General features: G+C 63.7%; 49 protein-coding genes, 1 tRNA gene and 2 pseudogenes (2 of these 52 cut by a window edge). 19 read left to right on the top strand and 33 right to left on the bottom strand.

The features are described from left to right. From LDZ27_RS15540 to LDZ27_RS15530, 3 genes are all read left to right on the top strand, one after another. Positions 1–129: the 3' end of an ATPase domain-containing protein gene (locus LDZ27_RS15540; protein ID WP_244816876.1), read on the top strand. It extends 1380 nt beyond the left edge of the window; 129 of the gene's 1509 nt are visible here — the last part of the coding sequence; its start codon lies beyond the left edge, outside the window; it ends in the stop codon at positions 127–129. Next, positions 126–482: a response regulator gene (locus LDZ27_RS15535; RefSeq protein WP_244816875.1), complete on the top strand. Its 357-nt coding sequence runs from the start codon at positions 126–128 to the stop codon at positions 480–482. Before LDZ27_RS15540 ends, LDZ27_RS15535 begins: the two co-directional genes overlap by 4 nt. A 152-nt stretch (positions 483–634) precedes the next feature. Continuing rightward, positions 635–889, top strand: coding sequence for a CsbD family protein (locus tag LDZ27_RS15530; protein WP_244816874.1), 255 nt, complete (start codon positions 635–637; stop codon positions 887–889). Between the two features lie 102 nt (positions 890–991). On the opposite strand, the gene LDZ27_RS15525 is transcribed toward LDZ27_RS15530, so the two are convergent. The 4 genes from LDZ27_RS15525 to LDZ27_RS15510 form a co-directional block, all read right to left on the bottom strand. Beyond that, positions 992–1771 carry a fumarylacetoacetate hydrolase family protein gene (locus tag LDZ27_RS15525; protein WP_244816873.1) on the bottom strand — a complete coding sequence of 260 codons (780 nt, stop codon included), beginning with the start codon at positions 1769–1771 and terminating at the stop codon, positions 992–994. 86 nt (positions 1772–1857) lie between these two features. Beyond that, positions 1858–4065 (bottom strand): acetate--CoA ligase family protein, encoded by a 2208-nt coding sequence (locus tag LDZ27_RS15520; RefSeq protein WP_244816872.1) that lies wholly within the window; start codon positions 4063–4065, stop codon positions 1858–1860. Between the two features lie 90 nt (positions 4066–4155). Beyond that, positions 4156–5415, bottom strand: a complete 1260-nt coding sequence (frc, locus tag LDZ27_RS15515; protein ID WP_244816871.1) for a formyl-CoA transferase — start codon at positions 5413–5415, stop codon at positions 4156–4158. A gap of 35 nt (positions 5416–5450) precedes the next feature. Next, a complete protein-coding gene (locus tag LDZ27_RS15510) occupies positions 5451–7217 on the bottom strand; it encodes a thiamine pyrophosphate-binding protein (RefSeq protein ID WP_244816870.1) in 1767 nt (588 codons plus the stop codon). A gap of 352 nt (positions 7218–7569) precedes the next feature. Here LDZ27_RS15510 and sucC point away from each other — a divergent pair, with 352 nt between their 5' ends. Beyond that, a complete protein-coding gene (sucC, locus tag LDZ27_RS15505) occupies positions 7570–8760 on the top strand; it encodes an ADP-forming succinate--CoA ligase subunit beta (RefSeq protein WP_244816869.1) in 1191 nt (396 codons plus the stop codon). A gap of 10 nt (positions 8761–8770) precedes the next feature. Then, positions 8771–9643, top strand: a complete 873-nt coding sequence (sucD, locus tag LDZ27_RS15500; protein WP_244816868.1) for a succinate--CoA ligase subunit alpha — start codon at positions 8771–8773, stop codon at positions 9641–9643. 84 nt (positions 9644–9727) lie between these two features. Here the strand turns inward: sucD and LDZ27_RS15495 are convergent, their stop codons facing one another. The 5 genes from LDZ27_RS15495 to oxlT all read right to left on the bottom strand — a co-directional run bounded on the left by LDZ27_RS15495 (position 9728) and on the right by oxlT (position 14312). After that, the gene (locus tag LDZ27_RS15495; RefSeq protein ID WP_244817293.1) at positions 9728–10408 is read right to left on the bottom strand and encodes a GntR family transcriptional regulator; all 681 of its coding nucleotides are present in this window, start codon (positions 10406–10408) and stop codon (positions 9728–9730) included. Positions 10409–10496: 88 nt separating this feature from the next. Continuing rightward, positions 10497–10718, bottom strand: a complete 222-nt coding sequence (locus tag LDZ27_RS15490) for a hypothetical protein (RefSeq protein ID WP_244816867.1) — start codon at positions 10716–10718, stop codon at positions 10497–10499. A gap of 114 nt (positions 10719–10832) precedes the next feature. Next, positions 10833–11846, bottom strand: a complete 1014-nt coding sequence (locus LDZ27_RS15485) for a 2-dehydropantoate 2-reductase (RefSeq protein WP_244816866.1) — start codon at positions 11844–11846, stop codon at positions 10833–10835. 156 nt (positions 11847–12002) lie between these two features. Beyond that, positions 12003–12947 carry a LysR family transcriptional regulator gene (locus tag LDZ27_RS15480; RefSeq protein ID WP_244816865.1) on the bottom strand — a complete coding sequence of 315 codons (945 nt, stop codon included), beginning with the start codon at positions 12945–12947 and terminating at the stop codon, positions 12003–12005. A gap of 12 nt (positions 12948–12959) precedes the next feature. Further along, complete coding sequence (oxlT, locus tag LDZ27_RS15475) at positions 12960–14312, bottom strand: oxalate/formate MFS antiporter (RefSeq protein WP_244816864.1); 1353 nt, start codon at positions 14310–14312, stop codon at positions 12960–12962. Positions 14313–14723: 411 nt separating this feature from the next. Here oxlT and LDZ27_RS15470 point away from each other — a divergent pair, with 411 nt between their 5' ends. After that, positions 14724–15668, top strand: a complete 945-nt coding sequence (locus tag LDZ27_RS15470; RefSeq protein WP_244817292.1) for a LysR family transcriptional regulator — start codon at positions 14724–14726, stop codon at positions 15666–15668. A 97-nt stretch (positions 15669–15765) separates the two neighbouring features. Next, complete coding sequence (locus LDZ27_RS15465; RefSeq protein WP_244816863.1) at positions 15766–16110, top strand: hypothetical protein; 345 nt, start codon at positions 15766–15768, stop codon at positions 16108–16110. A gap of 113 nt (positions 16111–16223) precedes the next feature. Here the strand turns inward: LDZ27_RS15465 and LDZ27_RS15460 are convergent, their stop codons facing one another. Beyond that, entirely contained in the window at positions 16224–17675 is a 1452-nt protein-coding gene (locus tag LDZ27_RS15460) for an aldehyde dehydrogenase family protein (RefSeq protein ID WP_244816862.1), read from the bottom strand. A 256-nt stretch (positions 17676–17931) separates the two neighbouring features. Here LDZ27_RS15460 and LDZ27_RS15455 point away from each other — a divergent pair, with 256 nt between their 5' ends. Next, complete coding sequence (locus LDZ27_RS15455) at positions 17932–18315, top strand: RcnB family protein (protein ID WP_244816861.1); 384 nt, start codon at positions 17932–17934, stop codon at positions 18313–18315. An 81-nt stretch (positions 18316–18396) separates the two neighbouring features. Here LDZ27_RS15455 and LDZ27_RS15450 read toward each other — a convergent pair whose 3' ends face one another. After that, positions 18397–18768 (bottom strand): H-NS family nucleoid-associated regulatory protein, encoded by a 372-nt coding sequence (locus LDZ27_RS15450; RefSeq protein ID WP_244816860.1) that lies wholly within the window; start codon positions 18766–18768, stop codon positions 18397–18399. Between the two features lie 708 nt (positions 18769–19476). Between LDZ27_RS15450 and LDZ27_RS15445 the strand changes: the two genes are divergently transcribed. Continuing rightward, entirely contained in the window at positions 19477–20550 is a 1074-nt protein-coding gene (locus LDZ27_RS15445; protein WP_370653430.1) for a lipopolysaccharide biosynthesis protein, read from the top strand. Between the two features lie 75 nt (positions 20551–20625). Here LDZ27_RS15445 and LDZ27_RS15440 read toward each other — a convergent pair whose 3' ends face one another. From LDZ27_RS15440 to LDZ27_RS15425, 4 genes and pseudogenes are all read right to left on the bottom strand, one after another. Continuing rightward, positions 20626–20802, bottom strand: coding sequence for a hypothetical protein (locus tag LDZ27_RS15440; protein ID WP_244816859.1), 177 nt, complete (start codon positions 20800–20802; stop codon positions 20626–20628). A 655-nt stretch (positions 20803–21457) separates the two neighbouring features. Then, positions 21458–22120 (bottom strand): annotated as a pseudogene (tssG, locus tag LDZ27_RS15435) (type VI secretion system baseplate subunit TssG); the annotation flags it as partial. Next, complete coding sequence (gene tssF, locus LDZ27_RS15430; protein WP_244817290.1) at positions 22117–23886, bottom strand: type VI secretion system baseplate subunit TssF; 1770 nt, start codon at positions 23884–23886, stop codon at positions 22117–22119. The gene tssF and the pseudogene tssG, both read right to left, overlap by 4 nt. 104 nt (positions 23887–23990) lie before the next feature. Next, positions 23991–24755: pseudogene (locus tag LDZ27_RS15425) on the bottom strand (type VI secretion IcmF C-terminal domain-containing protein); the annotation flags it as partial. On the opposite strand from LDZ27_RS15425, the gene LDZ27_RS15420 reads away from it, so the two are divergent. Beyond that, positions 24691–25251 carry a hypothetical protein gene (locus LDZ27_RS15420; RefSeq protein WP_244817325.1) on the top strand — a complete coding sequence of 187 codons (561 nt, stop codon included), beginning with the start codon at positions 24691–24693 and terminating at the stop codon, positions 25249–25251. The pseudogene LDZ27_RS15425 and the gene LDZ27_RS15420 overlap by 65 nt on opposite strands. 1 nt (position 25252) lies before the next feature. On the opposite strand, the gene LDZ27_RS15415 is transcribed toward LDZ27_RS15420, so the two are convergent. The 6 genes from LDZ27_RS15415 to LDZ27_RS15390 all read right to left on the bottom strand — a co-directional run bounded on the left by LDZ27_RS15415 (position 25253) and on the right by LDZ27_RS15390 (position 32977). Beyond that, entirely contained in the window at positions 25253–25807 is a 555-nt protein-coding gene (locus LDZ27_RS15415; protein WP_244816858.1) for a phage minor head protein, read from the bottom strand. A 568-nt stretch (positions 25808–26375) separates the two neighbouring features. After that, positions 26376–26452 (bottom strand) — tRNA-Ile (locus tag LDZ27_RS15410). 129 nt (positions 26453–26581) lie between these two features. After that, positions 26582–28624: an RNA polymerase sigma factor RpoD gene (gene rpoD / locus LDZ27_RS15405; RefSeq protein WP_370653429.1), complete on the bottom strand. Its 2043-nt coding sequence runs from the start codon at positions 28622–28624 to the stop codon at positions 26582–26584. Between the two features lie 475 nt (positions 28625–29099). Further along, positions 29100–31001 carry a DNA primase gene (dnaG, locus tag LDZ27_RS15400; protein WP_244816856.1) on the bottom strand — a complete coding sequence of 634 codons (1902 nt, stop codon included), beginning with the start codon at positions 30999–31001 and terminating at the stop codon, positions 29100–29102. 21 nt (positions 31002–31022) lie between these two features. After that, on the bottom strand, positions 31023–31469 hold the full coding sequence (locus tag LDZ27_RS15395) for a GatB/YqeY domain-containing protein (protein ID WP_244816855.1): 447 nt from the start codon (positions 31467–31469) through the stop codon (positions 31023–31025). 275 nt (positions 31470–31744) lie between these two features. Then, entirely contained in the window at positions 31745–32977 is a 1233-nt protein-coding gene (locus LDZ27_RS15390) for an NAD(P)/FAD-dependent oxidoreductase (RefSeq protein WP_244816854.1), read from the bottom strand. Between the two features lie 61 nt (positions 32978–33038). Between LDZ27_RS15390 and tsaD the strand changes: the two genes are divergently transcribed. Further along, entirely contained in the window at positions 33039–34067 is a 1029-nt protein-coding gene (gene tsaD, locus LDZ27_RS15385) for a tRNA (adenosine(37)-N6)-threonylcarbamoyltransferase complex transferase subunit TsaD (protein ID WP_244816853.1), read from the top strand. A gap of 6 nt (positions 34068–34073) precedes the next feature. Here the strand turns inward: tsaD and LDZ27_RS15380 are convergent, their stop codons facing one another. From LDZ27_RS15380 to LDZ27_RS15360, 5 genes are all read right to left on the bottom strand, one after another. Further along, entirely contained in the window at positions 34074–34700 is a 627-nt protein-coding gene (locus LDZ27_RS15380; RefSeq protein ID WP_244816852.1) for a glutathione S-transferase family protein, read from the bottom strand. 122 nt (positions 34701–34822) lie between these two features. Then, positions 34823–35620: a GTP cyclohydrolase FolE2 gene (gene folE2 / locus LDZ27_RS15375; RefSeq protein WP_244816851.1), complete on the bottom strand. Its 798-nt coding sequence runs from the start codon at positions 35618–35620 to the stop codon at positions 34823–34825. A 153-nt stretch (positions 35621–35773) separates the two neighbouring features. Continuing rightward, positions 35774–37684 (bottom strand): 1-deoxy-D-xylulose-5-phosphate synthase, encoded by a 1911-nt coding sequence (gene dxs / locus LDZ27_RS15370; RefSeq protein WP_244816850.1) that lies wholly within the window; start codon positions 37682–37684, stop codon positions 35774–35776. A 79-nt stretch (positions 37685–37763) separates the two neighbouring features. Next, entirely contained in the window at positions 37764–38651 is an 888-nt protein-coding gene (locus LDZ27_RS15365; RefSeq protein WP_244816849.1) for a polyprenyl synthetase family protein, read from the bottom strand. Further along, positions 38648–38983, bottom strand: coding sequence for an exodeoxyribonuclease VII small subunit (locus LDZ27_RS15360; RefSeq protein WP_244816848.1), 336 nt, complete (start codon positions 38981–38983; stop codon positions 38648–38650). Before LDZ27_RS15360 ends, LDZ27_RS15365 begins: the two co-directional genes overlap by 4 nt. A 312-nt stretch (positions 38984–39295) precedes the next feature. Here LDZ27_RS15360 and LDZ27_RS15355 point away from each other — a divergent pair, with 312 nt between their 5' ends. Both LDZ27_RS15355 and LDZ27_RS15350 read left to right on the top strand, forming a co-directional pair. Further along, the gene (locus tag LDZ27_RS15355; protein WP_244816847.1) at positions 39296–40402 is read left to right on the top strand and encodes an aromatic ring-hydroxylating dioxygenase subunit alpha; all 1107 of its coding nucleotides are present in this window, start codon (positions 39296–39298) and stop codon (positions 40400–40402) included. A gap of 109 nt (positions 40403–40511) precedes the next feature. Further along, positions 40512–41381, top strand: a complete 870-nt coding sequence (locus LDZ27_RS15350; RefSeq protein WP_244816846.1) for a sulfurtransferase — start codon at positions 40512–40514, stop codon at positions 41379–41381. 5 nt (positions 41382–41386) lie between these two features. Here LDZ27_RS15350 and LDZ27_RS15345 read toward each other — a convergent pair whose 3' ends face one another. The 3 genes from LDZ27_RS15345 to polA all read right to left on the bottom strand — a co-directional run bounded on the left by LDZ27_RS15345 (position 41387) and on the right by polA (position 46725). Beyond that, positions 41387–42262 (bottom strand): dienelactone hydrolase family protein, encoded by an 876-nt coding sequence (locus LDZ27_RS15345; RefSeq protein WP_244816845.1) that lies wholly within the window; start codon positions 42260–42262, stop codon positions 41387–41389. Positions 42263–42493: 231 nt separating this feature from the next. Next, a complete protein-coding gene (locus tag LDZ27_RS15340; RefSeq protein ID WP_244816844.1) occupies positions 42494–43858 on the bottom strand; it encodes an NAD(P)/FAD-dependent oxidoreductase in 1365 nt (454 codons plus the stop codon). Positions 43859–43986: 128 nt separating this feature from the next. Continuing rightward, on the bottom strand, positions 43987–46725 hold the full coding sequence (gene polA / locus LDZ27_RS15335; RefSeq protein ID WP_244817289.1) for a DNA polymerase I: 2739 nt from the start codon (positions 46723–46725) through the stop codon (positions 43987–43989). A gap of 1 nt (position 46726) precedes the next feature. Here polA and LDZ27_RS15330 point away from each other — a divergent pair, with 1 nt between their 5' ends. Further along, entirely contained in the window at positions 46727–47476 is a 750-nt protein-coding gene (locus LDZ27_RS15330; RefSeq protein ID WP_244816843.1) for a TIGR00730 family Rossman fold protein, read from the top strand. Positions 47477–47607: 131 nt separating this feature from the next. Here LDZ27_RS15330 and LDZ27_RS15325 read toward each other — a convergent pair whose 3' ends face one another. Next, entirely contained in the window at positions 47608–49134 is a 1527-nt protein-coding gene (locus LDZ27_RS15325) for an AMP nucleosidase (RefSeq protein WP_244816842.1), read from the bottom strand. Between the two features lie 174 nt (positions 49135–49308). On the opposite strand from LDZ27_RS15325, the gene LDZ27_RS15320 reads away from it, so the two are divergent. The 3 genes from LDZ27_RS15320 (at position 49309) to LDZ27_RS15310 (ending at position 51621) form a co-directional block, all read left to right on the top strand. Next, the gene (locus tag LDZ27_RS15320) at positions 49309–49719 is read left to right on the top strand and encodes a hypothetical protein (RefSeq protein WP_244816841.1); all 411 of its coding nucleotides are present in this window, start codon (positions 49309–49311) and stop codon (positions 49717–49719) included. An 88-nt stretch (positions 49720–49807) separates the two neighbouring features. Next, positions 49808–50785, top strand: a complete 978-nt coding sequence (locus tag LDZ27_RS15315; protein WP_244816840.1) for a homoserine kinase — start codon at positions 49808–49810, stop codon at positions 50783–50785. 14 nt (positions 50786–50799) lie between these two features. Beyond that, positions 50800–51621 carry a BPSS1780 family membrane protein gene (locus LDZ27_RS15310; protein ID WP_244816839.1) on the top strand — a complete coding sequence of 274 codons (822 nt, stop codon included), beginning with the start codon at positions 50800–50802 and terminating at the stop codon, positions 51619–51621. Between the two features lie 92 nt (positions 51622–51713). On the opposite strand, the gene LDZ27_RS15305 is transcribed toward LDZ27_RS15310, so the two are convergent. Both LDZ27_RS15305 and LDZ27_RS15300 read right to left on the bottom strand, forming a co-directional pair. Next, positions 51714–51887: a DUF3563 family protein gene (locus LDZ27_RS15305; protein ID WP_244816838.1), complete on the bottom strand. Its 174-nt coding sequence runs from the start codon at positions 51885–51887 to the stop codon at positions 51714–51716. 138 nt (positions 51888–52025) lie between these two features. Beyond that, on the bottom strand, positions 52026–53183 hold the full coding sequence (locus LDZ27_RS15300; protein ID WP_244817288.1) for a PHB depolymerase family esterase: 1158 nt from the start codon (positions 53181–53183) through the stop codon (positions 52026–52028). Between the two features lie 323 nt (positions 53184–53506). Here LDZ27_RS15300 and LDZ27_RS15295 point away from each other — a divergent pair, with 323 nt between their 5' ends. After that, positions 53507–54172, top strand: coding sequence for a phosphatase PAP2 family protein (locus LDZ27_RS15295; RefSeq protein WP_244816837.1), 666 nt, complete (start codon positions 53507–53509; stop codon positions 54170–54172). Positions 54173–54180: 8 nt separating this feature from the next. Here LDZ27_RS15295 and LDZ27_RS15290 read toward each other — a convergent pair whose 3' ends face one another. After that, on the bottom strand, positions 54181–55005 hold the full coding sequence (locus LDZ27_RS15290; RefSeq protein WP_244816836.1) for a TOBE domain-containing protein: 825 nt from the start codon (positions 55003–55005) through the stop codon (positions 54181–54183). A 223-nt stretch (positions 55006–55228) separates the two neighbouring features. Here LDZ27_RS15290 and LDZ27_RS15285 point away from each other — a divergent pair, with 223 nt between their 5' ends. After that, positions 55229–56797 carry the 5' portion of an inorganic phosphate transporter gene (locus LDZ27_RS15285; RefSeq protein WP_244816835.1) on the top strand. The gene runs 15 nt beyond the window's last position, so 1569 of the gene's 1584 nt are visible here — the first part of the coding sequence; the start codon lies at positions 55229–55231; the stop codon falls past the right edge of the window.

The following is a 56797-nucleotide window of genomic DNA, read 5'->3' as shown; positions in this document are numbered from 1 at the left end:
CGCCGCTTGACAATCGATTCGCGCGGACTGCATATCACCGAGGGCTTCATCGGACCGACGGGCATCCTGTCCGGCCATCCGACGCTGTCGCCCGCGCTGTCCGTGTCCGACCCCGGCCCGCGCACATGAAAAAGATCCTCGTCGTCGACGACGAATTCGACATTCTGACTACGTGGCGGCTCGTGCTCGAAATGGAAGGCTATGAAGTGACGACGGCGTCGAACGGGCGCGTCGCGCTCGATGCCGCGAACATGAACGCGCCCGATCTCGTCATCACCGACTGGATGATGCCGCACATGGACGGCGTCGAGCTGATCCGCAGTCTCGCCGCGAGCGCCACGCTCGGCAAGGTTCCCGTTATTCTGATGAGCGCGGCGGCGCATGCCCCGGAGTTGAATCATCCCGACGCGCGGTTTCGGCGCAAGCCGCTTTCCATCGACGATCTGATCGCGCTCGTCGGCCAGCTCGTCGGTCCCGCGTGAGCGCCGCGCGCGTGCCGCACGAGCACCGCGCGCGTTGCGGGCACGAACCATGCTCTATCGTCCGTTCCGGCGCTGCCGGTTGAATCGAAGCAGTATCGACGCAGTTCGGAGCAACATCAACGCAAACCGCTTCAACGAGAATGGGAGGCACCATGGTGCAAGATCAAGTGGAAGGCACGGCTCAGAACGTGGTCGGCAAGGTGCAGGACGCGGTCGGCGCGCTGACGGGCGACTCGGGTACGCAGGTCGAAGGCAAGGCTCGCCAGGCGCTCGGCTCGCTGCAGCAGACTTACGGGCAGACGCTCGACAACGTGCGCAGCGTCGTGTCCGATCAGCCGATCAACGGCGTGCTGATCGCCGCGGCCGTCGGGTTCCTGCTCGGCGCGTTGTGGAATCGGGATCGGTAAAAGGCAACACGCGCTGCGTAGTCGGCAGCGCATGCCCCGAACGGCAAAGCCGGCGTTTCGCGCGCCGGCTTTGCCGTTTCTGCGGATATCGTGCCGGCGTCGCTACGCGGCCAGCACATTCGACAACGTGCCGATTCCCGCAATCGACACGTCCACGCGCGCGCCGTCCTTGATCGATCCCACGCCGATCGACGTCCCGCACGCGATCACGTCGCCGGGCGCGAGCGTCATGTCGTGCGACAGCAGGCTCACCTGCTCGGCGGGCGAAAAGATCATGTCGTCGAGCGGATAGTTTTGACGCTCGACGCCGTCCACGGTCGTCACCACGCTCGCGCTGCGCCACTCGAAGCCGCTCACGATGCCCGGTCCGAGGCACGTAAAGGTGTCGAAGCCCTTCGAGCGGCACCACTGCGCGAAGTTGGGATCTTCCTGCAACAGTTCGATGGCGGTCACATCGTTCACGCAGGTGTAGCCGAAGATCGCGGCCTCGGCCTCTTCGACCGACGCGCACGACACCGTCTTGCCGATCACCACGCCCAGTTCGCCCTCATACGCGATCTTGCCGTGATAGTTCTTCGGCCGGCGAATCGACTCGCCCGGCCCGATCACCGACATCGGCGGTTTGATGAGAAAGAGCGGATGCGCGGGCGGCGCCTTGTCGAGTTTCTGCGACAACGCGTAGTAGTTGTTCCACAGCGCGATGACCTTGCTCGGCTCGCACGGCGCGAGCAGCGTCAGGTCGTCGACGGGAAAGGTGATGTCGGTCGGACGCGGGCGGTCGAAGAGCGCGCCGTCGTGCTGCACGACGCGGCCCGAACGCGCGTCGAGCGTGCCGAAACCGATGCGGCCGTCCGCATCGCGGAAACGAATCCAGGTGGTCACGTTATCGTCCTTTTTGAGCGGCGCGAGCGGGAAACCCGCGCCGCATTACGTCTGCTACGTCGGCTACGTCGGCTACCTCGGTTACATCAGACCTGGCCCGCGCCGCGCGCCCACTTGTACTTCGCGCCGAGCACCGCGACGGGCAGTTCCGTCGAATAGGCGTAGGCCGGCACGCCGTGTTCGTACAGGTATTCGGCCGCTTCCTCGACCTGCACGTCGCCCGCGAGCGACGCCACGATCGGCTTCTCGATACCGAGCGCCTTCATCTCCTCCTTCACTTCGATCACGAGTTTCGCGAAGACCATCGGCGGCGTGATGATCGTGTGCCAGTAACCGAGGATGATCGAGTGGATGCGATCGTCCTCGAGTCCGAGCTTGATCGTGTTCTTGTATGTCGACGGCGGCTCGCCTCCGGTGATATCGACCGGATTGCCCGCCGCGCCGAACGGCGGGATGAACTTGCGGAACGCGGCATCGAGATCGTCGGGCATCGTCATCAGCGAGAGATTGTTGTCGACGCACGCATCGGAAAGCAGCACGCCCGATCCACCCGCGCCCGTGATGATGACGACGTTCTCGCCCTTCGGCGTCGGCAGCTTCGGAATGCCGCGCGCGAATTCGAGCAGATCGCGCAGCGAGCGCGCGCGGATCACGCCGCATTGCTGGAACACGTCCTCGTAAATCTTGTCGTTGCCCGCGAGCGCGCCCGTGTGCGAACTCGCCGCGCGCGCGCCGAGACTCGTGCGGCCCGCCTTCAGCACGACGACCGGCTTCTTCTTCGACACGCGCTTCGCGGCTTCCGCGAACGAACGGCCGTCCTTCAGGTCTTCGCAGTGCTGCGCGATGATCTCGGTGTTGTCGTCCTGCTCGAAGAACGTGAGCAGATCGTCCTCGTCGATGTCCGATTTATTGCCAAGACCGACGATCGCGGACACGCCCATCTTCGCCGAGCGCGAGAAGCCGATGATCGCCATGCCGATGCCGCCCGACTGCGACGACAGCGCGGCCTTGCCCTTCACGTCATACGGCGTGCAGAACGTCGCGCAGAGATTCTTTGGCGTGTAGTAGAAGCCGTAGATGTTCGGACCCATCATGCGGATGTCGTACTGACGCGCGATCTTGACGATCTCTTCCTGGCCTTCGTGGTTGCCGGTTTCGGCGAAACCCGACGGAATCAGCACCGCGCCGGGAATCTTCTTCTCGCCCACTTCGACCAGCGCTTGCGCGACGAACTTCGCCGGAATCGCGAACACGGCGACGTCGATCACGACGGGCACGTCCTTCACGCTCTTGTACGCCTTGCGGCCCATGATCTCGTCGGCTTTCGGATGGATCGGATAGATCGCGCCCTGATAGCCGCCGTTGATGAGGTTCTTCATCACCGAGTTGCCGATCTTGCCGTCCTCGTTCGACGCGCCGATCACCGCGACCGCATCGGGCTTCATGATGCGGTTCATCTGCGCGACGATCTGCTCCTGCGTCGGGCGATAGCGCGGCGCGGCCGGCTCGAAGTCCATCACGATGCGCACGTCCGCCGCGACCGCGCCACTCGGACTCGCGAACACCGGGTTCAGGTCCATCTCCGAGATTTGCGGGAAGTCGTCCACCAGCCGCGACACGCGCTCGATCAGCGTAATGAGCGCCTCGCGATGCACCGGCTCCGCGCCGCGCACGCCGCGCAGCACCTCGGCGGCCTGGATGCCGTCGAGCATCGACGCGGCTTCGTCGCGCGTGACCGGCGCGAGCCGGAAGGTGACGTCCTTCAGCACTTCGACGAGCACGCCGCCGAGACCGAACGCGATCAGCTTGCCGAACGACGGGTCCGTGACCGCGCCGATGATCACTTCCTGCCCCGCGCCGACCATCTGCTGAACCTGCACGCCCACGATGGTCGCGTTGGCGTCGTACTTCTTCGCGTTCTCGATGATGGTCGCGAAGCCCGCCTTCACGTCCGCTTCGTTCTTCACGCCGACGAGCACGCCGCCCGCCTCCGTCTTGTGCAGGATCTCCGGCGAAACGATCTTCAGCACCACCGGGAAGCCGATGAACGCCGCGAGCTTCGCGGCATCGTCGGCGCTCGTCGCGACGCCTTCCTGCGGCACCGAAATGCCGTAGGCATCGCAGACGAGCTTGCCTTCGGGCGCGGTCAGCGACGTGCGGCCTTCGGCCCTCACGCGCTCGAAGATTTCCGCGACGTGGCGTTTCGCGTCGGCCGCATGCAGCGGAATGACGCTCGATGTCTGCGTGGAAGAAACGTCTGCTTCGCTGCGTTCCTGGACAACCGTGCTGTTCATTTGTCGTGTCTCCGTTTATTCGGGGCGTGTCTGGACGCGCGCCGCCGGTGACCGGCGGCGCGCGAGGGCGCATCGGGAGTGAAGCGGGAGTCAGATCGCGCCGAGGCTTCTCAGCGAGGCGATCTGGTCAGGCGTGTAGCCGAGTTCGGCCATGACTTCTTCCGTATGCTCGCCGAGCAGCGGCGAGCGCACGACTTCGGTCGGGCTGTCGGACAGCTTGATCGGATTGCCGACCGTCAGATACTTGCCGCGCACCGGGTGATCCACTTCCACGATCGTGCCGGTCTTGCGCAGCGACGGCTCTTCGGCGATTTCCTTCATCGAGAGAATCGGGCCGCACGGAATGTCGTGCTTGTTGAGAATCTCCATCGCCTGGAACTTGGTCTTCGACATCGTCCAGCGCTCGATTTCCGCGAAGATGTCCTTGAGACGCGGCAGGCGCGCGTTCGGCGTCTTGTAGTCGGGATGATCGATCCACTCTTCCTTGCCGATCACCTTGCAGATTTCGCCCCACACCGGCGCCTGCGTGATGAAGTAGATGTACGCGTTCGGGTCCGTTTCCCAGCCCTTGCACTTGAGAATCCAGCCCGGCTGACCGCCGCCCGAGGCATTGCCCGCGCGCGGCACCGCTTCGCCGAACTTGCCGTTCGGATACTGCGGATACTCCTTCATGACGCCGGTGCGTTCGAGCCGCTGCTGGTCGCGCAGCTTCACGCGGCAGAGGTTGAGCACGCCGTCCTGCATCGCGGCGAGCACTTTCTGGCCGCGCCCGGTCTGGCTGCGCTGATAGAGCGCCGTGACGATGCCGAGCGCCAGATGCAGCCCCGTGCCGGAATCGCCGATCTGCGCGCCGGTCACGGTCGGCGGGCCGTCGTCGAAGCCCGTCGTCGATGCCGCGCCGCCCGCGCACTGCGCGACGTTTTCGTAGACCTTGCAGTCCTCGTAAGGCCCCGGTCCGAAGCCCTTGACCGACGCGACGATCATCCGCGGATTCAGTTCCTGAATGCGCTCCCACGTAAAGCCCATGCGATCCAGCGCGCCCGGCGCGAAGTTTTCCACCAGCACGTCGCACTTCTTGACGAGCGTCTCGAGCACCTTCTTGCCCTCGGGATTCTTCGTATCGATGGTGATGGAGCGCTTGTTGTGGTTCAGCATCGTGAAGTAGAGGCTGTCGGCGTCGGGAATGTCGCGCAGTTGCTCCCGCGTGATGTCGCCCGCGCCGGCGCGCTCCACTTTGATGACGTCCGCGCCGAACCACGCGAGAAGCTGCGTGCAGGTCGGACCGGACTGGACGTGCGTGAAGTCGAGAATGCGCACTCCGTCGAGTGCCTTGCCCGAGGTGTTGCTCATGGCTGTCTCCCAAGTCTCTCGTTTATCGTTCACCTTTATTTGTACATCGTCTGCGCCATCGTGCCAGGAGCGTACACGCTCGGATCGACCCAGATGTTGATGACCGCGCTCTTGCCCGTCTTCGCGATGGATTCGCGCGCCCGCTGCAACGCGCCCGCGATCTTCGACGCTTCGTAGACTTCCTCGCCGTAGCCGCCGAGCATTTCGGCGAAGCGGCCATACGGCACGTCCGACAGCAGATTGCCGACGTTGCCGCGCTCCTCGCCGTACTTCGCGAGCTGGCCGTAGCGAATCTGGTTCATCGCCGAGTTATTGCCGACGACCGCGATATACGGCACGCCGAAGCGGTTCGCGGTTTCCATGTCGAACGACGTCATGGAGAACGCGCCGTCGCCGTAGTAGCAGAGCACTTCCTTCTCCGGATTGGCAAGGCCCGCAGCAATCGCGAAGCCCGTCCCGACGCCGAGCGAGCCGAGCGCGCCGGGGTCCATCCACTGTCCGGGGCGGCGCGGGCGCACGGCCTGCGCGGAGATCGTGACGACGTCGCCGCCATCGCCGATATAGATCGTGTCGTCGGACAGGAACTGGTTGATCTCGTGCGCGACGCGGTACGGATGGATCGGGCTGGCATCGGACGTGAAGAGCGGCATCAGCTTCGCGGTCGCGGTTTCCTCGGCGGAGGTGAGTTCGCGCATCCATGCCTGGCGCAACTGGCGCTTGTCGTTCTTCAGGCGCCCGCTGGCGGCCTGCAGCACCGCGCCGAGTATCGCGCCCGGATCGCCGACCAGCCCGAGATCGATCTCGCGGTTCTTGCCGACCGTGCGGTAATCCATGTCGATTTGCACGAGCTTCAGGTCTTTGCTGATGCGCTTGCCGTAGCCCATGCGGAAATCGAACGGCGTGCCGACGATCACGATCAGATCGGCCTTCGCGAAAGCCTGCGAGCGCGTGCGGTCGAAGTGATGCGGGTCGCCCGGCGGCAACAGGCCGCGGCTCGCGCCGTTGAAATAGCCGGGAATGTCGAGGCCGCGCAGGAGCGCGATCGCTTCTTCGTGGCCGCGCGCCGTCCACACTTGCTGGCCGTAGAGAATCGCGGGGCGCTCCGAGTTCACGAGCAGATCGGCGAGCTTTTCGATGTCGTTCGGATCGCCGACCGATTTCGTCGATGCGCGATAGCGCCCCGGCTGCGGAATCACCGCCTTCGTCACGTCGATTTCGCGGTCGAGCACGTCGCGCGGAATCTCCAGATACGCCGGGCCGGGCGCGCCGTTGAAGGCTTCGCGGGCGGCCATCGAGATCATGTCGGCGACGCGTTCGGTGCTCGGCACGGTCGCGGCGAACTTGGTGATCGGCGACATCATGTCGACGTGCGGCAAGTCTTGCAGCGAGCCCATCTTGTGCTGCGTGAGCGCGCCCTGCCCGCCGATATGGATGATCGGGCTTTCCGAGCGGAACGCCGTGGCCACGCCCGTGACCGCGTTCGTGCAGCCGGGGCCGGCGGTCGTCACGACGCAGCCGAGCTTGCCCGTTTGACGCGCGTAGCCATCGGCGGCGTGCGCGGCAACCTGTTCGTGCCGCACGTCGATGATGCGGATGCCTTCGTCGACGCAGCCGTCGTAAATATCGATGATGTGGCCGCCGCACAGCGTGAAGATCGTGTCGACGCCTTCGTTCTTGAGCGCTCGCGCGACCAGATGACCGCCCGAGATGACGCCCGCGCCGCGCGTTTTCTGTTTGAGCGTGTCATCGGCGGTGGTGCTGACTGGGGCGACTTCCGGGCGGCTGCTGACGACTTCGGACATTGTTGTCTCCTCCTCGATGGGGGTTGTGTGTGCGTGTCCGGGCGTCGCGCTTCCGCCCGGTTGCTGTGATATACAATATTCCACACACAGTATTAGTCAACGATCATCGCATTGGAACAAACCCTGTGACGCACCGCACGATCCTCGTTCACCTTGTGCATCCGGACTGCAATTAACTTCCTTGCTGCATCGCGGCACGGCGCGAATTTCTTTGCGGAACCTGATATGTGATATATCTCATACCAGCGCGTGCGCTTCCTGCTGCCGAAACCGTTCGCGCCATCCCAAAAACGCTTTGTATCGAACCGGACCGACGTCATCGCGCGCGCGTCCGGCCGACACAGGAGACGCAATGAACATCCACGAATATCAGGCGAAGGCGCTGCTGCGAAAGTACGGCGTCGCGGTGCCGCACGGCCGCGTCGCTTTCAGCGCGCAGGAAGCCGCCGACGCCGCGAACGCGCTGGGCGGCCCGGTCTGGGTCGTCAAATCGCAGATTCATGCGGGAGGACGCGGCGCGGGACGCTTCACGAACGATCCCGACGGCAAAGGCGGCGTGCGCGTCGTGAAATCCATCGACGACGTGCGCGCGAACGCGCAGCAGATGCTGTCGTCGGTGCTCGTCACGAAGCAGACCGGCCCCGGCGGTCGGCAAGTGAAGCGCCTCTACGTCGAGGAAGGCTGCGACATCGTGCGCGAGCTGTATCTCGGCATGCTCGTCGATCGCGCAAGTTCGCGCATCACGATCATGGCGTCGACCGAAGGCGGCATGGAGATCGAGGAAGTGGCGCATCGCACGCCCGAGAAGATTCTCAAAGTCGCGATCGATCCGGCGACCGGCCTTCAGCCCTTCCACACGCGGCAGATCGCGTTCGGACTTGGTCTGACGGGCGCACAGGTGAAAGCGGCGTCGAAGTTCATCGCGGCGCTGTATCAGGCGTTCGTCGAACTGGACGCTTCCGTGGTGGAAGTGAATCCGCTCGTCGTGACCGGTTCCGGCGACGTCATGGCGCTCGACGCCAAGCTCAATTTCGACGACAACGCGCTCTATCGCCATCCCGATGTGGAAGCGCTGCGCGACGAAGACGAAGAAGATCCCGCGGAAATCGAAGCCGCGAAGCACGGCCTCAATTACGTGAAGCTCGACGGCAGCATCGGCTGCATGGTGAACGGCGCGGGCCTCGCCATGGCCACGATGGACATCATCAAGCTCTACGGCGGCGAGCCGGCGAATTTTCTCGACGTGGGCGGCGGCGCCACGCGAGAGCGCGTTGCGACCGCGTTCAAGCTGATCCTGCGCGATCCCAAGGTCAAAGGCATCCTCGTCAACATCTTCGGTGGCATCATGCGCTGCGACGTGATCGCGGAAGGCGTCGTCGCGGCGGCGCGCGAGATCGAGCTCGACGTGCCGCTCGTCGTGCGCCTCGCCGGCACGAACGTCGATGCGGGCCGCGAGATTCTGCGCAACTCCGGCCTCACCATCATTCCCGCCGACAACCTCGCCGACGCCGCCGACAAGATCGTCAGCGCCGTCCACCATTGAGAGAAGCCACATGAGCGTCCTGATCGACAGCAACACGAAGGTGATTTGCCAGGGCTTCACCGGCGCGCAAGGCACCTTTCATTCGGAACAGGCCATCACGTATGGCACGCGCATGGTGGGCGGCGTCACGCCCGGCAAGGGCGGCACGACGCATCTCGACTTGCCCGTGTTCGACACCGTGGCCGACGCGGTCGCCAGAACGGGCGCGGATGCCTCCGTGATCTACGTGCCGCCGCCCTTCGCCGCCGATGCGATTCTCGAAGCCATCGACGCGAACGTGCCGCTCATCGTCTGCATCACGGAAGGCATTCCGGTGCTCGACATGCTGCGCGTGAAGCGCGCGCTCGACGGTTCGAAGAGCCGGCTCGTCGGGCCGAACTGTCCGGGCGTCATCACGCCGGGCGCGTGCAAGATCGGCATCATGCCGGGGCATATTCATCGGCCGGGGAAGATCGGCGTGGTGTCGCGCTCGGGCACGCTGACTTACGAAGCGGTCGCGCAGACCACGGCGGCCGGACTCGGGCAGACGACGTGCATCGGCATCGGCGGCGATCCGGTGAACGGCACGAACTTCATCGACTGCCTGTCGCTCTTTCTCGAAGACGACGCGACCGAAGGCATCATCATGATCGGCGAGATCGGCGGTTCGGCGGAAGAAGAAGCGGCGCAATTCCTGAAGGATGCGCAGACGAAGAAGCCGGTCGTCGGGTTCATCGCCGGAACCAGCGCGCCGCCGGGACGACGCATGGGGCACGCGGGCGCGATCATCTCGGGCGGTGCCGGAACAGCCGCCGCGAAGATCGACGCGATGAAGTCGGCGGGAATCCGCGTCGCGGACTCGCCCGCCGCGCTCGGTGAAACCATGCTGCGCGCCATGCGATAGCGCGCGCCCGTCCGCGCACGCAAAAAGGCCGCGCGGCGTACGCCGCGCGGCCTTTCTCTTATATTGCTTTGCGCGCTTCAAATTTCAATCCAGGAAGTCGCAATTCGCCTCGACGAACGCCGCGAGATCGAGCGAATGCTGCTTCACGAGCCGCTCGACCAGTTCGGTGTCGCGCTTTTCCAGCGCCTCGATAATCCGCATGTGATCCACGATCGAGCGCGACGCGCGGTCGCTCTGCGAAATCGTCATCTTCCGGATGGCGCGGACGTGCGTGAAGATATTCTTGATCGTGTCGTAGATGATCTCCGACTTCGACAGCCGCACGATCGCCGAATGGAACGCGATGTTCGCTTCCGAGTACTCGTCGATGTGTTCGGCGGGCGTGCCGTCGCGAAAGTTGTCGAACATGTGGCGAAGCTGCGCGATTTCCTCGTCGGTCGCGCGCTGCGTCGCGAGGCGCGCCGCCATGCTCTCGAGCGCGGCCCACATGTGAATCATCTCGACGATCTCGCGCTTGGTCTTGCGCAAGATATATACGCCCCGGCGCGGCACCGTGCGCAGAAAGCCTTCCTGCTCAAGCAGCGTCATGGCCTCGCGGATCGGCGTGCGCGAGACGCCCAGCGCTTCCGTCAGCTCTTTCTCGTCCAGCCGGATTTCCTCGCGCGAACGGTAGATGTCCGCCTCGGCGATGGCTTGCCGCAGCTTCGCGTATGCCTGATCGCGCAGCGAAACCGTGGCGTTGATCGGCTCCAGCGAAAGCGTCAGCCCGGACGCACGGACATCGGGCCGAACGTCAGGACGCGCTTCAGGACGCGCTTCGGGACGCACTTCCGGCGTGTCTACGGATTGAGTATCAGATGGCATTGATGGCTTGATTTCCCATTTGCGGCCGGTTCGCGACGACGCGCTTGCCCGAACCGCCATTCTGGTCGTCCGCCGCGAGGCCGGCAAAGCGACCGTGATCCTGCGCGCGCTGCAGCATGTCCTGCGGCACCGCCGACGCAATCATAAACGTAACGCCCACACCCACGGCAACCAGCGCGAATCCAACCACTACCAACAAGGCGATGCTCATTTCAGGCTCCGGTTAAATCACTCAAGAGCCCTCAGTATATGTTGCGTCGCAGCAGAACGCAACATATTTTGCATCTTGTATATCAGAAACAACGCTGGCGCCTCTGGATGCAGTTTAGGCTGCTTTTTGCGCTTCCGGCGACGCCGTGGCGCGGGCTGTGCCTTGATTCACCGCTTCGCGCAGCTTGATCAGTGCGAGCACCGCATCGATCATCGGCGTGTCGACTTCGACCAGACGCCCGATTTCCTGGACGACCGTGATGAGCGGATCGATTTCCATCGGCCGGCCGGCTTCGCAGTCCATCAGCATCGACGTCTTGTGCGCGCCGACCGCGCCCGCGCCGTTGATGCGCCGCTCCACGTCCACGCGAAAGTTCACGCCGATCTTGTCGCCGATGGCTTTGGCCTCGAGCATCATCGCCTTCGAGAGCGCGCGCGTGCCGGGGTCGCTCGTGAGGACATCGAGCGTGGCGTGCGTGAGCGCGCTGATCGGGTTGAAGCACAGGTTGCCCCATAACTTCAGCCAGATTTCGTCGCGGATGTTGTCGCGCATCGGCGCTTCCATGCCCGCCGCGACCATGATGTCGTGCAGCGCCTGCAGACGCGGTGTGGTTTCGCCGCTCGGCTCGCCGATCGGGAATTTGTTGCCGTAGTGATGCTCGATCACGCCCGGCTCGACGATCTCCGCCGCCGGCAACAGCACGCAGCCGATCGCGCGCTCCGGCCCGAAGACGCTCCACTGCCGCCCGCCCGGATCGATGCTTTGCAATGTGGTGCCGGCGAGTTCGCCGCCGTGCTGATAGAAGTACCAGTAAGGCAAGCCGTTGACCGCGGTGACGATGGCCGTGTCAGGCCCGAGAAGCGGCGGAATCAGGTCGACGACGCCCGGCACCGAATGCGCCTTCAGCGCGATGATGACGTAATCCTGCGGCCCGAGCTCGGCGGGATCGTTCGTGCAGCGCACCTTCACCGTGTGCTCTTCCCCGCCGATGCGCAGGCGCACGCCGTTCGCCTGCATCGCGGCGAGATGCGGCCCGCGCGCGACGAAGCTCACGTCCGCTCCGGCACGCGCGAGTTGCGCGCCCATGTAACCGCCGATGGCACCGGCGCCGTACACGCAGATTTTCATGGTCTGTCTCCTGAGTTGTAGCCTTATAGCCTTCTGATATACAAGATACTACATTCCGTCAACGGTCAGAACAAGGCGATTCGTGCGCGGGGGGACAAGCGGAAACCCGCATGCGGCGAACGCATTGCGGTCAATGATAGGAGAAGCGAGACGCCGTCAGGCGACGGCTTGCGAGGTAACGAGAGTTTGCGTCGACGACGCCATGAAGTGCGACCAGACATGCGCCGCGCTCGCCCGCAATGCGCGGCCGCGACGGCGGACGAGCATGAGCGTGCGTGACTCGTCGGGTACGAGCGGGATGAACGCGCTGGCACTGCTTTCGGCGATTGCGCGCGCGTGCATCGGCAGGACGCCGATGCCGAGCCCCGCCTCCGCCATGCGCGCGACGGCTGCCGGTTGCGTGAACCGCTGACGCACCGCGCCGGCGATGCCGTGGCGCGCCAGCGCGTTTTCGATGGCGGCGAGACTGCCGGTGTCGTCGTCGAGAAGGAGCAGCGGCATGCCGCGCAAGTCCTGCCAGTTCAGGCGTTCCGCTTGCCCGAGCCGGTGCGACGCGCCGGCGACCGCGGCGAAGCTGTCGTCGAAGAGCGGCTCGGCGGCGAGTTCGTCGAGATTGTCCGGCGCGATCACGATGCCGAATTCCGCCTCGCCCGAACGGACGAGTTGCAGCACGGCGTTTTGCGGGCGATCCATCACGACGACGGTCACCTCCGGCAAGCGCGACTTGCACGACGCGAGCAGCGCGGGGAGCACGCTCGCGGTGAGACCGCAACTGCTCGCGACGTTGACCACGCCCGGCTCCGTCGAATTGTGCGGGTGAGGCCGCAGCGTCGCTTCCAGTTCCTCCACGAGCGGCGCGAGGCGCGCGAGCAGCCGCCGTCCGGTATCGGTGAGCGCGACCTGACGCGTGGTGCGATCGAAAAGCCGGAGCGCGATTTCGTCTTCTAGTTCTCGAATGCCGCGGCTGACCGCCGATTGCGTGATGCCGAATTCATCGCCGACGCGCGTGAAGCTCCTGTATCGCGCGAGGGCGATGAAGAGCCTCAACTGATGCAGCGAGACCGAAGGCGCATGCGCGCGGTCGAGCGGACGATCGCGCATGCGCCGCTTCCTTTACTGCACCGACGTGTTGCCCGACGCTTCCGGCCAACTCGTCTGAAACGACGCGTTCATCGGCGAATCGCCGGCCGTCTGCGCCACCGTATTCTCGATCCAGCGCTTGCGCATCGGTGCGAGCACGAACTTGGCGCAGAAAGCGGCCGCGATCGATGTCACCGCCGCCGTGATGAAGACCGCATTCCACGAGCCGATCGACGCGAGCACGGACGCAAGCGGCACGAGCATCGACGCCGTGCCCTTCGCCGTATAGAGCGTGCCGGCGTTGGCGGCTGCGTACTTGCTGCCGAACGTGTCCGCGCACGTCGCCGGGAAGATCGAGAAGATTTCGCCCCAGCAGAGGAAGGTCATCGCGGCGAACAGCATGAACAGATACGGGTGATGCCCGAACTTCATCAGCCCGAGCAGCGCGATGCCTTCGCCGAGGAAGATGATGAACATCGTGTTCTCGCGGCCGATCCTGTCCGAGATGAAACCGCACAGCGGACGCGTGAAGCCGTTGCAGAGATTGTCGATGGAGAGCGTCATCGCGAGCAGCGGCAGCGTCACGCCGAGCAGGTTGACGGGCATCTTCGCGAAGCCGTATTCCTTGGCGATCGGGCCGAACTGCGCGGTGGCGATCACGCCGCCCGCCGCGACGAATACGAACATCAGGTAGAGCACCCAGAAGAGCGGCGAGCGCACCATCTGGCCGGTCGTGTAATCGATCTTCGTCGACACCACGCGCTTGGGCGCCACCATATTCACGGGCGGCTTCGGACGCACGAGCATCAGCGCGAGCAGGAAGATGCACACGCCCTGGAAGATGCCGAAGAACATGAACGCATGCTCGTAGCCCGAGCTTTGAATCATGTTCGAGATCGGAATGACCGTCACGGCCGCGCCCGCGCCGAAACCGGCTGCCGTGAGGCCCGCCGCGAGACCGCGCTTGTCGGGGAACCACTTGAGCGCCGTGCCGACGCACGTCCCATACACGCAGCCCGCGCCCACGCCCGCGACGACCGCCGCGATGTACAGATGCGCGAGGCTCGTCGCGTGGGCGTCGATGATCCAGCCGAGCGCCGCGCACACCGACCCGCCGATGACCACCGGCCTCGGCCCGAACTTGTCGACGAGCCAGCCCTCGACCGGCACGAGCCACGTCTCGGTGACGATGAATATGGTGAAAGCCGTTTGAATCGCCGCTTGACCCCAATGATGCTTCGCATCCATCGGTACGACGAAAAGCGTCCACGCGTATTGAAGATTGGCGACGAGGCCCATGCATAGAATGCCGATCGCCAGCTGAATCCATCTGTTGTGGTGACGCCCGTGCGAATGCCCGGACACAACCGTGTCTGCGCTTGCCATGTCTGTCTCCGTTATCTGTCTCAGCGCTCGTGCGGCGCTTGATGTGCTGCGAGATCACCGGCGCCGAAGGGCCGGCGGGCGAGGCGGTCGGTCAGGGAACGTGTTCGGGCCACGCGGCGCGGGCGTGCAGCCGCGTGCCGAAAAGGGCGATGGAGGGGCATCCGTAGCCAACATCCGCGTCAGGCGATCGAAGAATCATTTCGAGCGATTCCCAATAGAGTCCGGATGATCGATGCAGCCTTTGCAGGCCGTCTTGATGCGATGCGCCGCGCTCGAAACGCGATCCGCCACGGCGGAAGGCTTACAAATTCGTGGGGCGTGAAAGCATCGTGGGGGAGAAAAATGATTAAGGAAAGTTAAAAAAAATTATTGTATAAGTTAGCTATCGTGAATGGATGAGGGCTCGCCGTGCTGCGTAACGCCACCCTGCGTCAACTCAAAATCTTCGAAACGGTCGCGCGCCGACTTAGTTTTTCGCGAGCCGCCGAAGAGCTGTATCTCACGCAGCCAGCGGTTTCCACGCAGGTCAAGCAACTGGAAGAGCATGCGGGCTTGCCGCTTTTCGAACAGCTCGGCAAGAGAATCTACCTGACTCCCGCCGGCAATGAAATGCTCCATTACAGCAGGTCGATCCTCGAACAATTTCGCGAAGCCGACGACGCGATGGCGCGGCTCAAGGGTATTTCCGGAGGCACGCTCAACGTCGCGGTCATTAGCGCGGGCGACTATTTTTTTCCGCGGCTGCTAGCGGAATTCACTAAGCGCAATACGGATGTCCGGCTCAATCTCGCGGTACACAATCGCGAGGAATTGCTTCATCAGCTTTCCGACAATCTCACCGATCTCGCCGTGATGGTCCGGCCGCCGCGCGATATGGACACGGTCAATGTATCGTTTGCGCCGCATCCTTATGTGATTGTCGCGCCGCCGGATCATCCGCTCGTCGGGATAAGCGACATTCCTCTCGAGACGCTCGCGGACGAGCCGTTTATCGTGCGCGAGCGCGGTTCCGATACATGGAACTCAATGGAGGAAGGCTTTGCGGGGAGGCTTGCGAATCTGAATGTCGCAATGGAAATCACCAGCACGGAAACGATCAAGCAGGCAGTGATTGCCGGAATGGGTCTGAGCTTTTTGTCCGCGCATACGATCAGCATGGAGTTGCAAGTCGGCAAGCTCGCGGTGCTCGACATCGAAGGCTTCCCGGTCATGCTCAGCTGGTTCGTCGTGCATCGCAACAATAAGCGCCTGCCGCCAGTGGCGCTCGCGTTCAAGCAATTCCTGATCGAAGAAGGCGCCGCGCAGATCGAAGCGATCACGCATATCGTCGCCAAGACCGGCAAGCCCGACGCATAAGCTAAAGCAAATAGTTAAGCGAAAAAAGTTTAACTGTCATCTATGGATCGTCTTTTCTATTCTGCCTACATGCCCCACGGCCATAGAGGAGACAATCATGATCCACGCAAGTCTGAGCGACGAACGCGAACTGCAGGCGCAGGTGTGCGCGTTCAATACCGCATTCGAAGAACTCGATTTGATGTTCCGCTGGGACGCCGAAACGTACCGCTCCCTCGCTTCGGCGGATAGCGACTACGGCAAGGTCGCGCAGTACATCGGCACGCACTGCCCGCATTTGCTCAAGGCTTATAGCGCCGAATTTCTCTGCCAGGCTATCGTCGAGCGCAAGAATTCGACGATCGAGGCTTGCCGCCAGAACACCGTTCAGTATGAAGACAGCACACAACGGGCGCGGCTATGGCGTGCGCGCAATGAAGAAGTGAGTCAGGCGCATATCTGATTCAACTTAGCGATGTTTGAATCAAGGGCGGCTTCGTGCCGCCCTTTATGCGTCCTTTTGCTTAAGCGTCGATTTTCACCGCGCGCCGTCGACGCGCGGTGCATCGTGAAGGATCAAGGGGTCAGCGAAATCCAAACCGCCTTGGGCTCGGTGAAGTTTTCGATCGCCACGTCGCCGTGTTCGCGGCCAAAGCCGGAGTCGCCCGCGCCGCCCCACGGCAGGCGCACGTCGGTGTAACCGTAAGTGTTAACCCACACAGTGCCGGCCTTTAGTCCTGCCGCCATCCGGTGCACCCGGCCGATGTCCGCGCTCCACACGCCCGCCGCGAGACTGTAAGCGGTGCCGTTGGCGATGCGCAGCGCGTCGGCTTCATCGTCGAATGGAATGACGCTCGCCACGGGACCGAAAATCTCTTCTTGCGATATCCGCATCTCGTGCTCGACGTTCGCGAACACGGTCGGCTCCACGAAGTAGCCGCGCTCGCCCGAGCGCCGCCCGCCCGTCACGAGCGACGCGCCCTCGCCCTTGCCGATATCGACGTAATCCAGCACGCTCTTCATCTGCTTGGCGGAAATGAGCGGGCCCATGTTCGTTTCGCGCTTGGACGGATCGCCGAGCTTGATGGTCTGCGCGCGCTGCGCGAGAAGTTCCACGACATCGTTATAGACCGCGCGCTGCACAAGCACGCGCGAGCCCGCGGAGCAGACCTGACCCGCGTTGAAGAAGATGCCCGACGCGGCGGCGCGCACGGCGTTGTCGAGATTGGCATCGGCGAAGATTACGTTCGCGGACTTGCCGCCCAGTTCGAGCGTGACGCGCTTGAAATTGCCCGCCGCGCCCTGCAAAATCCCCCGCCCGACCGACGGCGAGCCGGTGAACGTGACCTTGTCCACGCCCGGATGCGCGACGAGCGAATCGCCGACTACCGAGCCCTTCCCCGTCACGATGTTGAGCACGCCCGGCGGCACGCCGGCTTCGAGCGCGAGACGTCCGACCATCAGCGCGGAAAGCGGCGTGATCTCGGCGGGCTTCACGATCAACGTGCAGCCGCACGCGAGCGCGGGCGCGATCTTCCACATGCCGATCATCAGCGGGAAATTCCACGGCACGATGGCGCCCACGACGCCGACCGGTTCGCGCACGGTGTAAGTGAGCGCGTCGGGGCGCGCCGGCACGACCTGGCCGTTGATCTTGTCGCACCAGCCCGCGTAGTAGGCGAGCGTGTCGATGGCGGCCGGCACGTCCTGGCGCTGCACGCCCCCGATCGGCTTGCCGGCATCGAGGCTTTCGAGCGCAGCCAGTTCTTCCTGATTCTGACGCAGGAGATCGGCGAGCCGCATCAGAATGCGGCCGCGCTCGGCAGCGCGGATCGCATTCCACGGCTTGAGCGCAGCGCGCGCCGCCTGCACGGCGCGATCGACGTCGGCGGCCGTTCCCTGTGCCACATACGCGATGGGGTCTTCGGTCGCCGGATTAAGGTTCGTCGAATATTCACCGCCGCTCGGCGCGACGAATTCCCCGCCGATCAATAACTCGTAGCGCTTGAGGTCCGCTGCGTTTTCCATGTCCGTCTCCATGCTTTATGAAATCGCTTCATGTTGGGCCAGAAAAACCATCCATGAAAGCAAAACATTTTTATTGTTCTCATTCAGCGGAATGTATGGACGAATATAACGACGTGGCTCGTGCCTTGCGCTTCGAGTAATGCGAAGTAAGCATTGCTTACACAATCTCACGTCATTGCAGGGCTTCAGAACGTAGAGTGTTCGCCTGCTTGCGCGTCAAGCGGTCAGATTACAAACAAACGAGGAGGATTTTAAGATGAAGAACCAAATCATCGCGGCCCTGTTGTCCGCAACCCTTGGCCTTGCTGCGGGAACGAGTTTCGCCCAGTCGTCGCATGGTCCCGAATTCGATCGCGATCACGGTCACGGACCTGATCGCGCGCCGATGATGAACGGCCACGACGCGCCGCGTCCGCCTGAGCATGCTCAAGGCCCGGGACGCGATCGCGGGCATCCGGACTGGCACAAGGGCGATCGGCTCACCGGCGAGTATCGCGACCATCAATATGTCGTCGATGACTGGCGCGGCCACGGCCTGCGTCAGCCGCCGCGCGGCTATCAGTGGGTGGGCGTGGGCGCCGATTACGTGCTCGTCGCAGCAGCGACGGGGTTGATCGCGCAGGTGGTGTTGTCGCAGTAAACGCGCTTTACGCCGAGGCGCCAATGTGCCGCTTCGGCATTTCAGCATGCGAAAAGGGCGACCGGGGCGTCGCCCGCTCGGTCACTCGTCGTCCGCGAACAGCGACGCTTGGGTCACGCGCCGAGCCGATTCACTGGCGTGCCGGCCCACTGGCTGACTCGCGAGAAACGCGTCCCGATCCTTGCCGGCGATCCATTGCGGCGCGCGACCGCGCCCGCTCCACGTCGCGCCGCTCGTCGGATCGCGATACTTGATACCCGTATCCGCCGCAGCCTGCGACGAACCGGGCTTGCGCCCAAGCAGTTCATTCAACGTGATGCCGTATTCGCGCATCTTCTGCACGATCTCGATGAGCGCGAGCCGCTCCTCTTTTCGGCGGGCCTCCGCCAGTTCCTTTTCCAGCGATTCCCTTTGCGCCATCAACTCGGCGACTTGCGGACTTCTGTACGTCATGTTCGTGAAGTGCGTCTGATTTTTGTGGCTTGCCGCCCGATATGCGGCGCGCTCGGTAGGATAGCGTCTTGTCGGCGCGCGATGCTCACGCCGCAGCGAAGACGAGAGGCTAACACGAAGCGGCTTCTTGCGATGCGCAGCGTCACAGCGTGGCTGCCCTATCCTGTCGCATAGGTATCGTCCTTACTTCGTTATGCTAACGTTCCCGACAGGCCATCGACATGTCGAATTATTACGCTGCTTAGTATCGCTATGTATTAATTTCAACGACGAGTTAGCTGGTCGTTATTTGAATGACCATTGCCGATCGAAATCGTGAATGTGCACCTTCAAGGTTTACTTCGAAGGCAGAACAAAGTAACCTTTCGCCCGCTGTCTCATTAATCGGCAACGGTTGCCTGATGGCCAGGAAGCACGCCGAGAATAAGAGATTCTCCTAACAGCACACCGCTGGCGTCGCTCGTCGACGCATCCGGTGTCGCATAGAGCGCGCGCGATGAACGCATCATCGTTCATCGCCCGTCGACTGCCCTTCGTTCCGAACGATGCAGCGTTCGGGGCCATCGTTTCCGCATGTCTCGGCGCTGGCCCGCACCGCGCTCGTTGCTCAGTGGGGTATTGCGCCCCTTCCGAATCAATCGTCGAAAGCGATGGCCGCAGCGCGGCATCGCTTTAATTCTTGCAATTTCATTAGTCCGACTAATTATCATGATGAAAGCAGTTCGATCGTGTTCCACCCTCAGCCTCGGCGCGATTGCCAGCGCCGTCGCCGCGGCTTTGCTCCTTACAGCATGCGGCGGCAGCGATAGCGCTTCCGACGCGGGCATCGATAAGAGCGCCACGCTCGCCGCCACTGCCAAGAGCGCGAATAGCAGCGGCTCGATCTTCTATGGCATGAATGGCCACAACAACGGTGGCGGCGCCTACGACATTTCGAGTCCGCAAACCCAGCTTGCGCAGCTGCACGATCTGGGCGCAACGATCTACCGCAACGAGGTCTATAACGAGGCATCGGCAAACAAGCTCGCGGGCATTGCTCAAACGATGGCTGATGGCGGCGTAACCGTGTACCCGGTGATGTTGCTTGGTCTCGATTACGACAACGAGCAGGACGCGTATAACGGGGGCTTTCAGCTCGGGGAACAAACGGCGCGCGCGCATCATTACGCATATTACGAAGTGGGCAACGAACTCGAGGCGTCGGCGTTAAGCGGCAACGTCGATGGCGTGTCGTGGCAGCAGTACGACAACCGCAGATTCCAGATTGCGCGCGGCGTCATTCGCGGACTGATTGCGGGTGTGAGGTCGCAGGACACGGCGGGCAAGATCGTTCTGGGCGGCACCTGGCTGCATTACGCGTTCTATCAGATGCTTGCCGACGGCTCGCAGCCCGATGGAACGCAAGGTCATCCGACGGTAAGCTGGGACATTACCGCATGGCACTGGTACTCGAACGAAGGCGATATCACGCACGCGTGCGGCGGCACAGGATGTCACGACGTGCTCGACGTTCTGCATCAGATGGGCAAGCCAATCTGGATCAATGAGTTCGGCGTGCGCCCGGACTTCGGCTCGGTGCTGCAGATTGCCGCTTATCTGACGGGCAACGACATGATGGCGCAATATGTCAGCGTGGCGTCGAAGTACAACATTCAATCGATTCAGGCTTACGAGCTATACGACGACAAGGAAGGCGCATACGGCATGATGGAGGGCGATGGACATACGCAGAAGCCGGCGTATGCGTCGTTTAGGAATTTTGTGCGGAATAATCCGCGGTAGGGACAGCGTAGGGTGGTCGGCGGGTGCGCGAGTCTTCGGCACACCGAGCACGCCTAGCGCCGATTCACCGTCCCATCATCCATACGCATATGTCGACGCCGACCCGGGGTTTTTCCCATCGTCAGAAGTCGTCTCGATGCGTGTGAGCGTGCCATCGGCCATGCGCGTGTAGCGCGCGCTCATGTTCCTGAGCGCATCGCGCTCGGAGACAACCCGGCTATCGGCATCCGACACGCGCGTGATGTTGGACACCGACAGGAAACTTAGTGAAGAACGAGCAGCCTCTTCACAATCGGCATAAAACACGCTCGACTGGCTCAAAGCCGATTGCCACGAGTAACTAGCATCATCAAGTGCCTACGCTACCTCGGTTGACCGCCCCTGAAACTATCCCTGGAATGTCCGTCTCACGCCGCCGCAGTCGCCCGGACTGGGCTTCACCAATACCGGGCGGCCAGTAAGGTAGCGGTGCCACCGGGTGCACAAAGCTCATGGCGCGCCATCAAGGGCGGCACTAAGTGGACAATCCAGCGCGCGTCACCGCAGCGGTCATCCTTCAACATCGTACTTCTTGCGCTTGAGGGGATTCATCGTTCGGTCAAGGACGGCGCAATTCCGACACCAGCACCCCTGTTGAATGGCGGAGGGCCTGGCCTGCCAGACATGCCCCCGGTGACACTGCCATGTGTGTTTGACGTGCGTCCCCAACGCTTCTGGCGAGAGACACTTTCCGCCACGTTCGGTAGCCATCATTTGCAACGCCTCGATCGGCTTGCGCTGGGCAATCGAAGCACAGCGGCTACACCATGCGCCCTGCCAGATCGTGCTGGCAATTGCACTCCATTCATGGCCGACCGCGCAACGGAAACGATAGTGCGTGCGAGCGCCAGTGTATTCACTGGATAGGCACCGGCCAGAATTCATCGACTTTGACGCCCACGCCCGACGCACCCAGCGCGACCACCCCCGCCAGACCTTCCGGCGTGCGCGTGCGCTGAATCAGCAGACCGAGCAGCGCGAGCATCCGCGAATCGGGCAAACCGGCGCGCGCGGGCTTGCTGCCCCAGCCGAAGCCGGCCAGACACAGCAAGTTCTTCGAATGCCCGTCCGCACCGCCGTAGCGAAAGCTCTCCGGGTACCGATACTTCTTCCACGCGCGATACAGCAGCGTCACGAAGCGATGATGGAACTGATCCAGAAACGCCTCGACCGCTTCGTGGCCTTCCTCGCGCTGCGCGATGTCGTCGAGATAGTGGCTCGGCATGGCCGCGTCCACGCCGTACAAGCCCATGAAGGTCGTGTGCACGGCGGGTGGCTGGGGCGTCGCGTAAGGGTCGTCGTCGAGGTCGTCATAGCTGACGCCCGCGATTTCGCCCGCCGGGAAGCCCATGCGCGCACGCGAGCGGAACCGCACCGGCTCGTGCTCCGGCGTGTCGCGCTCGCCGAAGCCGGCTCGCTCAGGGCGCCCCGCTTCCAGCAACCGACAAAGCTGCATGAAGTTCATCTGCGGCGCGCGGGCGAGCAGCGCGGCGACCAGCGGCTCGGGGTTCGGAAGGTCGCGCGGCTTCATAGCGGCGCCCGATGCGTCTTGCTGCGCGGCCACTCGATGCGCGCCTGCGACGGCAAGCTCACGATCGCCAGCTTCGTGAAGAGATTGATCTCCGCGTACAGCTCGAAGAAGCGATGCAGCAGCTCGCCGAACAGCATCACGTCGCCTTCGCCGGAAAACGCGTGCGAATCGAGCGTCACTTCGATCAGTACCCCGCGCTCCACCGCCCCGCCCGACACTTCTTCGAGCAGCTCTTCCGAGACATGCAGAATGCCCGCCAGCCGCCGTCGATTCAGTTCATCGCCGGTCCAGTCGTAGAGCGCGAGCGCGCCGCGCAGGACTTCGGCGTTGAGCATCGACAGGAAGTTGGGCGCCAGATGCGAGAGCACGCGCCACTGGAAACGGTCGCCCGTGGGCGGATAGAGCGGCAACGTCGGCGCGACAAGGTTTCTCACGCCGCCGACGTTCGGCGTGCTTTCCGCCAGTTCATTCAGCCGCGCCTCGCGCAAGCCTTTGCGCGGCAACATGCCGTTCGTGCCGGTCACGTGCAGCGACACGCTTTCTTCCGGCAGATCGTGCATCGATTCCCACGCGTTGCCGCCGAAGATCACCCACGTCTCATGCAGCCCGTCCATGCCCGGTCGCACGCGCGTATGGAAATAACGCTCGGGCGCTTCGTGGCGCAGCATCCCGCCGCGATGACGGAACGTCGCGAACGGCACGTATTCGTAGCGCTCGGCGGTTTCGTGATCGAATGCCTCGACCGCATCGACGGAATAGGTTTCGACGTGCTCGCCCTGATGTCCCGCCGGGATCACGCGGTATTCGGTCTCGTGATGGTCGATCACGATCGGCTCGGCATCCAGCTCGAACAGATTAATGACGGGCGTGCAGAAGAGCCGCACGTTGTCCTTGGTAAAGCGCTGGTCGGACGGATACGTTTCCTTGAGGACAATCTCGAGTTCGAAATGCGTCGCGCGTTCAGGCAGCTTCTGGATGTCGAGACCGCATACATCGACGAACAGGAACTTCTCGCGGAACGTGAAGTATTCGAGCAGCAATTGGTAGCCGGAGAACGCGGCGTCCGACTTCGGCCATAGGCGCTCTTCAGACGCGAAGCCCGCCGGGACGATGCGCACGCCATCGAGCGACAGCGCCTCACCATCGCGCACTTCGGGGATACGCCATTCGATTGCGTGCACCTGACGCGTGAGCGCAAGATGCATCGCGAAGGCGGTCGGCTGGTCGGCGCTCAGGTGCAGGCGCAGGCGCGAGAGGTCGGTTTCGTTGCGGTTCGCGGAACGGTCGAGTTCAAACGCGAGGCGGATGATCGAGCGTCCGTCGTGACGCACCGACGGTCCAGCGTGCGTCAGGCGAAGCGGATGCAGATCGACTGGCTGCGTCGTGCGGTAGAGGCATTGGACCGTTCTGTGGGTGGCGCCATCGCCCGAATCCTTGGCCACCGCGATCGGCGCGGAGCGGATCGCCACGCCTGCGGGCACGTGTTCGGTGCGCTGGTGCTTCTCGCCGAGCGGCAACAACTCGACCACCGAGAGCGACGGAATCATACGCAAGTAATGCGGCCAGAGCAGGCTCACGAGGCCTTCGGTGAGTTCCGGCAGTTCGTCGTCGAGCTTCTGCTGCAGGCGTCCGGTGAGGAACGCGAAGCCTTCGTACAGTCGCTCGACGTAGGGATCGCGGTCGCCCACGCGATCGAGATTGAGCATGCGCGCACGATCCGGATGCGCGCGCGCGAACTCGCGCCCCGATTCGCGCAGATAGCGCATCTCAGCTTCGTAATAGCGCAGGGCGGGATCGGCGTGCTGAGCGTCATGCTGGGCGGCGTGTTGCAGCGCTTGCTCTTGCTTGTTTGTTTTGTCGTTCTTCTGCATCAATGGGCTCCCGGCAAAGGCACGCCGACTTTCTGCGCCGCGGTGATCGCGCCGGGCGGCAGCGGCGGCGGGCTCGCCGATGTCTGCTTGGCCGCATCTCTCGGCGTGCTCGTCATGAAGATGCGCGTGGGTAGCGCGAAGTGCCGCAGTTGGAGGACGTCGAGCGGACCTGCGCCGCCCTCGGCGCGCAGCTGCACCGACAGCGGCACGCCCGCATTCTGATCGGGCGTCCACGACAGCACATAGCGCGCGTTGTCCTGCTGCTCGACCTTCGCGCGCTCAAGCAATCGGATGAGCGCAAAGCGCCCCTGTGCGTACATCGTCGAGCGCAAGCCGCCCTGCTCCGTTTCCCACTGCAGTTGGGCGGTGTTATCGAGCGCCTGGCCCGGCCATTCGAACGGCACCCACTGCTCCATCTGGTTGAAGTAGTGCAACTGCTGGCCGGAGGCGAGGAGCTTCATGTCGGTGATGCCGGGCGTCGGCACCCCGCGTAGTTCGAAGCGCACGCGGGCGTCGCCTGAGGGGAAGAGCACCGTCGAGACATGTGTAAGTTTGTTCAGGCCCGCGAGGAAGGCCGGGTCGAGCGTAAGCGTGCTTTCATTCGTGCCTTGCGCCGCAACCCACTGATCGCCTTGGCGCTTGACGACGCCTGCAAGTTCCGTCGCGACGAACTGCGCGATAAGACCGTTATCCGGTCGCATGAAGCGCGCCATGTCAGGCAATGAAACATCGTTGTCCGAGTCGGCGAATGGATATTCAAACCCTGACAACGGCTATCTCGCGGCGGGCTTGAGCCGCTCGCTCGGTCCCGTCGCGGTACTGACTGGCCGCCTGCCGACGGTTCCACAGACTCTCCAAGGCAATGCAACGATGGGCACGGGCAATATGCGCTACTGGTCGATATGCTCGTATGAACTCTTCTCGCAGAAGGTCGCGGGCTGTCTGTTCGATCAAACCCTCAAGACCGACAGCGCTGGAAACTACGTAATCGCGGTCAGCCGCAGCGCGGACCGACCTTCGAACGCCAATGCAGCTTGCGGTTATAACTGGATCCAGTGGTCCGACAATGGCGACGGGAACGGCAACACGAACGACGGCTTCATCGCGCTGAGGAACTTGCTGCCCGACCCCTCTTTCGGTCAGTCTGTTCAGAACGCCGCGCTGCTCGGCATCGGCGCACCGCTGACAATGGGCGCATATTTGCCGGCCATCAGCTACTCGAGCGTGAGCGCGTTCCAAGCGCGTGGCTGCAGTCCATAGTTCACCGGGCTACTGAAGGATCTTGCTTAGGGGACTGGCCGCTCTCGAGCCCCGGAATCACCGACCGGCTCACGCATCGGCAGTTGGGCTCGCGCCCCGGCCACGTCCACCCGCCGTCCAACTGCATGCCCTTCGCGATCCGATAGCGCTTGCCGTCCGTCGCCACATGCGACGCTCGCGGATGCTTGCCGACGTGGCTGTGCATCCAGAGCGCCTCGATAATGCCGAATCCTTCCTGACGCACGCGCACGACCGTCGCCGTCGCCGTCGCCTTGCTGTTCTGATCGCGGGCGATGAAGGCTGCGCGGTCGCGCGTGACCGCGTAGCGTTCGTGCGATTGATCCGTCAGGCTGTTGAGAGTTTGCCCCGTCTGCACGTTGCGCATCACGATGCCCTCGACATCCGCCAGATGTTCTGACGCGATCGAGCAGATCAACCCGACGTTCTCGCCGATGGTCGCCTGCAGCGCGTCGTTGGCCTCGCGTGTGAGCCCGAAGTCGACCGCGAAGCCGGCGCGCTCGAGCGACGACTGGAACGCTCCATCAGCGCGAGTCATCACGCTGTCGGCAAAACGCTGCGCCAATGCCGGCGGCAGTTCGTCGAAGCCCCGTTGCTAGCGCCGCGCCAGCTTCGCGAGCGTCCGGCGCTGCATGCGCAAGGTGTCTCGCCCATGCAGACGCAAACGCGACAGGCGCGACCAGGTTAGGACGCTGAGTGGATGTTCGCCGCACACAACGCTACAGTGCCCGGCGCCTTACCCTCGCGGGACCGTTCAGACGACGCGTTGCTGGACGTAATTCAGGTATGCAGGTGAATGATCGACATGGGAACGCGCTGGATGAAGTCGACCGACTGGCCGCAAGCGCGCACTACGTCAGTGTGCCTCTTGCCGCTGCCCTCTCGGATGGGAGATGGCGCCGCTGGAACGGCGCTCACGGGCGACGATGCGACGTCGAGTACCACGCGCAGCGCGCGAACGAAGTGGATCGAGCCACGACGCGTCCGCACGCAGGCCGAGGTGAAGCACAAGGAAAGCCGAGTGGGTTAGATGACCCGCATCGTCCCTGAAGATTTTTTGTCAGGGACGAAAGCACGCCAAGTATTTGACTTTAAAAACAAACACTTGGTGGGCCGGGTGGGACTCGAACCCACTATCGGTCGATTATGAGTCGACAGCTTATACCAGTTAAGCTTCCGGCCCTTGAGCGCATAGGGCAAAAAGAAAGCGCCGTGCGGCGCTTTCCGATACTTCAGAACGATGCGCGAGGCGATTCTCGAAGGCCTGCGAGTTTGCCTGACAACGTCTCTCAATACAAGCCCGGCCCGCGCATCAATTGCCTTCGAGGAACGACTTGAGCTTGTCCGAACGGCTCGGATGACGCAGCTTGCGCAGCGCCTTCGCCTCGATCTGGCGAATGCGCTCGCGCGTCACGTCGAACTGCTTGCCGACTTCCTCGAGCGTGTGATCCGTGCTCATCTCGATGCCGAAACGCATCCGCAGCACCTTCGCCTCGCGCGGCGTCAGCGAATCGAGCACGTCCTTCACGACATCGCGCATGCTCGCGTGCAGCGCGGCGTCGGACGGTGCGACCGTGTTCGTATCTTCGATGAAATCGCCGAGATGAGAATCGTCGTCGTCGCCGATCGGCGTTTCCATGGAGATCGGCTCCTTCGCGATCTTCATGATCTTGCGGATCTTGTCCTCCGGCATCTCCATTTTCTCGGCAAGCGTCGCCGGATCGGGCTCGAGACCCGTTTCCTGCAAGATCTGCCGCGAAATGCGGTTCATCTTGTTGATCGTCTCGATCATGTGAACCGGAATGCGGATGGTGCGCGCCTGATCCGCAATCGAACGCGTGATGGCCTGGCGAATCCACCACGTCGCGTAAGTCGAGAACTTGTAGCCGCGACGATATTCGAACTTGTCCACCGCCTTCATCAGGCCGATGTTGCCTTCTTGAATGAGATCGAGGAACTGCAAGCCGCGGTTCGTGTACTTCTTTGCAATCGAAATCACGAGGCGCAGGTTCGCCTCCGTCATCTCGCGCTTCGCCTGACGCGCCTTCAACTCGCCCGCCGCCATCTGGCGGTTCGTTTCCTTCAGGTCCTTCAAGGGCAGGACTACACGCGCCTGCAAGTCGAGCAGACGCTGCTGCTGCTCGCGAATCGCGGGAATGTTGCGCTCGAGCACGGCGCTGTACTCGTGTCCTTCCGCGACGACCTTGTCGGCCCAGTCGAGGTCCGTCTCGTTGCCCGGAAAGCGCGTGATGAACTCCGCGCGCGGCATGCCGCATTTGTCGACGACCGTATGCAGAATCTGCCGCTCGACCTGGCGCACTTCATCGACCTGGGCGCGCAGCGTGTCGCACAGACGCTCGACGGTGCGCGCCGTGAAGCGGATCGACATGAGTTCGGTCTGAATGGCCTCCTGCGCCTTCAGATACGCCTTCGACTTGTAGCCTTCCTTCTCGTAGGCGCGGCGCATCTTGTCGAACCATTCGCTGATGAGCGAGAACTTCTCGAGCGACTGCCGCTTGAGCGCTTCGAGCTGCGCTGCGTTGGCGCTGGCCTGCGCGGCTCCGTCGTCGTCTTCCTCTTCCTCGTCGCTTTCCTCGTCGGCTTCCTCGTCTTCGGATTCGATCGCCTCCGCTTCCTGCTCGGAGAAGCCGTCCGTGTCCTCGGCGTTCGGATCGATGAGGCCGTCGACGAGTTCATCGACGCGCGTTTCCTCGTTTTGCACGCGCTCGGCCATCGCGAGAATATCGGCGATGGTCGTCGGGCAGGCGGAAATCGCCATGACCATGTGCTTGAGGCCGTCCTCGATGCGCTTGGCGATCTCGATCTCGCCCTCGCGGGTCAGCAGCTCGACCGTGCCCATCTCGCGCATGTACATGCGCACCGGGTCGGTCGTGCGGCCGAATTCGGAATCGACGGTGGACAGCGCGACTTCGGCTTCTTCTTCCACTTCGTCGTCGGCGGAAGCGTTCGGCGCGTTGTCGTTCAGAAGCAGCGTCTCGGCGTCGGGCGCCTGTTCGTACACCGCCACGCCCATGTCGTTGAACGTGCTGATGATGCCTTCGATCGCCTCGGTTTCCGTGAAGTTATCCGGAAGGTGATCGTTGATTTCGGCATAGGTGAGGAAGCCGCGCTCCTTGCCGAGCTTGATGAGCGCGCGCAGCTTCGAGCGGCGCTCCTCGAGTTCCTCGACCGTGCCAGGCGCGCTCGACGCGAAGGCGTCTTTCAACAGCGCCTTCTCCTTGGCGCGGCGGTCGCGAGCCTTGGCCTTTTCGACCTTCGCCGTCGGAGCGGCGGCAGGCTCTGCGTTTTGCATTGCGTCGTCTTCGACGGGTACATCGTTCAGCTTTTTCGTCATGGAGTTCGCCATACAGGCTCTAGTCTCGACTCGCGGTTGCCGGACGGCAACCGATGGAACCGTGAATACCCAATGTGCACGCTGCCAAAAGCCAACATGCTGCGTGCCCTGCCGGGCTCCATCGCGGTTCGAGCGATGCGCTCGATCGTGAATCGCTCTTACCCGCAATAGCAGCCGCTTCCCTTGCGCCCGTCTGTTCGCCGGCGTGCCCATCCGCCTGTTATATGTGCCCCGGCACGCTTTCGCGGCGATATCACCGCTTCAACCGCTTTTCGCGCCCGCGACAGCCGATCCAGTCAGCGCCTTTCTGCAACCCTTCGCAACTTTGCTTCCGATTTACTTCGCCCGGCGACTCGCGCCCGATTCACTGCTTTTACCCTTCGATTCGCTGCCCTTCAGAACGACGCGACCGCCCGCGATCTCGCGCAAACGGTTGAAAAAAGGCAACGATTCTTGAACTTTTTATTATAGCATTTCACCTTTCGCTATCCGGGCTTGCGGCCCGCCCCGCCTTGATCTGCGCGACTTTCGCCGACAAGTCCGAGAACTCGGCCACCTCTTCCGCCGACAGGCTCGCTTGCCGCGCCAGTTGATCCAGCCGCGCCCGATAACTGTCGTGCCGCAGCTTGATGACCGTCGCCAGCAGTTCCTCCGTCAGCAGGCGCTTTTGCTCTTCGACGCGCTGCGCGGCATCCTCGTCGGAGGGATCGCGCAACAGCAGATCGCGCACGTTTTCATCATAGGCGAGAATTTCCTGGAAGATATCCTCATATGTCGGCGCATTTGCTGCGTTTCGCAAGACGTCCGATAGCATCTGAAATTCCGCCGCGCCGCCCAGCTCGCGTACGTGACCAAGCACTTCGCTGAAGAGTTCGCCGTGCTCGGTCATCGTCACGAGCGTGCGTTCGCTCTCTTCGTCCAGCGACGCCGCGATGCCCGGATACATCACGAGATTGCGCAGCGCCCGTTGCTCCTGGCCCGTCACGCGGCGGCGTTCGCTCTTCGGCACCGATGCCCGCGCGACGGCGGCCGCACGCGAATCGATGTCGCAGAGCGCCGCAATTTCCGTGAACGGCGTAGCGAGCCGGTCCGCAAGCATATGCAGGATCTGCACCCGCAGCGCATTAGCCGGCAGCGCCTGCAAGAGCGGCTTCGCGTCGAAGAGCGCCTTTGCGCGGCCTTCCGGTTGTTCCAGTTCCTTGTCGTTCAGGACCTCGTTCAGCAGGAATTGCGACAACGGCATCGCGCGGTCCACTTGCTCGCCGAAGCCGTCCGTGCCGAACTCGCGCACGTAGCTGTCCGGATCGTGTTCCTTAGGGAGAAAGAGGAACTTGATGGTCCGATTGTCGGCGGCGTGCGGCAGCGCCGCTTCCAGCGCGCGGCGCGCGGCGCGGCGGCCGGCGGAATCGCCGTCGAAGCTGAACACGACGGTGTCGGTCTGCCGGAAGAGCTTTTGCACATGGACCGGCGTGCAGGCTGTGCCGAGCGTCGCGACCGCGTTGGAAAAGCCGAGTTGCGCGAGCGCGACGACATCCATATAGCCTTCGACGACGAGCGCATAGCCCATTTCGCGAATCGCGAGACGAGCCTCGAAGAGGCCGTAAAGTTCGCTGCCCTTGCTGAACAGAGGCGTTTCGGGCGAATTCAGATATTTCGGCTCGCCGCCGTCCAGCACGCGTCCGCCAAAGCCGATGACGTTGCCCTTCACATTGCGGATCGGGAACATGACGCGCTCGCGGAACCGGTCGTAGCGGCGCGCCTGACCTTGCGCGTCGGTCTTTTCGCTGACGATCACGAGGCCCGCTTCGACGAGATTGTCGTGGCGATAATCGGCAAACGCGGCTTCGAGATTCTGCCAGCCGTCCGGCGCATAGCCGAGGCCGAAGCGCGCGGCGACTTCGCCCGTCAGTCCGCGCTTTTTGAGGTACGCGATCGCGTTCGGCGCGGCGCGCAGTTGCTTGCGATAGAAGTCGCACGCGGTCTGCATGACTTCGGTGAGCGCGACGCTCACCGCCTTGTTCGGCGCGCTCTCGCCGCCGTAGCCGCCATGCCCGCCGCCATTGCCGCCACGGAACGAACCGGACGGTTCCTGCGGCACCGTCAGACCCGCGCCTTGCGCGAGTTCCTTCACGGCTTCGGGAAACGTCAGCCCCGTGTGCTCCATCAGGAAGCCGATTGCCGTGCCGTGCGCGCCGCAGCCGAAGCAGTGATAGAACTGCTTGGTCGGACTCACCGTGAACGACGGGCTTTTCTCGTTATGGAACGGGCACAGGCCCATGAAGTTCGCCCCGCCCTTCTTGAGCTGGACGTAACGGCCCACCACGTCGACGATATCGACGCGGTTGAGCAAATCCTGCAGAAATGCGTGCGGAATCACCGGATGCGCGCGCGGCGTGGATTACTTGGCGAGCGCGGCTTTCACCTGCGCGGAAACGGCGGTCATGTCGGCCTTGCCCGCGAGCTTCGGCTTGAGCACGCCCATCACCTTGCCCATGTCCTGCGGGCCTGCGGCGCCCGTCGCGGCGACGGCGGCCTGCACTTCGGCGGCGATCGCATCGGCGGAAAGCTGTTCCGGCATGTACGCGGACAGCACGGCGAGCTCCGCATTTTCCTTCGCGACGAGATCGTCGCGGCCCGCAGCCTGGAACTGGCTGATCGAGTCCTTGCGCTGCTTGATCATCTTGTCGACGACGGCGGTGACGGCAGCGTCGTCGAGCGTGACGCGATCGTCGACTTCACGCTGCTTGATCGCCGCGAGCAGCAGGCGAATCGTGCCGAGGCGCTCGGTTTCGCGCGCGCGCATGGCCGTCTTCATGTCGTCGTTGATCTGGTCCTTGAGGCTCATCTTTCACCCGGTGCAATTGCGAAATGGAAATGTCCGGCCGACGTGCGTGCGCGCCGTTAAAGCAAAAACCCGCTTGGGGATTGACCTCCTCAAGCGGGACTATTAGCGAGTCGTCGTGAGCTTCATGCGATGCGCGCCGCCTGAACGCAGGCCAGAGCGAAGGAACGGCGCGAGAGCCGCGCTTGGAATCCTCCGATGACCGTCCGAGTATAGCAAACGGGTCGGTGTTCCGAGACCCGTGGAACACCCGCTGGCGCGTGACTTCGAGCGGTTGTTCAGGCCACTTTCGCGGCGCTTCGCGCGTATTCGGCCGCGGCTTTTCCCGCCGCCACGCCGGACGCCCATGCCCACTGGAAGTTGTAGCCGCCGAGCCAGCCGGTGACGTCCACTGCTTCGCCGACGAAGAACAGTCCGGAGACGCGCTCGCTCATCATCGTCGCCGACGATAATTCGCGCGTATCGACGCCGCCGCGCGTGACTTCCGCCTTGCGATAGCCTTCCGTGCCGCTCGGCGTGAGCGTCCAGCCGGACAGCGACGCGCCGAGCGCCTTCAACGTGCGATCGGGAAGATCGGCGAGGCGCGCATCGGCGGGCACGCGCTGCGCTTCGAGCCACGCATGCGCGAGACGCGCCGGCACATGCTCGGCGAGGAAATTGCCGATCTGCTTCCTCGATCCGGCTTTCGCGTCGAGCAGCAAGTCGGTCGCGTCGGCGTCGGCGTCGGGAAGCAGATTCACGTGAATCGGCTCGGACGTGTTCCAGTAACTCGAAATTTGCAACACGCCCGGACCCGACAGCCCGCGATGCGTCAGCAGCAAGTCTTCGTCGAATTCGCCGCGCGTCTTGCCTTTGCCGGTGCCGATGCGGACCGGCAGCGAAACGCCCGACAGCGCGGCGAACGGCGCCCAGTCAGCCGAGGTGAACGTGAGCGGCACGAGCGCCGGGCGCGTGTCGATGAGTCTGTGGCCGAACTGCTTCGCGACGCGATAACCGAAATCCGTCGCGCCGATCTTCGGAATGGACAAGCCGCCCGTCGCGATGACGAGCGCCGCCGCGCCGATCGCTCCCGCAGTCGTGTCGAGCGTGAAGCGCGCGCCGTCGTGACGGATCGCGTGAACGCTCGCCGGACGCCGCCACGCGACGCCGCCCGCGTCGCATTCGCTGCGCAGAAGGTCGATGATCGTCTCGCTCGAATCGTCGCAAAAAAGCTGGCCTTTGTGCTTTTCGTGCCATTTCACGCGATATTGGCTGAGCAGCGCGAGAAAATCGCGCGGCGTGTAGCGCGCGAGCGCGGAGCGGCAAAAATGCGGATTCGCGGACAAAAAGTTCGCGGGTTGCGCGTTGATATTCGTGAAGTTGCAGCGGCCGCCGCCCGAGATGCGGATTTTTTCGGCGAGACGCTCGGCGTGGTCGATCAGCACGACGCGCCGGCCCGCCTGGGCCGCGACAGCCGCGCACATCATGCCGGCCGCGCCCGCGCCGATGACGGCGATATCGAAGGATTCCATGCCGCGCATTGTAACTGGCACCCGCTGATATACTTTCCCGTTCCCCTCCGAAGTCCCGATCATGCTCGTTCTCGGCATCGAAAGCTCCTGCGACGAAACCGGCCTCGCGCTCTACGACACCGCGCGCGGCCTGCTCGCGCACGCGCTGCATTCGCAAATCGCGATGCATCGCGAGTACGGCGGCGTCGTGCCGGAACTGGCGTCGCGCGATCACATCCGCCGCGCGCTGCCGCTGCTCGAACAGGTGATGAACGAGGCGAAAGTCGCGCGCGCCGACATCGACGCCATCGCGTTCACGCAGGGGCCGGGGCTCGCGGGCGCGCTGCTCGTCGGCGCGAGCATCGCGAATGCGCTCGCGATGGCGTGGGACAAGCCGACGGTCGGCATCCATCATCTCGAAGGGCATTTGCTTTCGCCGCTGCTCGTCGATGCGCCGCCGCCCTTTCCGTTCGTCGCGCTCCTCGTGTCGGGCGGGCATACGCAGCTTATGCGCGTGACGGACGTGGGCGTCTACGAAACCCTCGGCGAAACGCTCGACGATGCCGCCGGCGAAGCCTTCGACAAGACCGCGAAACTGCTGGGGCTCGGCTATCCGGGCGGCCCGGAAGTGTCGCGGCTGGCGGAATTCGGCACGCCGGGCGCGGTCGCGCTGCCGCGTCCGATGCTGCATTCCGGCGATCTCGATTTCAGCTTCAGCGGCCTGAAAACCGCCGTGCTCACGCAGAGCCGCAAGCTCGGCGCGAACGTCTGCGAACAGGGGAAGGCGGACCTGGCGCGCGGTTTCGTCGATGCCGCCGTCGATGTGCTCGTCGCCAAGTCGCTCGCCGCGCTCAAGAAGACGGGCCTGAAGCGGCTCGTCGTCGCGGGCGGCGTCGGCGCGAACCGGCAGTTGCGGGAAGCGCTGTCGGCGGCGGCCCGAAAGCGGCGCTTCGATGTGCACTATCCGGATTTGTCGCTCTGCACGGACAACGGCGCGATGATCGCGCTCGCGGGCGCGCTGCGTCTCACGCGCTGGCCCGATCAGGCCGTGCGCGATTACGCGTTCACCGTCAAGCCGCGCTGGGACCTGACTTCGCTCGCGCGCGCGTGAGCGTTTTTATTTCGGCGGATTGAACGGCTGAACGATCGCGGTGAACGCGGGCAGCGCTTCGCAGCGGTCCGCGTGGGCGATCAGCGTCGGCCAGCGCGTCGCGGCGAACATCTGCGGATGCGCTTCGCGCGTGAAGCGCAGTGCGCACGCGACAGCGACATCCGCATGGCCGATGGCATCGCCGAACCAGTACGGCGTCGGGCGCGACGCGCGGTCTGCCTCCAGCACGCCCAGGACGCGCTCGACCTGTCCCGCGCAGCGATCGATCCACGCCTGCGATTTCTCCTTGTGCAGCACGCGTTCGTAGACGAGCGCGACGGCCTTGTCCGCGAGACCCGTCGCGAGCGCGCAGACCTTGAGCGCCTCGCGTCGCGCGCGGCCCGCCGACGCGATCATCGCGCGCTCGGGGCCGGCTTCTTCGTCGAGATAGTCGAGAATCATCGCGCTTTCGATCAGCGCGTCGCCTGAATCGAGCACGAGCGTAGGCACGCGAATCAGCGGATTGAACGGCGCGATCTTGTCGGCATCGCTGAACACGGACCACGGACGATGCTCGTAGTCCATGCCGTAGAGCTTCATCGCGATGGCGACGCGCCGCACGAACGGGGAATCGTATTGGCCGATGAGGATCACGATGCGCGCTCCTGTGACTGAGTGTGTCGGAGAAGCAGTTTAAGCGCGCGCGGCCCGAGCGCGCATGAAAAAGCCGGTCGCTGGGACCGGCTTTTCGCAAAGCAACGCTCGCTGCGCGAAAATCAGCGCTTGTCGCGCTCGATCACCGCATACGCGCTGTGATTGTGAATCGACTCGAAATTCTCCGCTTCGAGCACATACGCAACGATGCAATCGTCCGCGTTCAGCCGCGTCGCGATATCGCGCACGAGGTCTTCGACGAACTTCGGGTTCTCATACGCGCGCTCCGTCACGAACTTCTCGTCCGGCCGCTTGAGCAGGCCCCACAGTTCGCACGACGCCTCTTCTTCCGCGATACGCACCAGTTCCTCCACCGCGACGTCATCGGCCAATTGCGCCGTGATCGTCACATGCGAGCGCTGATTGTGCGCGCCGTATTGCGAAATCTTCTTGGAGCACGGGCACAGGCTCGTCACCGGCACCAGCACTTTGAGCGACATGCGCGTTTCGCCGTCGCGCTTTTCGGCGATGAACGTCGCCTCGTAATCCAGCAGGCTCTGCACGCCTGAAACCGGCGCGGTCTTCATCACGAAGTACGGCAGGCTCACTTCGATACGGCCGGAATGCGCCTCGAGCTTCGTGAGCATATCGGCGAGCATGGCGCGGAGCGCGGCCTGATCGAGCGGCGCGCGATGCTCTTCCAGCAGCGCGACGAAACGCGACATGTGCGTGCCTTTCTGCTCGGCGGGCAGATGCACGTCGAGGTCCCACACGCCGACGCTCGGCTGCACGCCGCTTTCCGTACGCACCGACAACGGATGCCGCACGCCCTTCACGCCGACGCGCTGAATCGCGATCTGGCGCGTGTCGGGCGTGCTCTGGACATCGGGCATCACGAAGGCGGGATTCATCTGGTTCATTTGTTATGTCCTTTTATGCCGACGCAGCGACGGCGCGGCGCTAAACGGTGAAACGCACGCGGCGCGGGACATTGCCCGCGCCGCATGCAAAACAGACTGCCGGCCAGCTTCCGATGAACGGCGCGCCCCGAGCGCCCGCGGCCGATTCTCGCGTCAGGCGACGCGCTTTTCCAGCTTGCCCGCGCTTTCGACGGCGGAAAGGAAACGCTCGCGAATCGAACGCGCGATGCCCACGGCATCCAAGCCGACGCTCGCAAGCAGCTTGGCGGGATCGCCGTGATCGATGAAAACATCCGGCAAGCCCAGTTGCAGCACCGGCTTGACGACGCCGCTCGCGAGCAGCGCCTCGACGCAAGCCGAACCCGCGCCGCCCATGATCGCGCCTTCCTCGACGGTCACGATCGCGTCGTGCGTCGCGGCGAGTTCGCGCAGCAACTCGGCGTCGATCGGCTTCACGAAGCGCATGTTCGCGACGGTCAGGTCGAGTTCCTCGGCGGCGGCGAGCGACGGCGCGACCATCGTGCCGAACGCGCAAACGGCGATGCGCTTGCCCGAACCCATTTTCTGCGACGATTCGCGCCGGATTTCGCCCTTGCCGAGCGGAATCGCGGTCATCTGCTTGACCGTGGCGACGCCCGTGCCCGCGCCGCGCGGATAGCGCACGGCGGTCGGGTTCGGCTGCTGGAGCGCGGTGTAAAGCATCTGGCGGCATTCGTTTTCGTCGGATGCGGCCATCACCGTCATGTTCGGAATGCAGCGTAAAAACGCGAGGTCGTAGTTGCCCGCGTGCGTCGCGCCGTCAGCGCCGACGAGACCCGCGCGGTCGATGGCGAACACCACCGGCAGGTTTTGCAGCGCGACATCGTGAATCAACTGATCGTAGGCGCGTTGTAGGAACGTCGAATAGATGGCGACCACCGGCTTCATGCCGTCCGCGGCCAGCCCGCCCGCGAACGTGACGGCGTGCTGCTCGGCGATGCCGACGTCGAAATAACGGTCCGGGAAGCGCTTTTCGAATTCGACCATGCCGGAGCCTTCACGCATGGCCGGCGTAATGCCGACCACACGCGAATCCTGCGCGGCGGCGTCGCAGAGCCACTCGCCGAACACCTGCGTGTACGTCTTCTTCGACGGCGCGCTCGACGGCTTGATGCCCTCGGCCGGATTGAACTTGCCGGGACCGTGATACAGCACCGGGTCGGCTTCGGCGAGCTTGTAACCTTGGCCTTTCTTCGTCACGACGTGCAGAAATTGCGGGCCACGCAGTTCCTTGATGTTCTGCAGCGTCGGAATCAGCGAATCGAGGTCGTGGCCGTCGATCGGTCCGATGTAATTGAAGCCGAACTCTTCGAAAAGCGTGGCCGGCACGATCATGCCCTTCGCGTGCTCTTCCAGCTTGCGCGCGAGATCGAGCACCGGCGGCGCGGCGCGCAGCACGCGTTCGACGCCCGCGCGCGCGGCGGCATAGAAGCGGCCGGACATCAGACGCGCGAGATGACGATTCAGCGCGCCGACCGGCGGCGAAATCGACATGTCGTTGTCGTTCAGAATGACGAGCAGCGGCAGGTCGTCCGCGACGCCCGCGTTGTTCATCGCCTCGAAGGCCATGCCCGCAGTCATCGCGCCGTCGCCGATCACGGCGATCGAATAACGGTTGTCGCCCTGCAGCTTGTTCGCGACGGCCATGCCGAGCGCCGCCGAAATGGACGTGCTCGAATGCGCGGTGCCGAAGGTGTCGTATTCGGATTCGCTGCGGCGCGGAAAGCCGGAAATGCCGTTCAACTGACGCAGCGTCGGCATCTGCTCGCGGCGGCCGGTCAGAATCTTGTGCGGATACGTCTGATGGCCGACGTCCCAGACGATGCGGTCGAGCGGCGTATCGAAGACGTAATGCAGCGCGATCGTCAGTTCGACCGTGCCCAGATTGGACGACAGATGGCCGCCCGTCTGCGACACGCTGTCGAGCACGTAGGCCCGCAGTTCGTCGGCAAGCGGATGCAGTTGGCGTCGATCGAGGGCACGCAAATCGGCCGGATCGTCGATGGTTTTCAGCAAGTCGTACATCGTCGTCCCATTTTAGGAAAACTGGCGTGATTCGTTCAGCGCGAATGTTGCGCCGTGGGGTCCGTCACGCGTTCAACAATCAATGCGCCCGGTTCACGACCAGGTCGGCGAGTTCGGCGAGGCGCTGGGCGCGCGGGCCGAACGGCTCAATAGCGGCGTGCGCGTCGCGCCCGAGTTGGGCGGCGAGTTCGCGCGACGCGTCCAGTCCGATGACGGACACGTAAGTCGGTTTGTCGTGCTGCGCGTCCTTGCCGGCGGTTTTGCCGAGCGTGGCCGAGTCGGCGGTGACATCGAGAATATCGTCCACGACCTGAAACGCGAGGCCGATGGCGGCAGCGTACTTGTCCAGCGCGGCGAGCGCGTCGGCGCCGGGCCGCTCGCCCGCGAGCGCACCCATGCGCACGGACGCGCGCAGCAGTGCGCCCGTCTTTTTGCGATGCATCGTCTCGAGTTCGGGCCGCGACAGCTTGCGCCCGACGCTTTCGAGGTCGATGGCCTGCCCGCCCGCCATGCCCACCGAGCCGCTCGCGACCGCCAGTTCGCGCACGAGCGCGGCCTGCTGGCTGTCGGTGAGGCCGTTGCCTTCGGCCGTCAGCGCGATGAACGCCTGCGATTGCAGCGCGTCGCCGACGAGCAGTGCCGTCGCTTCGTCATATTGGATGTGTACCGTGGGCTTGCCGCGGCGCAGGGCGTCGTCGTCCATTGCGGGCATGTCGTCGTGCACGAGCGAATAGACGTGAATCATTTCGAGCGCGACGCTCGCCGCTTCGACCGCTTGCGTGGCCGCGCCGGTCAGTTCGCCCGCCGCGTGCACCAGCAGCGGGCGCACGCGCTTGCCGCCGCCGAGCACCGCGTAGCGCATGGCTTCGTGCAGGCGCGCGGGCGCGACGTCCGTGGCCGGCAGATAATGCTCGAGCGCGGTTTCGACGCGGTCGAGCGTGGCGCGCATCCATTGGTCGAAGGTCATAGGTCGTCGTCCCCGTTGTCGTTCGTTGCTCCGGCACCCTGGGCGGCGCGCTGGACCTCGGCGGGCAGCGGCTTGAGCGTCTCGCCGTCGAGCACGCGAACCTGCTGCTCGACTTTTTCGAGCTGTTGTTGGCAAAAGCCCACAAGCGCCGCGCCTCGGCGGTACGCTGCAAGCGATTCCTCGAGACTCAGCGCGCCTTCTTCCATGCGCGCCACGAGCGATTCGAGTTCGGCCAGCGCCGCTTCGTAATTCTCCGGAAGCGACGCGGCGTCCGCGCCCGGCGCGTGCGCGCCGGCTTCTTCGCCCGATGCCTCTGCTGCGGTCTTCGCCATGAATCGTGGATGTGCAGTTGAAAATTGGAACCAAGTCGCACATTCTACGGCAAAAGCCAAATTTTCGACCCGCACCCCGCGCGTTCCCAAATGCAAGCGTCGCGCAACGCCGCAAACGCGCACGCACGCCGCAATCGGACTTGCGCGGCGTCACACAAACCCGCATTAAGCGGAACCTTCGCGACAATTTATACCCAAATCAAGACCTTATGCGCCCCGGCGTGGCGGATTTCGGTATAATCGCGGGCTCCCTAAATCGAATCTTCGATGGTTGGGTTGTTCACTGCTTTCACGTCTTCATCGGGAGTGGGAATGTCCAATCTGAGCAATGCATTGCAGTTGAAAGCAGTACATAGCCAACTGCCAGTCACGGCTTACTTTGACGAAGCGCTTCTTACGCGCGAACTCGACATACTTTTCAAGCAGGGTCCACGCTATATCGGGCACGAACTCATGGTCCCCGAAGCGGGGAACTATTTCGCGCTTCCGGGCGAGGGCGAAGGGCGCGTGCTCGTTCGCAATCAGCAGAATCAAATCGAACTGCTCTCGAACGTGTGCCGTCACCGTCAGGCAATCATGCTGAACGGGCGTGGCAGCGCGGAGAACATCGTCTGCCCGCTGCATCGCTGGACCTACGATCTCAATGGGCAATTGCTCGGCGCGCCGCATTTCGCCGACAAACCGTGCCTGAATCTCGGCGCCACGCCGCTGCAGAACTGGCAAGGCCTGCTCTTCGAGGCCGAAGGCCGCAACGTCGCGGCCGATCTCGCCAAACTCGGCACGGCGCGTCACTTCGACTTCTCGGGCTTCATGTTCGATCACGTCGAAGTGCACGAGTGCAATTACAACTGGAAGACCTTTATCGAGGTCTATCTGGAGGATTACCACGTCGCGCCGTTCCATCCGGGCCTCGGCAGTTTCGTCTCGTGCGACAACCTCGAGTGGGAATTCGGCGACTGGTACAGCGTGCAGACGGTCGGCGTTCACAAGAATCTGGAGAAGCCCGGCAGCCCGACCTACCGGAAATGGCACGATCAGGTCCTGCGTTTCCGTAATGGCGCGCCGCCGGACTTCGGCGCCATCTGGATGGTGTATTACCCCGGCCTCATGATCGAGTGGTATCCGCATGTGCTGGTCGTGTCCTGGCTCATTCCGCGCGGCACGCAGAAGACCACGAACATCGTCGAGTTCTATTACCCCGAGGAAATCGCGCTCTTCGAACGCGAGTTCATCGAGGCGGAACGCGCCGCGTATCTGGAAACCGCGCGCGAGGACGACGAAATCGGCGAGCGCATGGACGCGGGCCGGCGCGCGCTGATGTCGCGCGGCGAGAACCAGGTCGGGCCGTATCAGAGTCCGATGGAATCGGGCATGCAACACTTCCACGAGTTCCTGCGGCATCAGCTCGGCACCATCTGAACGCTGTTCAACCATCACAAGAGACGGGCTTTCGGGCCCGTTTTCTTGTTTACACTTAAGTATCGACGCAGTTCCACGCCACGCACGCCGAAGACCATCAGGAGCCGTCATGCCGCACACTCACTACACCACGCTCATTTCGGCGGGCAATCTCGCCGAACGGCTCGCCGCCGCGCCCGGCAGCGTGCTCGTCTTCGATTGCCGCTTCGATCTCGCCGCGCCCGATGCAGGCGAAGCCGCGTATGCCGCGGGCCACATTCCCGGCGCGCATTATCTGCATCTCGACCGCGACCTCTCCGGCACGAAAACGGGCACGAATGGCCGGCATCCGTTGCCGGAGCGCGCGGCGCTCGTCGCAAAGCTCGCGGGACTGGGGCTGAACGAGGGCCAGCAGGTCGTCGCGTATGACGCGCAAGGCGGCATGTACGCCGCGCGTCTCTGGTGGCTCCTGCGCTGGCTCGGGCACGATTCCGTCGCGCTGCTCGATGGCGGCCTGCAGGCGTGGGAAGCATCGGGCCAGCCGCTCGACACCGCCGTGCCGCCGACGACGCAGGGCACGTTCAAGGCCGGCCAGCCGCTGCAGGTCACGATCGATGCGCAAGCGATCGCGCGCAGCATCGGCACGCGCGAGCATCTGCTGATCGATGCGCGCGCCGCCGACCGCTATCGCGGCGAGAACGAAACGCTCGATCCCGTCGGCGGCCACATTCCCGGCGCCCTCAATCACTTCTTCAAGAACAATCTGTCGCCGGAAGGCCGCTTCAAGACCGCGCACGAACTACGCGAAACGTTCGGCTCGCTGATCGGCGCGACGCCCGCGGATCACGTCGTGCTGCAGTGCGGATCGGGCGTGACCGCATGCCACAACGCACTCGCGATGGAAATCGCCGGGCTGCACGGCGCAGCGCTCTATCCCGGCTCGTGGAGCGAATGGAGCGCCGATCCGGGCCGCCCCGTCGCGACCGGCGCGAATCCGTAATCCACTTATTTGACGCCGTGCTCGCGGAACCACGCGAGCGCGCGTTTCCAGCCGTCCTCGGCGTCCGCCTTGCGATAGCTCGGCCGATAATCCGCGAAAAACGCGTGCGGCGCGTCGTCATAAACGACGAATTGCGAGCCGCGCGCGCTCGGCGGACCGTTCGCGATTGCCTGCTTCATCGCTTCGATGGTGTCCTGCGGGATGCTCTGATCCTGCCGGCCATACAGACCAAGCACGGGCACCTTGAGTTCGGCGGCGTTATCGATCGGATTGCTCGGCGTGTTCGCCGTCTTGTTGCCGGTGAGCCGCCCATACCACGCGACAGCCGCCTTCACGTGCGGATTGTGCTCCGCGTACAGCCACGTAATGCGCCCGCCCCAGCAAAATCCGTTAATGCCGAGCCGCTTCAGATCGCCGCCATGCTCGCCCGCCCACTTCACCGTTTCGTCGATGTCGGAGATCACTTGCGCGTCTGTCACCTTGGACACGAGCTGATCGTTGAGCTGCTGAATCGACGGATACGCCGATGCATCGCCTTGTCGTGTGTAAAGATCGGGCGCGATGGCGAGATAGCCCTGCTTGGCGAACCGGCGGCAGACATCGGCGATATGTTCGTGCACGCCGAAAATCTCGTGAATCACGATGATGACCGGCAAATGCGTCTTGCCCTTCGGCTGCGCGCGATACGCCGGGACGAGCGTGCCGTCCGCGCCGCGCACGCCGATCGCGCCTGCCTCGAGGCCATCGGCATCGGTGTGAATCGTCTGCGCTGAAACGGGCAGCACGGCAGCCGCGAAGCCTGTGCCGAAAGCGGCCTTGATGAAGTTGCGCCGGTTGAACGGAACGTGCGGGATGAGACTGTCGACTTCAGGGGTCAGCATACGAAGCTCCTGCGGCAAGAGCCGCCAAAGCGCCGCCGATGCGAGCGCGCTGGCGTCGTCGAGCCACAGCCGCACCGATGGCGCTGAACCGGAAACCGCGCCTGCCCGATCACGCGAGGCACGAGCGCGGCGCTACACGACTGGATTCGGGCGATAAAGCCGCATGCCCGCGCGCGCGATGATTACGCGCGCCGCTCATTCTAAACAGCTTGCCGTGCGACTGCGCGCCGGTCAGTGCAGTTTCACACGCGGCGCGGTGGACCGGCGCAGCCAGTGCGCGAACGTGTCGAGGACCATGCGCGCGTAGCCATGCAGCGCCGCGACATGCAGCCGATACAGCGACATGTACATGAACCGCGCGAAGAGTCCTTCGATCAGCATGTTGCCGCCGATCAGCCCGCCCATCAGATTGCCGACCGCGCTGTAATGCCCGAGCGACACCAGCGACCCGAAATCGCGATACGTGTATTCCGGCAGCGGCTTGCCCTGCATGCGCCGCTCGAACGCCTTGAACAGAAAGCTCGCCTGCTGATGCGCCGCCTGCGCGCGCGGCGGCACGTTGCGCTCGTTGCCCGGCCACGGACACGCGGCGCAATCGCCGAGCGCGAAGATGTCGTCGTCGGTTTCGGTTTGCAGCGTGCGGCGCACGATCAACTGGCCGAGCCGGTTGGTCGGCAAGCCGTCGAGCCGAGTCAACACGGCGGGCGCCTTGATGCCGGCCGCCCAGACGGTCAAATCCGCCCGGATAATCTTGCCGCTCGCCGTGCGTATGGAATCGCGCGAGACCTGCGCGACGGTTTCACCCGTCAACAGTGTCACGCCGAGCTTCGTGAGCAGTTCGGCGGTGGCCGACGACACGCGCTCCTGCAACGCGGGCAGAATGCGTGGCCCCGCTTCGATCAGCGCGATGCCGATGTCGTGCTTCGGATCGAGCTTGTGCAGGCCGTAGGCGGACAGCACTTGCGCCGTGTTGCGCAATTCCGCCGACAGTTCGACGCCCGTTGCGCCGGCGCCGACGATCGCGATCTGAATGCGCGGCGCGGCTTCCATCACGCGCTCCTCCTCGACGCCCGCCGCGACAGGCTCGGGCGCGAAGTGCTCGGCGCGCATGCACGCCGCGATCAGCCGCTTGCGAAAGAGTTCGGCCTGGCCGACGGTATCGAGCGCGATCGAATACTCCTGCGCGCCCTCGACGCCGAAGAAATGCGTCGTGCTGCCGATGGCGATCACGAGCGTGTCGTATTCCAGTTCGCGCTCGGGCAGCAGTTCGCCGGCTTCGTCGTCGCGCAGTGCGCCGATCGTGATGCGTCTCGCCGCACGATTCAAACCAACGAGTTCGCCCTGCTGAAATTCGAAGCCATGCCAGAGCGCCTGCGCCGCGTATTCGAGTTCCTGCGTGAACGGGTCCATGCTGCCCGCGGCGACTTCGTGCAGGAGCGGCTTCCAGATGTGCGTCGGATTGCGGTCGACGAGCGTGACCTGCGCGCGCGGAGGTTTCGAGTCGGCCTTGCCTTCGCTCGAGCCGAAACGGTCGCCGAGCCGCGTCGCGAGTTCGAGACCGCCGGCCCCGCCGCCGACGATGATGAAGCGGTGCATGAAGCTCTCCCTCTGTCTTGAAGATGCGCAAGGCGCCGTTGCTCGCCCGATGACTCATTGTGCGTGAGTTGGCGCTGCATTCACAAGCGCCGCCGCCGCATGCCGGGCATACGCTCGTTGCCGATGCTTCAGTGCGCCTCTTCCCAGTTGTTGCCGACGCCCACTTCCGCGACGAGCGGCACCTTCAGCGCCGCGACGCCGCACATCAGCTCGGGCAGGCGCTTGCGCACGTCCGGCAGTTCCTCTTCGGGCACTTCGAGCACGAGTTCATCGTGGACCTGCATGATCATCTTCGTGCGCAGGCCCGCGCTTTCGATCCAGTCCTGCACCGCGATCATCGACATCTTGATGAGGTCGGCGGCCGTGCCCTGCATCGGCGCGTTGATGGCCGCGCGCTCCGCCGCCTGACGGCGCGGCCCGCTGCCGCCGTTGATTTCGGGGAGCCACAGACGCCGCCCGAACACGGTCTCGACGAAGCCGTTCATCTTCGCGGTCGTGCGCGTGATGTCCATATACGCGGCGACGCCCGGATAGCGCGCGAAATATCGGTCGATATAGAGCTTCGCGGCATCGCGCGTGATGCCGAGATTCGACGCGAGCCCGAACGAACTCATGCCGTAGATCAGGCCGAAGTTGATGACCTTCGCGATGCGCCGCTGATCGTTGTCGACTTCGAGCGGCGTCACGCTGAAGACTTCGGACGCGGTGGCGCGATGCACGTCCTCGCCTTCCTTGAACGCGCGCATCAGCGATTCATCGCCGGAAATATGCGCCATGATGCGAAGTTCGATCTGCGAATAATCCGCCGACACGATCTTGCTTCCCGGCGGCGCGATGAACGCCTCGCGAATGCGCCGCCCTTCGCCGGTGCGCACGGGGATATTCTGCAGATTCGGCTCGTTCGACGACAGGCGCCCCGTCACCGCGACGGCCTGCGCGTAGTTCGTATGGACGCGCCCCGTCGACGGATTGACCATGCGCGGCAGCTTGTCCGTATAGGTGGACTTGAGCTTCGACAGCGCGCGATGTTCGAGCAGCACTTTGGGCAACGGATAGTCTTCGGCGAGTTTCTGCAGCACTTCTTCGTCGGTGGAAGGCGCGCCGCTCGGCGTCTTCTTCACGACGGGCAGTTGCAGCTTCTCGAAGAAAATCTGGCCGATCTGTTTCGGCGACCCGAGATTGAACTCGCCGCCCGCGTGCTCGTACGCTTCGGCCTGCAACTCGATTAGCCTCTTCGCGATCTCAGTGCTCTGCGCATCGAGCTTCTCGCGATCGATCAGCACGCCGTTGCGCTCGATCTTGCGCAGCACGCGCGAAGTCGGCATCTCGATGTCGCGATACACGCGCAGCAAGCCTTCTTCCTCTTCGACTTGCGGATACAGCGTCCGATGCAGGCGCAGCGTGATATCCGAGTCTTCGGCGGCGTATTCGGCGGCTTTCTCGAGCGGCACTTCGTCGAAGCCGATCTGCGAAGCGCCCTTGCCCGCGACGTCTTCGTACTTGATGGTCTTCACGCCGAGATGCCGCAGCGCGAGGTTGTCCATGTCATGCGGACGATGCGACTCCAGCACATACGACTGCAGCAGCGTGTCGTGCTCCACGCCGCGCAATTCGATGCCGTGATTCGCCAGAACCTGCTCGTCGTACTTCAGATGCTGGCCGACCTTTTTCTTCGATGCATCTTCGAGCCACGGCTTGAGCTTCGCGAGCACTTCGTCGCGCGGCAGTTGCACGGGCGCGTCCGGCCCGCGATGCGCGACCGGAATATACGCCGCGTGTCCCGCTTCGACCGCCACCGACACGCCCACGATCTGCGCGACCATCGGATCGAGGGACGTGGTTTCCGTATCGAACGACGTGATATCCGCGGCGTCGATGCGCGCGAGCCAGGCATCGAGCTGCTCCCACGTCTGCACGGTCTCGTAGTGATGAACGATCTCGGTGACTTCGGCGGGCGGCGTGTCGGTCGGGCCTTCGACGGCATCCGCTATTTCGATTTCGCGCAGCCACGTCTTGAAGCCATGACGCAGGAACACGTCGCGCAGTTCATCGCGCGCTTCGGGGCGCGTCTGCAATGTCTCTTCGATGGAGTCGATCTGCGAAGCCAGGTCGCATTGCGTGTGCACGGTCACGAGCTTTTGCGCCATCGGCAGGAAGTCGAGAGCCTTGCGCAGATTGTCTCCTACCGCACCTTTGATCTCGCTTGCGTGTGCGACGATGCCATCGAGCGTTTCGTATGCAGTGAGCCATTTGAGCGCCGTCTTGGGTCCGCACTTTTCGACGCCGGGCACGTTGTCGACCGTATCGCCGATGAGCGAAAGATAATCGACGATGCGTTCCGGAGGCACGCCGAACTTCGCCATGACGCCTGCGCGATCGAGCGTTTCGTTGGTCATCGTATTGATGAGGGTGACATGATCCGTCACGAGTTGAGCCAGATCCTTATCGCCCGTCGACACGATTACTTTCATGCCGCGTTTTTCGGCCTGCACCGCGAGCGTACCGATGACGTCGTCGGCTTCCACGCCTTCGATCATGACGAGCGGCCAGCCGAGCGCGCGCACTGCCACATGGATGGGCTCGATCTGCTTGCTCAAGTCATCGGGCATCGAAGGACGGTTAGCCTTGTAGTCGGCGTACCAGTCGTCGCGGAAAGTCTTGCCCTTCGCGTCGAAGATGCACGCGCTATACTCTGCATTGATTTCGCGGCGCAGGCGCCGCAACATGTTCACCATCCCATACAGTGCGCCGGTGGGACCGCCGTCGGGACCACGCAGGTCAGGCATCGCATGGTAAGCCCGGTACAAGTAGCTAGAACCGTCGACCAATAGCAGGGTCTTACCTTCAAGACTGAGTTCTTCAGGCATTATGAACAAGAGAAAAGTGATTCCGAGTCTGCGATCACTCGCAGATCAAGAGCGCGCGACGGCCAAAAAGGCTCGCGCATCGTGGCAGATGTTCACGATTATGGCAGAGTTTATCGAGGCGACCGAGTACCTCTCGGAGATCCGTCCTGCCATCAGCATCTATGGTTCGGCACGTCTGAAACCGGAGTCGCCGTACTATCAGCGCACCATCGAAATCGCGCAAAAATTCTCGGATGCGGGCTTCGCCGTGATCTCGGGCGGCGGTCCCGGCATCATGGAAGCGGCCAACAAGGGCGCGCATGCGGGCAAGTCTCCGTCGGTGGGTCTCAACATCGAATTGCCGCACGAACAGTCCGGCAATCAATGGCAGGACATCTCACTGCGCTTTCGTCACTTCTTCACGCGCAAGGTCACGTTCGTCAAGAATTCGGATGCGGTCGTGGTGATGCCCGGTGGCTTCGGCACGCTCGATGAACTTGCCGAAGTGCTCACGCTCATTCAGACGAAGAAGTCGCGCCATGTGCCGATCGTGCTGGTCGGCGCGGAGTTCTGGGCGGGCCTGCTCGACTGGTTCAAGAACACGCTGCTGACCAATGGCGTGATCAGCGAGAAGGACCTGGATCTCATGCAAGTCATCGACGAGCCGGATCAGGTGCTCGACGCTGTATTGCGGTTCTATGAGGAGCGCGAGCAGGCAGCGGAGGCGCCGGCTGAAAGCAAGTCGGATGAGGATCGAATGTTTTATTTGTGATGCGTGAAGACGACGAGGCCGACGTTATGCGTTGGCCTCGTCTCTTTCATGCATGCCATGCTCTTCAATCACGAGCGCTGGACAAAGGCACTGCGGGCGGCGCCATAACGCCCGCTTTCGATCGACGCAGCTTACTGAAACGCCACCTCCGCAAAGCTCCGCAACTTGCGCGAATGCAGCTTCGACAAGCCGTTCATTCGCAGCAACTCCATTGCCTTCACGCCAATCTGCAAGTGCTGATCCACCTGCGCGCGATAAAACTGATCCGCCATTCCCGGCAGCTTGAGTTCGCCATGCAGCGGTTTATCGGATACGCATAGCAGCGTTCCATACGGCACGCGAAAGCGAAAGCCGTTCGCGGCGATCGTCGCGCTTTCCATATCCAGCGCAATCGCGCGGCTTTGCGACAGCCGCTGCACCGGCTCGCGATGCTCCCGCAATTCCCAGTTGCGATTATCGACGCTCGCGACCGTCCCCGTCCGCATCACGCGCTTGAGTTCGACGCCTTCGAGCTGCGTCACCTGCGCGACAGCCTTCTCCAGCGCGACCTGCACTTCCGCGAGCGCGGGAATCGGCACCCAGAGCGGCAAATCGGCATCGAGCACATGATCCTCACGCACATAGCCGTGCGCGAGCACGTAGTCGCCCAGACGCTGCGTGTTGCGCAGCCCCGCGCAGTGGCCGAGCATGATCCACGCGTGCGGACGCAGCACCGCGATGTGATCCGTGATCGTCTTCGCGTTGGACGGTCCCACGCCGATATTCACCATCGTGATGCCGCTGCCGTCGGCGCGCTTCAGGTGATACGCCGGCATCTGCGGCAGACGCGCGGGCGACGCGCCTTCCTCGGGTTGCTCGCCGAGATTCGCGTTGTACGTGATGACATCGCCCGGCTCCACGAACGACGAATACTCGCTGCGATACGCGCGCGTCTCTTCATCGTCGGCGCGCGACATCAGCGCGCGGCCGAGCTTCACGAACTCGTCGATGTAGAACTGATAGTTCGTGTACAGCACGTAGTTCTGGAAATGCGTCGGCGAAGTCGCCGTGTAATGCCGCAGCCGATGCAGCGAAAAATCCACGCGCGCCGCCGTGAAGAGCGCGAGCGGATGCGGCTCGCCCGCCGCCGGCTCGTATGTGCCGTTCACGATGCGGTCGTCGAGGAGCGCGAGATCGGGCGTATCGAACACGTTGCGCATCGCGAGCAGGCGGTCGCGGTCGAGATCGCCTTCGAGATGGATGCCTTCCGCGAACGCGAAGTGAATGGGAATCGGCTGGGCCGATACGCCCACTTCGATGCCTACGTGATGATTCTTGGCAAGGAGCCGCAGCTGCTCGCGGTAGTAGTCGCCAAAGAGGTCGGGGCGCGTGATCGTCGTCTCGAAGATGCCCGGCCCGGCGACGAAGCCGTAAGAGCGGCGCGAATCGATGTGCGTATTGAGTTCGGTCCGGATGCGCACGAACGGATAGCACGCGCGCACGCGATGCGCGAACTGCTCGTTGCGACGGTAGCGCGCGAAGGCATCGCGCAAGAAGGCGGTATTCGCTTCGTAGATCGCGGAAAGGCGCGTGACCGCGGCGACGGGATCGTCGAAAGATTCGGTCGGGAAGTCGTTGGCGGGCGTGCCCTGCGTGGTCAGCGTGCGGTCGGTTGTCATGATCTTGTATCCGTCTTGAATGCCTCTCGGTCAAACGACATTAACACGGAAGAATGCGCGCGCCATGAAGCCCCTATCGCGCGGCGGCCCGCGTTTCGCGATTCCGACGCTGAACCGGCAGCGCGTAGGCGTCACTAGGGTTTGCTAGAATCCGGCCATCCCTGGAGAACTATCATGAAGCCGCTTCTTTCTGCCGCCGCCGCGGCAGTCCTCGCCGCCGCGAGCATTGGCGCGAACGCGCAGCCGATGCCGAACGTGAATCCACAGGCGGCGCAACCGGCGGCGCACGCCATGTCGCCGGAAGAAGCAGCGGGCCTTCCCGATCTCAAGTCCATCAATCGCCCGCCCGCGAACGTCAGTTCCAAGGTCGAGATTTCGCCCCCGCGCACGCCGAGCTTTCACGAATTGAGCCCGAACGGGACGGAAATCACCGAGTATCGCGACAAGGGCAAGCCGGTCGAGATCAACGTGCATTCGAATTTCGGCACGCGTTATCAGATGAGCGCGCCGGCGGACACGTCGCCGCAAGTGCGCGACAACGGCCGCGCTAGCACGCGCCTGCCGTCCGTGAATCTGCGTTACTGACATCGCCCATTAGCTTGGAGCCCGCTCACTTCGAGCGGGCTTCGTCATTCGGCCCGCCACGGGCCATTCACCGACCGACGTTTCCTGCATGGCCGTATTCACCCCCGTCTCTGACGCCGAACTCGGCGACTGGCTGCAACATTACGATCTCGGCGATGCCGTCGAATTTCGCGGCATCCAGTCGGGCATCGAGAACAGCAACTTCTTTCTCACGACGACGCATGGCGAGTACGTGCTGACGATCTTCGAAAATCTCAGCTCGACGCAGCTTCCGTTCTATCTGGACCTGATGCGCCATCTCGCGTCGCATCGCGTGCCGGTGCCCGATCCGATGCCGCGCCGCGACGGGTCGCTCTTCGGCATGCTGAATGGCAAGCCCGCAGCCATCGTCACGAAGCTCGAAGGCGCGCCGGAACTCGTGCCGACGCCCGCGCACTGCATCGAAGTCGGGCAGATGCTCGCGCGCATGCACCTCGCGGGCCGCGATTTCGCGCGGCATCAGCCGAATCTGCGCAGCTTGGCGTGGTGGCAGGAGAACGTGCCCGCCATCGTCGGGTTTCTGAGCGCGAGCCAGCGCGCGCTGATCGAGTCGGAACTCGCGCATCAGGCCGCGTTCTTCAGTTCGGCCGACTACGCCGCGCTGCCCGAAGGCCCCTGCCATTGCGATCTTTTCCGCGACAACGTGCTCTTCGCGCACGGCATCGACCACGCGCGGCTCGGCGGGTTCTTCGACTTCTACTTCGCGGGCGTCGACAAGTGGCTCTTCGACGTCGCCGTGACGGTGAACGACTGGTGCATCGATCTCGCGACGGGCGCGCTCGACGCCGCGCGCGTCGATGCGCTCCTGCGCGCCTATCAGACCGTGCGCCCGTTCACGCCGGCCGAAGAGCGCCACTGGAACGACATGCTGCGCGCCGGCGCCATGCGTTTCTGGGTCTCGCGCCTGTATGACTTTCATCGTCCGCGCGAAGCGCAAATGCTGAACGCGCACGATCCCGGCCACTTCGAACGCATCCTGCGCGAGCGCGTCAGCGCCGCGGCCGCGTCTTCCTCCGCTCAACGGTAATCCTGCGATCACTCATGCGACTCATCGAAGTTCCCGCCAAGACCGGCTACGTGTGGTTTCGCCAGGGCATCTGGCTGTTCCGCCGCAACCCGTTCGCGTTCCTCACGGTGTTCTTCGCCTATCTGTTCGTGATGACGCTGATCTCGCGCGTGCCGGTCATCGGCCCGTTATTGCCGCTGCTCTTCATTCCGGGCGTCGCGGTCGGCTTCATGGCGGCGTGCCGGAACACGGTCGCCGGCAAACCCGTCTGGCCGACGATCCTCGTCGACGGTTTCCGCTCCTACGGCAGCGTGGTCGCGCGGCGGCTGCTGGTGCTCGGCGCGCTGTATGTCGCGGCGATGGCGGTCATCTTCGCGATGTCCGCGCTCGTGGACGGCGGCGTGCTGCTCGGCCTGATGATGGGCAATTCCCCGTCCGGCGATCCGGAAACGATGGCGGCGAGCTTCAGCCCGCTCGCGGTCATCGTCGCGATGGCGTGCTATCTGCCGGTCGCGATGCTCTTCTGGTTCGCGCCGGTTCTCGTCGCGTGGCACGACGTCTCGACGGCCAAGGCGCTCTTTTTCAGCGTCGTGTCGTGCTGGCGCAATCGCGGCGCGTTCATCCTGTACGGCGTGATATGGATCGCGGTCGCGCTCACGGTCTCCTTCGGGCTGACCGCGCTGATGCAGGCGCTCGGCGCGGGACAGGACATGGCGTTCGCCGTGCTGATGCCCGCGTCCATCGTCGTGACGACGGCGCTGTACTGCTCGTTCTACGCGACGTATCGCGGATGCTTCGGCGTGCAGACGCCCGACGCGCCCGATCTGCCGACCGCGTCCGGCGCGCCGGGCGCCTGATTTTCGCGCGGCCCCGGCTGCGCGCAGACGACAAAAAGCCGGCTCACAGGCCGGCTTTTCTCATGCGCTCGAAGCTGCGCGATTAAACCCGCTCAGTTGGACATCCACGACGGATGACGTGCCGCAGCGCGCTGGTCCAGCTTCTTCATGCGGTATTCGAGGTCGTAAATGTCGGTGGCTTCAGCGAGGTATGCGTCGTCACGTTCGCGATCGCGCTGGTCGGCGGACTTGGTCAGGAAAAGGAAAATGCGGGAGAGCAGGAACATGTTGGGCCTCGCTGGAAACTAGGGTTACTACCTATGAAGGTGATTATAGGGTAATCCCTGATTCGACGCCAGCCTTTACCGCTAGAACGCTGATACTAAAGACGATTTTGCAACACCCGAAACAATGCGTCCGGCGCGTCACGCCACGAATGCATCCCGCGCGGCCTCATTGGAGCGCCGCTGGTGCTTGAAAAACTCCCAGAGCATCGCGGCTGAATCCGGCCCTTTCGACGAATGGAAAGCCACCGTGTCGTCGCCGCCGGCCCACGAGTGGCCCAGCCCGCGCACGATCGACGTCTTCACGACGCGTCGTCCGCTTTTGAAGTAATCGCGCACGACGCCGTCCGCATGCGTTTCCTCGCGAAGATCGCCGGCGCGGCGATTCCCCGCTGCATCGATGAAGCCGTTCAGCCGCAGAAACTGCTGCGTGAGTTGCTCGGCGTTCGTCGCCGACACGACCGAATCCAGTTCGCCGTGAACGATGACCGCCGGCATGCCGGGATAGTCGCGGACATCGACGGCGGCGTCGATCAGCGTGACCGGGTCGCTGCGACTGCCGCGCCGCATGACGTCCATCGCGCCGATGGCGGAATTCGCCTCGCCGAAGACGACGCCCGAATGCAGCCCCACGGCGGCGAACAGTTGGGGATATCTGATGGCGAGCAATGCCGCGAGGCCCGCGCCCGCCGACATTCCCGCGAGGTAGATGCGCTCGGGGTCGAAGTCGTGCTGCGCGACGGCCGCGCGAATCAGGGAGACGATCGAGGCCGCCTCGCCGCCGCCGCCACTGCTCGAATCCTCGTACCAGCGCCAGCAGCGATGCGGGTGATCGTGTTTCGACTGCTCGGGATAAAGCACCGCGAAGCCGTACTTGTCAGCGAGCAGATTCATGCGCGTGCCCTGCGCGAACTCGTCGGCGCTCTGCTGGCAACCGTGGAGCATCACCACGAGCGGGAGCTTTCCGAGGCCGGCCTTCGGCGGCACGTACAGCGCGTAGGAGAGATGGTTCACGAAGCGGCCGGCTGTGGGCGGCGCGGAGTGATACGAGCGGTCCCATTTGCCGCGCGCCCAGGCCGACGCACGCGGCCGCACGCGCGATTCGCCCGTCGAGGGGCGCGTGAACGCGGGTGCGGCGGCGGCTTTGGCGGCCGCGCCGGACTTGAGCTTGGACTTGACGGTTTTGGCGCGGCCCGGCTTGCCCGCAGCACGCGGCTTCGGAACGCGGATCGGTTCGACTTCGCCAGCGACCATGCGTCTCAAGCCGCGCAACCAGAGTTTGGTAAGGCTTTTCGACATTCGGCTGGTTCCTCTACACATGAATCGGACGACGCGCTCGGTGATCGACGCGTCGCGTTGTTGCATTGCACAATAACACCATTTGGGCGAGCTAGCTCGAATGCGCCGCGTCTTTCGGTAGCGAGAAGGCGTCTTTTAGGCGCAGTATCCGATAAATAGCGACAGAATACGCCTGTAAACGCCCAAACCGGGCAGCACATTTAGTCTCCGTCCGAAGCGGTATACTGCTGCACTGCCTCACGCTTTCGACTGCATCTCTGTCGCAGTGCAGCAACACCCGTACCAACACCGTGACCGATTTTCAAATACCACGTTCTCTCTGGATGAGCGTTACGGCGCTCGGCAGCATCGGCGTCATGTTGCCTGTCGCGCTGGCCGCGGCCGCGTGGCTTGCGCTCGGCTATCGCTGGAAGTACACGTTCGAATGGCTCGGGCTGCTCGGCGCGGGCAGCGGCGCGGTGGCGCTGAGTAAGATCGCGTTCATCGGCTGGGGAATCGGCATGCGCGACCTCGATTTCACGGGCATCAGCGGTCACGCGTTCATGGCGACATCCGTCCTGCCCGTCGCCCTGTTTGTCGCGCTGTTGCCCGCGCGCGGGGCCATTCGCGCAGGCGGCGTCGCAATCGGCTTGCTGCTCGGGGCGGCGGTCGGCGGTTCGCGCGTCGCGGTCAACGCGCATTCGTGGTCGGAAGTCGTGGCCGGATGCATCCTCGGCGCGTTCGTCGCGCTGGCGTTCGCGCGCATCGCGTGGCAAGCGGAGCCGGGCAAGCTCTCGCCGACGCCCGTTGCGGCCAGTCTTGCCGCCGTCGTCGTGGCGTTGCACGGCGTGCCCGTGCCGACGCAGCACTGGATCACGGAGATCGCGCTCGGGCTGTCCGGCCACGAGCGCCCGTATGTGCGAGCGCGCTGGAAGACAAAGAATTACCGCATTCCCGAACGCCGCGCGGAATTCGACGCCCCGCGTGCGCTGGCCGCAGCGCGCGCGTAGCGGCTGGCTCAGTCGTTCACGCCGATGATCACGCTCGACGCCTTGATCACCGCGACTGCGTTCTGGCCCTCCGCGAGTCCGAGCGTCTCGGCGCTCTGGTTGGTGATGATGGCGGTGATCGTCGTCGTATCGTCGAGCGACAAGGTCACTTCCGCATTGACCGCGCCGCGCGTGACGCTCGCGATGGTCCCGCGCAACTGATTGCGCGCCGACAGCTTCGCGGGCGCGTCCTGCATCAGCATCACCCACGACGCCTTGATGAGCGCGAACGCGTCGCCGCCTTCGCGCAAGTCCAGCGCCTCGGTGCTTTCGTGCGTGACCACCGCGACGATCGTCTGGCCGCCCGGCAAGCCCAGCTCGATTTCGTCGTTGACCGCGCCGCGCGTGATCTTCGTGACTTTCCCTGCAAGCTGGTTGCGTGCGCTCGTTTTCATTCCCAGTCTCCCGATGAGTTGCCAGTCGCGTTCGAAGCCTTCCACGGCCTCGCCCACACGTTGAAGGAATTTGCGATGCTCGCGCTCGACCGCGCGGTACGTCTCGATGAGCCGCAACGCCGATGCCGTCACCGTCGTGCCGCCGCCGCCGCGCCCGCCTGTGGCGCTCGTGACGAGTTGTTCGCCGGCGAGGTTGTTCATCGTATCGACGGCATCCCACGCCGCCTTATAACTCATGCCGACGGCTTTCGCCGCCGCGGTGATGGAGCCGGTGTCGCGGATCGCGGCGAGCAGCGCGATGCGCGCCGCGCCGCCCAATGTTTCGTCGCCGCTTTTCACCCATACCGAGCCGGCGAACTCGAGCGGCTCGCGCGGGGCAGGCGGTGTCGTCATGGTCATCGGTCGCCTCCCGATTGTTCGAATAAGCGCGTCAATCGCGCGCACTATGCCGCCGATTATATCGATGCTCTTCGGCAACGATTGCTCGTCATGTCAGACGAAACAAGAACTGTTCACGAAGTCATGAAACCGACACATGCGCCATGAAACATGGCCTCTTCAGCCCTCGCCGGCTTCTCGCCCGGCGCAAGCGCTCGAAACCGCCACGCCTAAAGGACGCGACATGAATCAGGTTGTCTTTCCCCAATCGCAGGGCCGCACGCCGGGGCAGCGGCTCGCGTTTCTCGTATTTCTGCTCGCCATCGGCGCGGGCGCCGTCTACTGCGTGCTGCATCTTTTCGAAGACCTGGCACCCGTGCGCGAATCGTCGGTGTTTCCGTACATTCTGCTCGGCGTGGCACTGCTGATCGCGCTGGGGTTCGAATTCGTGAACGGTTTCCACGACACGGCCAACGCGGTCGCCACCGTCATCTATACGCATTCGCTCACGCCGAATCTCGCCGTCGTGTGGTCCGGCGCGTGGAACTTCATCGGCGTGCTGATTTCGAGCGGCGCGGTGGCGTTCGGCATCCTGCAACTGCTGCCGGTGGAACTGATCATCGGCGTCGGCAGCTCGCAGGGCTTCGCGATGGTCTTCGCGCTCCTCATCGCGGCGATCATCTGGAATCTGGGCACCTGGGCGCTCGGGCTGCCGTCGTCGAGTTCGCACACGCTCATCGGCTCGGTGATCGGCGTCGGCCTCATGAACCAGATGCTGCACGGGACCAACGGAACGTCGGGCGTCGACTGGAGTCAGGCGGTGTCGGTCGGCAAGTCGCTGCTCTTTTCGCCGATCGTCGGCTTCGTGCTTGCGGGCCTCCTGCTCTATGTGCTGAAACTCGTCGTGCGCGTGCCGGCGCTCTACAAGGAGCCGAAGAAGAACACGCCGCCGCCGTTCTGGATTCGCTGCCTGCTGATCCTGACGTGCACCGGCGTGTCGTTCGCGCACGGCTCCAACGACGGTCAAAAGGGCATGGGCCTCATCATGCTGATCCTGATCGGCACCGTCCCGACTGCCTACGCGCTCAACAAGGCCGTCACGCCCGAGGAAACGCAGACGTTTCTCGCGGTGAGCCACAGCGCATCCGAGGCGCTCGACCGATACAGCGGCGGCGCCGCGCCCGCGTCCGATGCGCGCGAGCAAGTCGAAAAGTACGTGCAGACGAAGAAGCTCGAGCCGGGTACCGTCGCGTCGCTGAAGGCGCTGATCGGGTCCATCGATTCGCAAATCGGCCCGAGCGCGACGATCGCCTCGGTGCCGCAAGGCAACGTGCGCAACGTGCGCAATCAGATGTACATCGCGTCCGAAGCGCTGCGTCTGATGGAGAAGCAGAAGGCGCCCGCGTTCTCCGCGAGCGATCTCGCCGTCGTCGACAACTACAAGCATCAGCTCGATCACGCGACGAAGTTCATCCCGACGTGGGTGAAAGTCGCCGTCGCGGTCGCGCTCGGGCTGGGGACGATGGTCGGCTGGAAGCGCATCGTGGTGACGGTGGGCGAGCGCATCGGCAAGACGCATCTCACGTATGGACAAGGCGCGTCGGCAGAAATGGTCGCGATGCTGACCATCGGCGCCGCCGATATGTACGGCCTGCCCGTCAGCACGACGCACGTGCTCTCGTCGGGCGTCGCCGGGACGATGGCCGCGAACGGCTCCGGCTTGCAATGGCGCACGGTGCGCAGTCTCGCGCTCGCGTGGGTGCTGACGCTGCCGGTGTCGATCGCGCTCGCGGGATTTCTGTTCTGGGTGTTT

The sequence above is a fragment of the Caballeronia sp. Lep1P3 genome (assembly GCF_022879595.1).
Lineage (GTDB): Bacteria > Pseudomonadota > Gammaproteobacteria > Burkholderiales > Burkholderiaceae > Caballeronia.
The sequence above is the reverse complement of the archived record's forward strand: the minus strand, read 5'-3'. Positions and strand labels throughout refer to the sequence as shown.

Excerpts from the sequence above, each read along its gene's own strand:
- LDZ27_RS15535 (WP_244816875.1), top strand. The coding sequence starts at position 126 with ATGAAAAAGATCCTCGTCGTCGACGACGAATTCGACATTCTGACTACG.
- LDZ27_RS15530 (WP_244816874.1), top strand. The coding sequence starts at position 635 with ATGGTGCAAGATCAAGTGGAAGGCACGGCTCAGAACGTGGTCGGCAAG.
- LDZ27_RS15520 (WP_244816872.1), bottom strand. The coding sequence starts at position 4,065 with ATGAACAGCACGGTTGTCCAGGAACGCAGCGAAGCAGACGTTTCTTCC.
- frc (WP_244816871.1), bottom strand. The coding sequence starts at position 5,415 with ATGAGCAACACCTCGGGCAAGGCACTCGACGGAGTGCGCATTCTCGAC.
- LDZ27_RS15510 (WP_244816870.1), bottom strand. The coding sequence starts at position 7,217 with ATGTCCGAAGTCGTCAGCAGCCGCCCGGAAGTCGCCCCAGTCAGCACC.
- sucC (WP_244816869.1), top strand. The coding sequence starts at position 7,570 with ATGAACATCCACGAATATCAGGCGAAGGCGCTGCTGCGAAAGTACGGC.
- sucD (WP_244816868.1), top strand. The coding sequence starts at position 8,771 with ATGAGCGTCCTGATCGACAGCAACACGAAGGTGATTTGCCAGGGCTTC.
- LDZ27_RS15490 (WP_244816867.1), bottom strand. The coding sequence starts at position 10,718 with ATGAGCATCGCCTTGTTGGTAGTGGTTGGATTCGCGCTGGTTGCCGTG.
- LDZ27_RS15485 (WP_244816866.1), bottom strand. The coding sequence starts at position 11,846 with ATGAAAATCTGCGTGTACGGCGCCGGTGCCATCGGCGGTTACATGGGC.
- LDZ27_RS15480 (WP_244816865.1), bottom strand. The coding sequence starts at position 12,947 with ATGCGCGATCGTCCGCTCGACCGCGCGCATGCGCCTTCGGTCTCGCTG.
- oxlT (WP_244816864.1), bottom strand. The coding sequence starts at position 14,312 with ATGGCAAGCGCAGACACGGTTGTGTCCGGGCATTCGCACGGGCGTCAC.
- LDZ27_RS15465 (WP_244816863.1), top strand. The coding sequence starts at position 15,766 with ATGATCCACGCAAGTCTGAGCGACGAACGCGAACTGCAGGCGCAGGTG.
- LDZ27_RS15460 (WP_244816862.1), bottom strand. The coding sequence starts at position 17,675 with ATGGAAAACGCAGCGGACCTCAAGCGCTACGAGTTATTGATCGGCGGG.
- LDZ27_RS15455 (WP_244816861.1), top strand. The coding sequence starts at position 17,932 with ATGAAGAACCAAATCATCGCGGCCCTGTTGTCCGCAACCCTTGGCCTT.
- LDZ27_RS15450 (WP_244816860.1), bottom strand. The coding sequence starts at position 18,768 with ATGACGTACAGAAGTCCGCAAGTCGCCGAGTTGATGGCGCAAAGGGAA.
- LDZ27_RS15445 (WP_370653430.1), top strand. The coding sequence starts at position 19,477 with ATGATGAAAGCAGTTCGATCGTGTTCCACCCTCAGCCTCGGCGCGATT.
- tssF (WP_244817290.1), bottom strand. The coding sequence starts at position 23,886 with ATGCGCTATCTGCGCGAATCGGGGCGCGAGTTCGCGCGCGCGCATCCG.
- LDZ27_RS15420 (WP_244817325.1), top strand. The coding sequence starts at position 24,691 with ATGAAGCGCGCCATGTCAGGCAATGAAACATCGTTGTCCGAGTCGGCG.
- LDZ27_RS15415 (WP_244816858.1), bottom strand. The coding sequence starts at position 25,807 with ATGACTCGCGCTGATGGAGCGTTCCAGTCGTCGCTCGAGCGCGCCGGC.
- rpoD (WP_370653429.1), bottom strand. The coding sequence starts at position 28,624 with ATGACGAAAAAGCTGAACGATGTACCCGTCGAAGACGACGCAATGCAA.
- LDZ27_RS15395 (WP_244816855.1), bottom strand. The coding sequence starts at position 31,469 with ATGAGCCTCAAGGACCAGATCAACGACGACATGAAGACGGCCATGCGC.
- LDZ27_RS15390 (WP_244816854.1), bottom strand. The coding sequence starts at position 32,977 with ATGGAATCCTTCGATATCGCCGTCATCGGCGCGGGCGCGGCCGGCATG.
- tsaD (WP_244816853.1), top strand. The coding sequence starts at position 33,039 with ATGCTCGTTCTCGGCATCGAAAGCTCCTGCGACGAAACCGGCCTCGCG.
- folE2 (WP_244816851.1), bottom strand. The coding sequence starts at position 35,620 with ATGAACCAGATGAATCCCGCCTTCGTGATGCCCGATGTCCAGAGCACG.
- dxs (WP_244816850.1), bottom strand. The coding sequence starts at position 37,684 with ATGTACGACTTGCTGAAAACCATCGACGATCCGGCCGATTTGCGTGCC.
- LDZ27_RS15365 (WP_244816849.1), bottom strand. The coding sequence starts at position 38,651 with ATGACCTTCGACCAATGGATGCGCGCCACGCTCGACCGCGTCGAAACC.
- LDZ27_RS15360 (WP_244816848.1), bottom strand. The coding sequence starts at position 38,983 with ATGGCGAAGACCGCAGCAGAGGCATCGGGCGAAGAAGCCGGCGCGCAC.
- LDZ27_RS15355 (WP_244816847.1), top strand. The coding sequence starts at position 39,296 with ATGTCCAATCTGAGCAATGCATTGCAGTTGAAAGCAGTACATAGCCAA.
- LDZ27_RS15350 (WP_244816846.1), top strand. The coding sequence starts at position 40,512 with ATGCCGCACACTCACTACACCACGCTCATTTCGGCGGGCAATCTCGCC.
- LDZ27_RS15345 (WP_244816845.1), bottom strand. The coding sequence starts at position 42,262 with ATGCTGACCCCTGAAGTCGACAGTCTCATCCCGCACGTTCCGTTCAAC.
- LDZ27_RS15340 (WP_244816844.1), bottom strand. The coding sequence starts at position 43,858 with ATGCACCGCTTCATCATCGTCGGCGGCGGGGCCGGCGGTCTCGAACTC.
- polA (WP_244817289.1), bottom strand. The coding sequence starts at position 46,725 with ATGCCTGAAGAACTCAGTCTTGAAGGTAAGACCCTGCTATTGGTCGAC.
- LDZ27_RS15330 (WP_244816843.1), top strand. The coding sequence starts at position 46,727 with ATGAACAAGAGAAAAGTGATTCCGAGTCTGCGATCACTCGCAGATCAA.
- LDZ27_RS15325 (WP_244816842.1), bottom strand. The coding sequence starts at position 49,134 with ATGACAACCGACCGCACGCTGACCACGCAGGGCACGCCCGCCAACGAC.
- LDZ27_RS15320 (WP_244816841.1), top strand. The coding sequence starts at position 49,309 with ATGAAGCCGCTTCTTTCTGCCGCCGCCGCGGCAGTCCTCGCCGCCGCG.
- LDZ27_RS15315 (WP_244816840.1), top strand. The coding sequence starts at position 49,808 with ATGGCCGTATTCACCCCCGTCTCTGACGCCGAACTCGGCGACTGGCTG.
- LDZ27_RS15310 (WP_244816839.1), top strand. The coding sequence starts at position 50,800 with ATGCGACTCATCGAAGTTCCCGCCAAGACCGGCTACGTGTGGTTTCGC.
- LDZ27_RS15305 (WP_244816838.1), bottom strand. The coding sequence starts at position 51,887 with ATGTTCCTGCTCTCCCGCATTTTCCTTTTCCTGACCAAGTCCGCCGAC.
- LDZ27_RS15300 (WP_244817288.1), bottom strand. The coding sequence starts at position 53,183 with ATGTCGAAAAGCCTTACCAAACTCTGGTTGCGCGGCTTGAGACGCATG.
- LDZ27_RS15295 (WP_244816837.1), top strand. The coding sequence starts at position 53,507 with ATGAGCGTTACGGCGCTCGGCAGCATCGGCGTCATGTTGCCTGTCGCG.
- LDZ27_RS15290 (WP_244816836.1), bottom strand. The coding sequence starts at position 55,005 with ATGACCATGACGACACCGCCTGCCCCGCGCGAGCCGCTCGAGTTCGCC.